The organism is Paenibacillus pseudetheri (genome assembly GCF_924513355.1).
In the GTDB taxonomy this organism is placed as follows: Bacteria; Bacillota; Bacilli; order Paenibacillales; family Paenibacillaceae; genus Paenibacillus_AQ; species Paenibacillus_AQ pseudetheri.
Genome location: NZ_CAKMAB010000018.1, coordinates 1 through 57,671 on the forward strand (window position 1 = coordinate 1; position 57,671 = coordinate 57,671).

Sequence of the window (57,671 nt, forward strand, 5' to 3'; positions counted from 1 at the left end):
TTGTCATGTTCGATACCGTTTGTGGCGTATAGTGGTGACCGTACATTCTCTCAATTAGGTCGGCAATCTCCGTCATTGTGACACCCTTTTGAAACATGTGGATGACAAAGGATTCTAGCGTATCATTGGAACGCTTATAAGGCGGAACAGTCTGCTGCTTAAACTCTCCATTGCGATCCCGCGGCATGTTTAGCTGCAGGTCCCCATACTCGGTATGAAGTGTGCGGCAATAGCCCCCGTTTCGAGAATTCCCTGAATTCACGCCCAAACGGTCATATTTTTCATAGTCTAGGAATGCAGTAAGCTCCGTCTCTAGCAGATGATTCATGGCAGACTCTAAGTGACTGCGAAATACTTCCGTTACATCTTGCTTTGTGACTAGAGCTTGGACTAAATCTGTTGTAAAATGATTCATAGGGAAGACCTCTCTTTGAATTGTTGTGTGGTAACTCAATTCTACAAGAAAAGGGCTTCCTTTTTCTATTTATCTATTTACACAAAATATTTTACGCTCTCGTAAGAATTCTAAATGTGCAATTAATAAATTTATTTTAAATAACACTCTTGATATTTTATAGATCCTTTTATAGATATCCTGTTACAAAATGATGAGCCTTCAAAAATCAAAATAAATATATTTTGATTAATATAGCTATTTACTTGATGATAACAAAAGTCTCTAGCTTGTAAATCATTTTACTGGATTACGTTCGTACTATAGCAAATATGACACTTTTCGAGTTGCCATGGGCATCACCTCTAGACATAGGGATTCTCGATAAAATGTTACTGGAGGTTTAATCTAAAAGAGTAAAGACAGAATTAAAGAAAGGAAAAGGTAACCAAAAAACAACACACAAGTATGTTTCATGAAATTTTTTCTCTCAACATGTAGCCAACAACAGAGCCTTGTTCGACTAAAAAATTTAATATCACTAAAACTTCCTGTTTTTGTTTTTTTCCTCTTCTTATGTCCTCCCGTTGTACATAAATATATTTTTTAATGATGGACTCTAAATAATACACAGTATTTGTATCTAATTTCGAGTTCCATAATACTTCACTTCTATTTAACATTTCTGAAATCCAGATTACTCCTGAGAGTAAGTAGCTGCCACCAATACCGTTTAATAGCTTGGACAGTGAGTATAAAGTAGAAGGACAATGGCCTATTTTTTTGGAAATTTCTTTAAAAAATCTTTTTTTCTCTTCACCAAAGGTTCGCCACTCCGTTGCTGTTTCTTTCCATTGGACCTTTGCGAATAGGTAGCTTTTTATTATGTCGCTTACATACCAGTGCTGCTCTCCCTCTTTAGCGAGTGTGGTTACTTTCTCAAAGAAGGCTTCCCATACTTTCCAAAACTTATCGTTAGTATTAAGGGTATCCTCAGCAATAATAAATTGATCAAATAATTCTGAGAAAACCTTTGAACTATTAAAATTTTCAATAAACGGCTTTAAATACAATGGTATGTGCGTTTCAGCAGAGCTTAAAACCAAGTTTGAGAATTTGACTAAAAAATCATGTTTAACAGAGTAATCAATTCTATCTTCTCTTCTATCTGATGCAAATTCAGTTGCAAATTCAGTTGCAAATTTAGATATTATATCTTGTGCAATTTGTATGTGCTCAGGATTTTCAGTTCCCAAAGGGATCAATTGAAAGGCTATTATCAAGTAACTTAAATCTAATTCGCAAACCGCTTCCAGATCATTTAGTGTAATTTCGTTCGATATTATTTTTTGTATATCATTTTCATAATCTCGAGCCAAAGTCTCGATTACTTCATTTTCACTCAAACCATAACTACTTTGTCGATGTCTTTCCTTCCAGAGTTTTTCACGAACCAATTTATATTTGGGAATTAAAAACAGATACCCAATGAAAATAGCATGAGCATCTTCAAAACTCAAATCCCACAAATCCTTTAGGATTGCATTAACGGAGAAGTCTGAAAAGTCAGCATACATACCAATGCTATTTGAGTCAAAAAGTATCATCAGCAAAATAAACTTGATAACGTCCTTTTCATTGGGGAATTTTTGCATTAAGATAGGCAATACTGAAATCGTAGATTCCACCCCATCTGATATCTGGTACTGGTAATTCGCTCTAAACGATGAAGTGGCTGCTTCCAGTATAATCTCTTTACAAAAATCTTTATCTTCATCAGTAAGCATATTGCGAAAATCCCTAATTAATACAGCAGAAACCTCTGAAGGAATTGAATGATTCATTAAAAAGAAACCTTCATATTCATTATGTTTGTTAAGTATTTCCGTTTCAGAGAGTCGTTCAAACTCCCCAATAATCTCCCGTACTTCCTTAAGTGCACGTTTAGGGTCTTCCTCATAACTGATGTACTGCTTGTACTGTTCTTCATTTTTCATTCTATAGTTTGCCCAAAGCTTTAACGAAGTGTATTTCATCTTTTCAGAACTTTGTCTTAATGAGGATTCACTATACTCACGCACCTCTGGCTCCAACTCAGGATTAAAACTTATTAGAATATTACCATCCTCTTCTTCCAACGTAGGGTTCATTTTTCTACTATCCATTCTTGCCAAATAAAGCTTCCACGTTTTTGTATACTCATCTTCATCTGATACTTCTGACAATTCCTTGTAGTATGTGTCCAGAACATCCCAAATAGTTTTTTGTCTTCGTTCTGCTTCCTCTTCACTAATTCCTTTAGTCCTAAAAAATTGATATTCAAGCGCAATATGTTCGAGGCTCTTTGATCTATGTTTATCATTACAGGTTTCGATACGTTCGTCCTGATAAAGCTTAGAACTATAGTTTAATCCATATCCAATGGAATAATTAAATTTTGAAGATTGATCAAGTACCATTCTACTAGTGTCATAAAAGAATAAATCTTTAGTTTTAAATAAATTGATTGCAACATTAAATGTTTTTTCTGGATATGCCAGAACAACACTCACAACAATTGCAGTTATCGAAGTTGACTTGGAGTTTTTTAATAAATACAAAAGCCAGCCTTCTAATGCTCTAGCATCAATATCTTTTGCAGCCTCAAGAAGCACCTTTTCCAAAGCCATATGCATTGATTCCAGGACATCAGGAGCAACTTGAGTCCCTCTATAGACATTCCACAACCTATTACAAATATATTGTTTGTAACTTTTATCTTCAACATAAAGCTGTGTTGTTTCAACTTCATTTTGTCCCAGCTCAGATGTTGCAAAGCATTCTGCTGTTTTATTAGTAAAATCTAAAATAAAGTTAATTGTCTGTGCGAATTTAGTTTTCAATAGCCAATAAATTGGAGTTTGATATGCGCTTGCAGGAAAGTATCTACCTAGCCGTTCTTCTATGCAAAAATCTTCTTCAACTCCTAATCTCGAATGAAATCTATCAATTCTTTCATTTGAACGAAACCAAAATAAGTCTCCCAGTTTTAACACATATTCTGGTAACGCTTTGACAATCTCCATATTCACAAATATTTTGGTCAGTAACATTTCAATCAAATCATAGTAAGGTGACCTATGATCTTTTGATTTGTTAGTTAATACCTCATCAAAAATAGTTGTTAGTTCCGCTTTAATTTCCCCCGCACTATACAAAATTGTCTCTAGTATTTTATCCTTAATGTCTTCGTCACGGGAAAAGTAAACATTTTCTTGTAATACCCACTGATAATATTTAAGGGCGATTAAACCCGATAGTCTTGTAGTTTCGCCTTTTTTGAAGTTTGAATTCCAATCATGAACAATGGGTAAAATAAAATTCACATTCTTTAACCCAATTTCATCTAAGTTATTATATACAAATTGTATGAGGCTGTTCCATCCACTCCCTTTGGGTCTCGTAAAGATATATTTGATCGACAAGAGATCGATATTCTTAGCTTCCGACTGCCGAAAAACATCGTCCACTTCTTTACAAGAAATTCTTAATAAAAAAGAGGCCCTTCGTAATAATTCTCTATTTTTATCCAAGAAAATTCTTTTGAAAGAACTGAAAAAATATTGGGAGTAATCGCAAAGCAACACGGCAATCATTACTTCGTCTTTCCAAAATCCGATTACTTGCTCATCATCAATTACTTCTTCAATGAATTCTTTGACTGACTCGACTTCAAGATAAAGTTTTTCTGAAATCCAATTTCTAAAACTTCTACGAATCGAAAATGATTCTCCAATTTTTTCAAAGAAGCCAATGTTGCTTTCTTTTTTAACAAACTCAGATTCTATTATTTTTTCTAAAGCCCATTCTTCATAAATATCATGTGCAATAAAATAGCCAGCAATTTCATACCCAAGTACACCCTCTTGTACAAGGGCTTCCATATTAATATCATTTGAATCAAATGATAAAAAGAATAGATTTTCATTTGCTCTTTTAAACGCTATCTGCAAGAAACTTTGCTCCCTAGATGGCCTTGCTTTTTTAATTATTTTATTCCACAACAATTCTTTAAATTTTAAATATCCCACATTACTACCTTCAGTATAAAATTTCAGATATTCACTTAAATAAAAGGGGGTTGTAATTAATTCAAATAACTTATAATCGTTAGGAAGATCGAATTTATAAGTACTTGCCAAGTATCCTAGTTCATCCTGACTTAATTTACTAACATAAATTCTTGAGGGACTAAGTTGAAAGTGATCAATAAAATGAATATCAAGATCAACTAAGTATCTGCTTCTTGCAGTAAAAACAACCTTCCATCCAGTTCGCAGTATTTCTGAGAGAAACTCTTTAAAAGGAATATGATTATTTAAATCCATTAACTTTTCAGCAGAATCTATTACGAACACCTTTTTACTATCATTGTTATGAACATCAATAAAATCTTTAAAATTGGCTTCACCAAATAAAAGATCAACATTGGCTACCTCAAATTCATTAGCCTTCATTATATAAAAAGGAATATTATTACCAAAATTATTGTATAAATTTTTAATAACCGCTGTTTTCCCAACCCCTCCTTCTCCACTTAAAACTATTATAGAATCCCGCTCCAAATTAGTATTCAAGTCCTGAAGAAGCTTGCTTCTATCCAACTCTATACTGTACTCATTGAAAACAATTGAGGTTTGAATTTCCAATAATAAAGATTCAGTGTGCCTTCTCATATCCTTTATGGAATCCATAATGTTCTTTTTTAAGCTGAAGAAGTAATGCGAGATTAATTTATTTTCTAATACCACAAAAGGTGATTCAAAATAACTAGCGGTTCTCCATTCTATTTGAATCTTGAGTTTTTCAGCTTCTTTCTCAACTGCAAGCTTAACCTCAGAATCACTTTGAAGTTTCCCTTGTCCCCATTCTTGATTAGTAAAAATGATGATTTTTGTTAAGTCAGGATATCTATCTTTACTTTTTTCCAACATCTCTAATAGATCAATTTTGTGCGCTGATAATGTAGTCTCATAGAATTTTGCCTGCCATCCAATCACATCGTTATCATGAGTTATAGGATTGGTTTCAATACCAGATTGATTCTTGTAGCGAAAAATACCTAATGGCAACTTAAACTCAACACAAAAAAGTAGATAGCACATCCATTCAAAGTTACTCTGTGGGTTTTCACTAAACTTCGCTTTGAATATATTCCAATCTGGTTTAATCATAATCACATTTTCCCCCAATTGAAATTTATAGAGTATATAAAGAAAACACAATTCAAAAAATTACCATGAATTTATTCTACCATTTAGGCTACCAATTTTGAAGAACGTTTGTTTGCCTTTAAATTAGGTTCTTAAGTTGTAGATTTTATTACAAATGACCAAGCCTCTGGACTGTTTCCAGAGGCTCGCTTTCCTATCTATTAAATAAACCCAATTAAAGGGATTTCATCTATAACAAACCGTCAACTCCACCCGATTCCCTTCCCGATTATACACAATCCGCTCCACCAACTTCTTCAACGCCCGATTCTTCTCTTCACTCGTCACCACACTACTCCACAATTCCCTAAACTCACCTATCCGCTCATATATCTGCTCCACAGTCGGGTAATTCCCTTCATCTACTATAATCTTCCGCAATTCCTTCAACTCTTCCTCCAGCTTCTGTATTCGCCTAGACCGGATAGCTTTACGCTCCAAAAATACTTGTTTCGTTATCATGTCCTCTTCATACGATTCATGCAGCTTGTCCAGCGCCCGCTTCTGCTTCTTCAAATCCTGCTCTTTGACCTCAATGATCGTCTGCGTATCACTATAACGACTTCCATGCAGTTCAATTTCCCGTAATATATCCGGGTCTACATGAATAATTCGATTATACAGAGCATTAAAAAAATCAGCATCCATGACTTTACCTCGCTGCTCACATTTGCTGCCATCTTTATACTGGTGATAGCACAATGCACTCCAATGCTGCCCTTGCTTCTTATTCTCACCTACTCTGAATCTCATTCGTGAACCGCACTTTTCACAATACAACAAGCCTGACAAAGGAAAAATGCTCCTCCTGGAATTCGGATTCAGCATTCTATTCTTAAGCAGCCGTTCCATAATCGCTTCATGTTCTTCCGGCGTTTTCAGCTTTTCATGTGTTCCCATGACTTTAATCCGCTCTTCTTCGGGAACAAGCTCCACCTGACCACGCTTGGAACGGGTTTTTCCATAAGTAATGTAACCCAAATGAATTTCGCTTGCCAGCAACCGTTGAACCGTAATATTTGACCAGCCCTTGTTCTATCCATCCGGCTTAATGTTGTATGGCGTGGGTATCTTGTTATCCGTCAACCAAATGGCGATCTGACCAAGGTTTGTTCCATTAAGATATTTCTCTACAATCGCTCGGTAAATCGGACGCTTCGTCTCATCGACCAGTACCGACCTTGTGTTCTTATCGTAGTAGTAAGGAAACGGTGGCTTTCCGTTTGTCCACATGCCTTTCTTGGCTCCTGCCTCTTTGCCCTGCTTCATTCTTCGCTTAATCGTTTTGTACTCTATTCGGGCAAAAATAGACATGAAATCAAATGATACATCGTCATTGTCTATTTCCAGATCGTATATCTTGTTTGGTGTGATAATGACCGTTTCTGAGTTTAAGAATGTATCTTTAATGAGTGCCCAATCCTTGTTTTCTCCACGCCCTAAACGGTCAATATCCATGACCACTACTCCATCATAGAGCTGGTCTTCAACATGCCGAAGTAACTTCTGCATTTCCTTACGGGACTCTATCTTTTCACCAGAGGCCACTTCTTCATATAGCCTATAGGTCCAATTTCGATTCTCGACCAAGGCCAGAAGGGTATCCCTATGCTTCGAGAGAACGTCTTCAAACTCACCATCGTCCCGTGATTTTCTTAAATAAACGGCTACGTGTTTAATTGTTTTGTTTTCCATAATAGCTTCTACTCCAAACGTGTTAATATTTTGCCGCCTTCCAAATAGAATGTTGAGCATTTTTGATGACACATCATCGAATATGACAACTGTTAAATTTTGGAGGCGTAATTCATGAAGAAATGTGAATATGTAATCAAAGAAGTTAATCAGCCATCTGGCAAAGCGTTGCGGCAATTTCATGAGCATGTGGCCGAGATAGACATACCTCACCCCAAAGTGCATCATTCTACGCAAGACAGTCAGAAAATTTAACAAAATAAAAACAAGCCGGAGCACATGACCAATCCATGCTCCGGCTTGTTCTATTTCAGGTTATTTTGAATGAATTTTCGCTCCGACTTTTTCAGATACCTTAGTGAGTTCTCGAAGGAATACAAATACATGGAGCGAAGCATCCTCAGCTTTTCTACTGAGCCAACCGTAATCACTTACTTAATGGCCGGGATCATTTGGCTGTTCGTTACTCCGAATTTTCCCGGCTTTAAAATATCTTCAATGGCAAGTGGCGGCTCTTCTTTGCCATCGTTTGATTCTGGCTGCAACTCTTGTGTATTTGCTTCATTTAATATTGCTTCTTGCTGTGACGTATCTTCTTCCTGATGTTTGCCATCCCCTTGTTCAGGGACGATCTTCTGTTCTTCTTGTCGGACTTGCTCTTGCCCTGTCTCTTCATGAACTTGAATTTCTTCTGCCTCAATACTTGTCTGCTCATTTTCACTTTGAAGCTGTTCTGACATCGTTTGTTCACCTTCCTGTTTAACCTGATTACTTCCACGGCTGTTTCTACCTGAAACCCTATTCTTATTTGCTATCGTCATAACTCCTATAAATCGGTATTTTTCTTGAGTCGATCTTATCAACATGCTTGACTCTCGTACACCGTTTCTTCCTCTTAAATAGTAACTATTTTGCTATATATCTTCATTTAAAAGACAAAACAAAGCCCATAGTGAATTTCTACACTACAGGCTCATAAAGCTTGATTAAAATGAAGTTATCCTGCACGCTTTACGACAAGCTTCCCCAATCCCTAATGATTGTCCAAGGGTTCTTCCTTGTCCAGGTTACAATCTGCTCCGGTATAAATGGCTCTGTAGTTATCTCCAGTTGGATAACTTGTTCTGGACTTAAACTCAGAAAATGTGGCCTTGGCTCGCTATCCAAGTCCCACATATGATATTTGTAAAATTTGATCTTTGCCCGCTCACTAGGTGCCAAATCTAACGGCACACACCGTCTACTCCGTTCCTCTCCACTTCTGGTTGTAAACTCAACTCGTAGTAACCTTCTTTGCTGAATGGCAGCTGCAAATATCAGCTGCATTTGTTTATCCATAATTGACACTTCCTGACACGTTTTTTCCACTTCTGCGGCTCAGTTTAATCATATATCTTGTTGGACAGGACATAACCTGATGAAGTAAGTTCACATTGAAAGTGTAAATATTCATCGGACAAAGAATTAACAGTTTGACCACATCGAGACTATTCTAAGAAAAAAAGCTATTCATCAAAATCAGTTGCCGCCCAAACTTGCTCCCGACTTATCATATGACCTCCTTTAAAATACTGTTGTCCTTGTTTTTGTAAGCGTTCCCCACATTGTTTGCAGGAAAAACGCTCGCTCTTTACCAACATAAATATTTAAACCAGATTCTTTCATTGCTCGTACAAGCTTATTCCCACAAGAGCAAGTTGCAATACATACATACTTTACTTGTCCCGGATAAATGTTCGTTCCTTTGGCATTGATGATTTGCTTCATAAATATGCGCCTCCTTCATGTGCTATTGAAAATGAAAAAGACGTTAACCAGATGTATAACATCCGTTAACGTCTTCATAGGTTAAGATTGAAGTAAACATTATCCAGCTCTTGTCGAGTGATTCCTATGTACGCTAAAGTGACACTCGGTGCTGAATGGTTGAACAGCTTTTGAATACGAGTAATATCTACACCACTTTGATAAGCATGAAAGGCAAACGACTTTCTCAAGGTATGTGTTCCAACTGCTTCTTTAATGCCAACACGGCTTGCCCCTTCACTCAGTATCCGGTAAGCAGGTACTCGACTAATTGGATTCCCACCTTTGTGGCTGGCAAACAGCGCTCCTGACTTATGACCTGTTGCTTTTACATATTCCTGAATTGCTTTTTTACAGGTATCCGACAAGGGGAAATCTTTTCTCTTACCTGTCTACTGCTCTCGAAGGCTGATCCGATCTTGATTGTACACCTCTTCCACCTGAAGCTTGAGCAAATCAGATATTCGCAATCCTGAATTAATGCCAAGCACAAACAATAGATAGTCTCGGATATTCTGCCCTCGCAGATACTTCTTCAAAGCATCAATCTGTTTCTTACTACGGATAGGTTCTACAAATTCCATACCACACACAGCATTTGCTGGGTTGTCCGGCTGCTTCCTCGCTTCACAACTTTGGCCGGACTATGGAGCGTCAACTCTGCGGCGTGAATCTGGTATTATACGAAGGAATCGACTTCTCGAATACGCATTCAAAAAGTTACTCGATTATTTCATAACTCTCTTCTAAATATCTAATAACGTCATCTTCACCTAGTTCTTTCAACTTATTTATAGTACTTTCAGAATCCAGAAGATAACTAGTCTCATAAATGGCATATCCGATATTGTTTGTAGCTTCTTCTTTCATTTTAATAAGTTCATGATTACTTATACTAATATCGAAAAGTAAAACTATTTCTTCAAAATACTCAATAACATTATTAATTAATATTACTAATTGTCCAAATAATTTATCAGAAATCCACGAATTATACATTCCACCAATACAAGAACCCCAAATAGAATTTCTATTCGAATGTACAACATCACTTAATTCAGCATATATTCTTCCAGAGGTAGAATTATTATCAGTTGCTATTCTTCTTTCGAGAGGAGTAATTTTTAATTTCTTTTTTATGACCCAATTTTCGGCTTTTAATGGATTCTTAATAAAATATTTTAATAGCCAAGATAGTTCCAAAGCTTGCCTAAGCATAATCAAACTTTCGTCTTCTAATCCTATCTTTAACATTTGGTAACTAGCCATTATATGGTTTATTAATCTTGAAGTTATAAAATACCTAGCATGATGGAAATATATATTCTCTTCGGTGAACTTTTCTTCATTAAAAACTGCAAGATAATTTAGAGCTTGCCAAAATGTATCATCTCTATCGTTCAAATGATTTAGAAAGGATATTTCTTTCGTATTATCATAAAATCGATCTTTAATGTTTATCATAAAATTCCCCTTAGGTAATAAGATGATTTCTTAATGGTATTTCCGATTTTTTCGTATAACGTTCTTGTATCCACGACGTTCAACTCGCTCAAGCTCGAAGGGCGGCCGCGATGCGGTTAGGGAGTTGGGTGTGTCCGGCAGAATATCTACTTCCCTGCTACTGAAAACCTTCATCGAATCTATTTTTAACTTCGGTCCGGACCGAGGGCGAATGCCCGACGCGTGAATATGATGTTATAAGAAGTCGGCTCATCTTTGAATGTTCTTTCAAATGATTATGTTTCTATTATTTTTTCTCGGACCTGGAAACCTTCTAATTTGTGTCAAATATTGACTTGCCTGCCTTTGTTCATTATTAAATGAATTAATTAGACTTCTTGAGCCTGTAAGAATAAATCCGATACCTAGCAGTTCTTTAATAAATTCGAGATTTTCAACATTAGGTCCGAGTGTTAGAAAAATACCTAACCCAACTTGCGAAACTGTTGAACATAAATTAAATATCTCTGAAGAAAGACCTATCTTGACTTCTTCGATCTCAGAGATGATATGCCGCATATTAACTTCACTCATATTTCCACCATGTAAATCATTAAGTTTGGAGACGGCTTCTCTAAAAGCTTTAAGTTTAGATTGGTATTTTGTTTTATTTCTAAAATCAATTATTTCATCAACGCTTATAGAATCGATATTTCTTGGTAAATTTAATTCTATTGTTTTCTTTATTGCTTTGAATTCATTATATCTTTTATTAAATTTCCAAGTGTTTTGACTTATTTGAGAAACCATATTATGTTCTTTGATATCAGTTATTACAGATACATTATTGTGCTCACCAATGTTATGGGCCAATATTGACATATAAATAACTCCAAATTGATACGGTAAACTAATACCATTTTCTGAGCGATGCGCAAAACCTTGATCCAAGCAAAATTGCTCAAAATCATAAGAGAATTTGGAGAAAAATAGTTCGAAATTTTGATTTTCTCTAGTTCGCCAGTGGTCAATAACGTTTACCCTTCCTAAAATGCCAAAGTTTCTTGAAGGATTATTAATATACTTTTCTATTACTTCTATAGTTTCTCTACTACTCTTTTCACTTTCCATGTAATCTGGGCGATATCTCTTTAGCAAACCCGTTTCTTGCTCAATAAATGTATATAAATCACTTACGTAGTGATCTCCACCCATTGGAACTATTGTGCTAATCTCCTCAAGATAAAGCAAAGCGAATTTTAACCAGCGTTGATCTTGAATTTCGAATCCTGGGTAGTAGAGCAAATTCTGCATGTGATTCCCCTCCATATAATGTTCTTAGCCGATTTCTTATAACGTAATATTGACGAAGTTCGTCAATCTACAGAATACAATTAAATAAACGAACAAACCGAAACTCGAAACCTATAGACTATCTTCTTATTATACTATGAAATGGAAGAATATGACGAATGTCGTTCTTATACTTCAAACAAAAAAACTCCCGCCAAAACTTCAGCGAAAGTTTCTTTGAAAAATTGATTCACGCGAAAATCCCATCAATGTGATGTATTTCGTGAGCGATGACGTGACGCATGATTTCTCCATGCTTATATGTTATCCATTCACCATTATCACGTATAAGTGTCAGTTATTTACATTCCATCTCCGGTGTCCATGACGTAACAAATGGCTCCACTTCTGCGTGAAACTGTATTGATAAATCTCGTATCTGCTTCAGACTTCTGTGAGCCTCGAAGGGCTCTTGCTCAAACTCTGCCTTTCCTTGCAATACGCAGTGAATCCAACTATATTCCCAATAAACGATGTGAAACAGTGTTTTTAAGATTCCTCCAACACCGCCAATACGAGCTTTAAGCAATTTCATCTTCAGATACATCTTCACACCAAGAGAATCAGTCATTACGAACCTGCCAGTTGTATTGGAACAGAGTCTTCATTATAGAGCACGCTCCTAATTTATATCATCTAAATATTAAAATTCTAACTATTCAGACAAACTAATTCGACATCAACCTGCTATTTCTTCTTGTGACATTAACTGTTCGTTAGTGTAATGCCCTCGTCAGTCTAGTGCTTTATTTTCCAGGTCTGACACTTTATTTTTCAGTCCCCGTAAGTTAAACGTTCTAGAGTGAATCAGATGAGTCAGACGAATTAGAGACTTTCATAACACCCTATTTTGCTAAGAGCAGACGTTTAAGTGTATTTGGACACTGCCAGTGCGAGATATGTTGTGAAGCATAGGTTAGTTTGTGCATCGCATTCTCTACTCTATTAAAAACACCAAAAGGCATCCCAAGCACAAGCAACCAATTCATTGCTTTGGGGGACACCTCTTTGTCTGAGTAGATATAAGCGCTGCAACCCAGTGACCTTTTGCAGATTTAGCGGGTAGCCTGAAATCTGCTTCATAGATTCTGTCTGCCATTCTGTCTGCCATTCCGACTGCCAATCTTAGTCTTTCATCGTGGAGTTAATTTTCAAGTACAACTGTTTCAGCGGATTAACAATACTGCCACTAAGCATTGAGATCAGCAACCAGAACACTATGAACACGACGATGTTTAATCCAATCATTAAATACTTAAATGTCCGCAGCTCTGCATTCATCCCGTCTGCAGAGATATAGGTGACGATCCGCTCGTCCGATTCGGGCAGCGGATAGAGCAAAATCAAGCCGTCGGCCGTTTCACGCTCCAACAAATCCATAGAACCGCTACTTGAACTATCTTGTTCTTCCGGCATAGCTGGATTATCCTTCTCTGGTGTGGCCAGCGCTGTTCTAACTTCTTGCAGTCGCTTCATGGGCACATCCGCCGCATTCAGCAGCTTTCCGTTACTTGTCAGCAGATAAACTTCATTCTCGCCGTAGATCGTATTCTTGCCTGACAGGTAGAAGCTGTACAGCTTGTCAATCTCAACTTCGAGCGAGAGCAGACCTAAAATTTGCCCCTCCGTATTCTGAATTTTTACCTCAAGCAGCAGACGGTCGCGCAGATCAGAAGGCGCGTTCATCAGATGTTCCCGGTTCAGCACCGTCCAGCGCAAAACCTGTTCTCGATTATCCAGAAATTGTTCCATCCCCGGAACTTTCTTGATCTCTGTAAAGGGGAGAAGCCCGGATACATTGCTCGAGGAGTACGTCCCCCCTGCTTCACCCCAAATATAAATGCCGAGAATGTCACTGCTAGAGGAGCGAATGCCCTCAAGTATAGGAGAAATCGCTCCGTCGTACGCTGGTTTTTTCAACGCATTCTGTACCACCTGATTGTTGGAGATAAGCTTGGAGGTCTCCTCTAGCCAGTTCATGAACAAAAGAGTGTTCTTATGCTGCTGGCCAGTGTATTGAACGGACAACTGCCGCAGCATGTCCAAGCTTCTATGCTCCATAGTACGGTACAAAATGAAACTCGAAGCGGCAATGTAAACGGTAATAAACAGCACCAGGACAAGGCTGATGTTGCGGCCGAATGATCTGAACATATAACTCCCCATCCCCCTCTGGTGTATGAATCAACGAAAACGAAGATCAATTGAAATCAGACTATCAGCTAAAGTGACTAAAGTCGATCTCCTTATAAAAAGAACCTGCATCTGTCAGCAGCACTTCATGATTAGGCAAGATAATTGTAATCGCCGAACCGGCTGGCCAGTTAGCTTCAAAATGGAAGCTTTTATGTCCCGCTTCTGAATGGATTTCCCATTTTACATGTATTGGACCCAGACTTGTGCTTACGATTCCACTGGCCTGTTGCAGTTCGCCGCAATGTGGCTTTATGGTTATTCCCCCTATCCCTTGCAGGACACCCAATATCCCTCTTGTGAACTCAGTGATCGGCAGCGCGCTCCAGGCGTGACAGTCACTTCTGGTTCCAACAGAGTCCATTTCTGGGAGTGTAGTGAGGTTCAAATCCAGCTGTTTCATCCAACGAGCCCATAGTCCGAAGGAGCGGTCATACAATCCGCAATGTTCCAACGCGCGAAAAAGATAATAGCTCATCGGCAGTGAAAGCTTAGCCAGCGATGTGTCTGTCATCGTAGCTTCTAGTAATGCCGCCCCCTCTACAGCATCTACCGTACCAGCTAAAACTGCCCAGACCTGCGTATGCTGGCTAAGCTGGGTTTCTGTAGTCGCCTTCGGGCTGTCGCGGAACATTAGGCTATTCGTTTGGCGACAGCAATCCAGTACTGCAGCGTTGACCGCCGCTTTGCGCTGACGCAATTCTATTGCAATCTGCGTCCACCCGCTGGCGGCAAGCAATTCAGCCGCTTGCTCCAACGCGGCTGCATACATCAAGCTAAGCACAGTTGCAGGTGCACCTTCCGTACAGTCTGGTGCACCGAGTGGCCATTCTTCCACCCAGTCAAAATAATTCCAATATTGGCGGGGCGTTCTGTCCACCAGACCTTGCGGTGTCAGTCGCTGATCGAACCAGTCCAATACGGATAACAGTGGCAGTCGGTACCGATTTACGATATCCAGATCTCCAAAGGATCTGTAGTGGTCATGAATCATCCCGATCCAATATAAAGAGAAGGAGGGGATGACCTGTGGCAGCACGGAGGGGTAGCGGCTTTGCAGCATGCCGTTTGGCAGCTGCGAAGCCCTATAATCTTCCATTGCCCTCCGTGCCAATCGGTCGTCTCCTGATAACAGGTACGTAAATTCCATCATCAGTTTGGTATCCATGGTATATTGCAGCTGTTCATAATACGGCGTATCCTCGTAGGTCTCATGCATGCAGCGTTGTAGTGTTCGGACACTCAGCTCCCAGAGCTGGTTATATCGTTCATCGTTGCAATGAAAGCTTCCTTCCGGCAGCAAAGGATATCCGGTCTCCCGATAACTGAAGCCGGATATCGTCAAAGGCTCAGCTCCAGTATTCACCTCCAGCCGGACATACCGGAAAGTACGAAACCAGAATGGCTCATAGCATTCCATCTGCACCGAGGTGCCATAACCGGCTGGATGGTAGCTGTCATAACCGCCTCTTAACACATGCTCCTGCATATCATCGCGGACAGCTTTGCGGCGGATCTCGTCATCCCCAGTCTCTTCTTCGTAGCACTCGGCGTACAGTAGGGTGATCCTGCTACCTTTCCCCCCAAGAAGCTTAAGCTGCGGATAAGCTGTGATTAGCTCACCTGCATCCAACTCCAGCCAGAGTTGCTGTCCCTCTTCCACGTGTATTCCTGCAAATGGCGTCGAGGCTCCACCAGCTTCATTCCGCAGCTCCAGACTATGCCCGTTTTCAAAAAGGGCTTCCCCTTCACCACTGCTGCTGCGCATCAGCTTCAGGAAGAGCTGCTCGCGCTCATACAGCAGCGGAATCGGTCGCTCCGCCAATTGCCAGGGGGTTAATTGACCATAATCATCCCGCACCGGCTGTACAATCCCTGCAGCTAGCCAGGCGCTGTCGTCATATTCCGGCAGAGTCCAATCCAACAGCGACATGTCCCCCTCCACCTCTTCCAATCCGCCCATCCAGCGCATAATCGGAAACGGCTGAAGCCGGTAGCTGTGGTCCCTAATGCTTTTCCATGAGGTATCCGTATTGAGTTCCTGCACAAGCTGCCCATTGTTCATAACATCCGCTTCTACAAGCAAGCCGCCTTTTTGCGAGCGCCAAATCGATAGAGGACCGTCTTCACCCAGTTCAAATGGCGAAGTCCCAGCATAATGAACTACCATAACAGCAATCACATTTATACCTGGTTGCAAAACGTCGTCCAAATTGAACTCCTCATAATAGTGTACATGACCATGACCCTTGCAAGGACCGGCCCATAAACGCTGCCCGTTAACAAAGAGTCTGTAGCGACTGTCAGCAGTAATGGCCAAATTCAGACTGTAGGCCCTCCCGGCTCCAGCTGGCAGCTCAAACATTTTGCGAAAATACACTCGCTCGTGTTGCTGCTCCCAACTTTCTGTCCCTTCCTCATCCAAAGGCCAGATCCATCGCGCGCTCCAGTCTCCCCATTCTTTTGCTGCCATATAATGCACCTCTCCTTTATCCCTTAGAGTAGATTTTGGCAATGTACGCAGAAACGGCATCGCCGCCCTTCAGAAGGACGACGCCGCCGTTTGACTGTGTTTATTTTACTTTGTCGAGATAATCACGTTGGAATTCTTCAGCAGCCTTAGTCAAAATCTCCAGTGGATCTGCGTTTTTGTCCGTTAGGACGGTTTGCAGTACAATATCCAGCTTCTGGTACAATTCCTGAGCGTTGACCGGCTCTTCTGCCCGCATGCCTTTACTGCCGTTGTCCATATAATCACGGAACAAATCCAAGTTTACATTGTTGTATTTGTCGAGAATCTTCTGTTCTTCACCGATCCGTTTCTCATCTGTCCAAATCCGTAGTCCGTAAGGGCCTACGATCAGACCCTGATCACTCAGTGTCTTTTTCTCGATATCCCAGCCGGTCAAAGCCTCCTCTGAGGATTCCGGAGTGAATCCGTAGGTTTTTAGCCATTTGAATCCAGCATCAATCTGCTCAGGTGTTACATTAGGCGAGAACATATATAGACCACCGCCGAGCAGGGTTACAGGTTTACCGATCGGTCCGACTGGAAGTGCGGACATTGCCACATTATCTTTAGACATTTTAGTCTGCTGCTGGATGACTGGAGACCAGTCATTCGTGCCGAAGCTCATAGCGACTTGATCAGTTCCGAACAAGCGGAACATATCATTCGTAACATCCACCAGATTATTGTCCGGCAGTACATCATATTTCCACTTCAAGTCTTTCACATATTGCAGTGCTGCCGCTGCTTCTGGAGAATTGAACACCGCTTGCCATTTGCCATCTACCTGTTTTTCGAATTCCGCGCCGTAAGCCCAGGCAATATTCATAAACATCCAACCGCCCTGGCCACTTTTTGTTGGTAGGAACATTCCCGCCTTACCAGTCTTTTGCTTGATGATCTGCGCGGTTTCTGCCAGCTCATCATATGTCTTAGGGAACTTTGGTATGCCTTTATCGTCCAACAAACCAGCTTCCTTGAAGAGATTCATATTGTAGAGCATGCCGATGACGTATCCGTCCTTCGGAATCCCGTAATATTTTCCGTCTTTAGTAACCATTTTAAGCAGATCTGGATTAATCGCCTGATCATAGCCGTATTTTTTCATAGTATCCGTTATATCAGCTGCGTAATTTGCCTTGATAATTTTGCTTGTTTCTGTAAAAAAGGTCTCGTAAACCGTTGGAAGCTGACCGCTGGCCGCTTTAGGCAGGAAAGAGCTGACGTCATAACCCCATTCATCCTTGTCCACAATGATATCCGGAAAATTAGTTTTCATCTTCGCCATAACCTGCTCATACTGGGCGATTTTGGCTTCCTCATTCGGCTTTGGCCAGTTACTGACCTTGATCGTCACCTGTTTGTTGCTCGCTTCCTCCGTATTCCCTCCAGCATTCTCCTCTTTGGAACCTCCGCAACCAGCCAGACCGGCCGTAAGAAGTAGCATTAGCGTCAGTGTAGCTGTAATTTTTTTGGTGTGTTCGATTCTCAATGTAATTCCCCCTAGTCTTATTGTTAAAGCATTCTTCACAACATGTAAAGCGCTTTCTTTTGAATCTGAAATCATCTTACCACGCACCTTCTGCAGCACCCTACGGGGCAAAACTGTGAAATGGTTTGTGATCGGGTGATGTTACCCTTTAATACTTCCGCCAAAGGATTGCCCGTTCATAATGTACTTTTGGAAAAAAATAAACAGGATAATCGGCGGCAGGATCGCAAATGTCAGCGCAATAAACTGAATGTCCTGCGGCAAAGTCGCTTTTAGATTATAGATGGCCACAATGACCGACCAGGTCGATTTATCCTTCAGCACCATAAAAGGCCAGAAGAAGTCCTGCCAGACACTGTTCATCGTTAGTATCGTAATCGTGGCCATAACTGGTCCACTAAGGGGGAGGATCACCCGGATAAAGATACCAATGGTGCTCGCTCCGTCAATTTTGGCCGCTTCCAGCAGCGCCTGTGGGATAGTATCAAAAAAGTTCTTGAAGATCAGAATTACCACTGGATTCACGGCAGCCATAAACCACATCGGCCAGTAGGTATTGGTCAGATTCAAGTGCAGCAGCGGAAAATCAATCAGGTTTTTGAACAGCGGCACCATACCGACTGTATTCGGAACCATCATGGTCCACACGATCAGGGCAAACAGCAGTGCACTCCCTCGAGGCTTCAGCTTGGAAAAAAAATATCCTGCCAGCCCGTTAAACGTAAGGCAGAACAGTACAGAACCGAGGGCTAAGTAAGCCGTGTTCAAATAATAACTGAGAAAGTTGAATTCCTGCCAGGTCTCCCATAGCTTGCCAACATTGAATGAGCGAGGAATCAGGGTGGGCGGGATCGCATAGAACTCTTTGATGTCTTTAAGACTCGAAACCATAATCCAGACCGGAGGCAGAATACAGACGGCGGCAAGCACAATCATCAGAATGAACATGCACCAGTACAGCACGCGCACCCAAGGTGATCTATATTCTATATTGCCGATAATGCCAAATGCTTCTTTTGTTTTCATAGCTTCTACTCCCTGTTCAATTTCTTATCCAGCCGGAAATATATAATAGTTAGCACCATCAGGACAAGGAAAGTAATAACCCCCAGCGCCATGGAATGGCCTGCTTCAAAACTCCGGAACGCATAGTAATAGCTTTGGAGCATTAACGTCATAGAAGCGTTGTTCGGCCCACCTTCGGTCATAACCAGAGGCTCGTTGAAAATCTGGAATACACCGCTGATCTGCAAAATCATCATCAATCCGATCATGCTGGAAATTTGCGGAATGGTGATGCTTTTAAATCTCCGCCATACATTCGCACCGTCGATAGAAGCCGCTTCGTACAGATCATGATTAATGCTTTGCAGACTGGCTAGATAGAGCAGCACCGTTCCCCCGAAATTCCGCCAGGTAATCGTGAAAATAATCAGCATAATCGTCATGTCCGGGTCCTGAAGCCACTGCTGCACCGGGAATCCCAGAGCGCTCAGCATAATATTCAGCACGCCGCCCTTCCCAGGCTCAAACAGAAACATCCATAACATCGAGGCAGCAATGCCGGGAACCATGCTCGGAAAAAAGACCGAAAAGCGGAAAAACGATTTCCCATGCCTGAGCTCATTGATCACAACTGCGACTATAATGGGTACAGCAAAACCGATCAGCAGCGACCAGAACACATACACAAAAGAGTTGGTCAGTGTCTGCTGAAATGCTGAGTTCTGTATCACATCCTTGTAATTCTGCAGTCCGGCAAAGCTTACGGCATTATAACCCTCTGTATTGAAAAAAGAGAGCACAATGCCCTTCACCAGCGGCTGCCAGGAAAAAAAGAAAAAGGCAAACAGCGTAGGGACAATTAATATCCAAGATGACCAATCTCTAAATAGACGCCGCACAGGATAACCTTTCTTTTTCTTAGTCGTTAAAGGATTTAGTTCAGTGGTTTTTCCAATCATGCTCCTGTCCTTCCTTCCTCCCGAAGCCAAGAATTCACTCCGGTCAGGCGTTGTATAGTTGTTATATATAAATGATAGCGCTTCCTACAAAACCTCGAAATCCGGTAACCCTGCGAAAGCGTTTGTAAAGCTACTTTTTTTGCTGGTAAGCAATCATGCGAGAAATATAAGAGATTGTGTATGGTATGAAACTTATACTTTCTTATATTTCAAAAAAAAGCGATGTACGCACCGGAATGGTCGTACACCGCTTATGTTCATGGTATGACGTTTTGTTTAGGCCTCACTTAGCCCTGAGCTAATGCATAGGACGGCTGCTTCCGCTCGAAATGCTTCGCTCGCCGGATTGGGCTGCTCCTCCAAAATGCGGAGTACCGCCTGCGGCTCCACGCCGGGCTGCGGCACACGGGATGGAGATACTACGTTCCAGTCCTGTTCACCCTTGAGCCTGTAAGATAACTCATAGAGATAATAACCCGCATGCTGCCCGTCAGCGAGTTGACTTACCCCATCCTGCCACGAGCAGAGTTCAAGAGGATGCTGTTTGTCAGGTAAAACACCGGACGCGAGGGTAATGCACTCATTACGGACTACCTGCTGCTTCTGTTCCCAAGCCTGCTGATCTAGGATTCCCAGCTCTAGGCGGTATTCCATTCCCGGCTCTCCATAAAGAGTCCAAGCCACTGGACTACCCACCGCTACGAACTTCGGTGCCTCCAGAAAAACTGGCTGATGAACCGGAACAAAACGTTCCGTCTGCTCCCACTCGCCCGCAGCTGGACTGCGTCTGCGATAATGCACCGTCCCCGTGAATTCAAGCTCCTGTTCCTGTAGTATAGCTTTTAGACACAGAGCAGCCTGCTCGTAAAGGTCCGTGCAGTTGTTATGCCCGAAACGGTAGCCGATCTCATGGCGAAGTGGAATGCCGTGACTCCGGACCAAGGCCGCGAAGGCAAAGCTGAATCGGCTGAGGGTAAAGGCATCATGCGTGCCGTGGTTTATCAGTAGCTTAGTGCCGCTCGCTTTAAGGCCGTCTAAGAAGAAATCGGATTCCAGTCCGGTCGTTTCCCGCAGACTTGCAGAGTCACCAGCTCCCGTTAGTGTCTGTAGCAGAGTCTCGATACCTGATCTTCCGGTCTGAGGATGCCGCCAGTCCTTCTTCCAGATATCCCGGTAACCGGTGTCCACCTCTGCCACATGCCAGATCAACGGGCATGCCCCTTCCGCAAACTCACGGGTAAGCCCATTCAGAATTAGCGGAGGTGCATAACACAATGTGTACCGCATCCGGTACGGCAGCCTTAGAGGATTGCCTCCCGCCAGCAACGCGGTCAGCCCACCGCGTGAGCCACCCACGGCCACAACCTGCTCCGCATCACCACCATAGCTATCTTGGCCTCTGGCAATTGCCGCCCCAATGCCGGCGTAAATGGAGCTTTGCAGGGAGCGGCTGCCGATGTAACCTCCACCGTTCCAGAGAACACCAACAACACCTTTGCCTGTGCTGGCCAGAGTCTTTCCGATGATTTCCAGAAATGAGGGACCTACAGTGCTGAAGGTATTTTCATTGGCATCATAATAACCGTTGAATAACAGCGGATAGCCCTTAACACTTTTCGCACTCCAATTGGGCGGCAAAATATAGGACGCAAGGCTATGCTGACCGTTCTTCGTAACTAACAGACTGCCGCTGATGAGCTGAAACACAGGCGCATTGCTTAAAAGAGCCTCTTCGTCAGCGGATTCATTACGGTAGACCACCGGATACCCGAAGGTCTTAAGGATACGGTCGCTTAAGGAGATGGCAACTAAATCATCTACTGCATAGAGACTGTAGCGGTCACCAATATAGCGTTCAAATTGCGGGGTTTTAAGTGCTTTATACCCTTCGTTACTGCCGAACAACTGATAATCTTCGGTATTGTATACATAAGGGCTATCTGGATCGTTATTATAGAGCCGTACATGCTCAGCTACAACCTTCTCTCCAGTTTCGTCCATCCGCAGGGTCCCGATGCCGTCGGTCCCACCATAACGGAAGCCGCCTTTCCCCTCATCAGCACTGTTATCCCAGTGTGACACTACTGGAAGCGTATTGGTCAGCAACGGGCTGACCAATACGAACACTCCTTCCTCTGAATTCTGGGTTCCATCAGCGTTCTCAGCCTCGACTGTATCCTCTCGCAGGGTTGACCAAGCGGCTCTGTGGAAAGTCACTTCACCGCTCCGCAAGCAGGCTAGCAGTAGTTCTGCGTTGTGCAATTTTAAGTAATCGGCCACAGCCCTAGTAACGGGTAGAGCAATGGGTTCAGATCCACCACTCAGAATAAAGCGACTTAGCGGAACGTATTTCCCCGGTACAAAACACAATGATTTACTCATAAATTCCTTCTCCTTCATCTGGTATCGTATCGCCATGTGCTGTCAGAAACGAGCAAAATTTAATTTCTGGCAGACCGTCAGTACTACAGTAATTCTCCCCAGCCAGAAATCCTCCCGACAGTTTTGGTGTGCAAGTAACCGTCACCGTCCTTTTTTCTCCTGGAAAAAGGGTGAGGAACTGTTCTTCTGCTTCCATCCAGTAGCGGTCCCCCTTCTCCTCTGCATGTACATGTAACAGTACTTCACTACCAGTATTATGGAGAGTGAAGTGAGCTTGGTGACTTATCTTTCCTACACCAGTAGGTTGCCATAAGCTTTCCTGCCACACCTGAAGGTTGCCACCTTTAAGATCAAGTGCTGGGGCATAAAGATGTTGGTTAGCGGTAGAGAACACATATAAATTTTGCTGCGATTCTTCTTCAATGTTCCGGAATGACAATCTGACAAAATATAATAGATCCTCAGGCTCAGGAACGCTGAAATTCAACTCCCCAACACAGACAGCACGATCTTTGTCTCCTTCTGCCTCGAAGGTTTGCCGATATAAGCTTCTGCCCGTTGCATCTAGCACTTCTGCATCAACCTTTACCTTGCCTCCATCCACACCATGCACGAATACATTTCCATGAAATCTAGTACCAGGCGTTAAAAGTAGGCTGCGATAATCTAGCGAAGCATGCTGCGGACGGAAGGCTTGTTTCACCCAGTGGTAGGCCATTTTAGTTTCACCATAATAATCTACAAGATTGGTGCAAGACACATTCGGCCATGGCTCGTTGAACTGCCAGACAATGCTGCCGCTGTTCCGGAATTTGCGGCGACGGTTAGCCTCCAGCACGAAGCGGATTCCTTCTGCCTGCATCCATTGGCTGCAAGCAGAGAACTGCTTCAAATCATTCATGCTACCGAACATTTCTTCTTCACGGCTTAGCGTATCCCACCACTCCCCGTGATGTCTCCATACGGCGCTGTTCTCCATCGAGACAGGCTGCTGGTTGGCTTCATTCAGAAATTTTTCTAGGCTTTTGAGAGAACTCAGACCGTCCACACCAAATTCGCTATGCAGCAGATTATCGTTACTGCCATATAATTCGTAGTGATAGGGGTTGCCCATATACTTCCAGTAGCCATGAACATCATGCCCCTGGCCCTTGGCTTCCGTAATATACTCCACCGGACCAGATGCCGAGGTCGGCAGAAAGAGCCGCTGCGGATCATACTGCTCTACCAGCCCCTTTAGCATCGCCAGATTGGAATCACTGAGGTCTGAAGGCTTGTTTGGTTCACTCATTAATTCATTTCCACCGCTCCATACCGTTAGTGATACATGATTGCGTTTGTCGTAGAGTGCGGTGCAAGCCGTCTTACGCAGCAGTTCCAGGAACTCTGGCTGCTTGGATGGAATATTATCAATGCCAGAACTCGATTGGATAAACTCCTGCCAGACCATAATGCCGTTTACATCACATAAGTCGTAAAACGCTTTCTTCTCAATGATTCCACCGCCCCATACCCGAACGAGGTTGATATGTGCCGCTTTCATAAGATGGATCATCTGCTGATACTGTTCGACCGTCACATTTCCGTAGAGATGATCCAAGGGTGTCATATTTACCCCTTTTATATAAATCTTGCACCCGTTGATCACAACCGTATAAGGTAGCGCGTTGTCGGGGCTTCCTTCATTAAGGATATAATTAAGTTTGCGGATGCCTGTCTGTAAGCTTCGTGTATCGAGCTCCATATCGTCTTCGTCCATTAGCTTTAACTCAAGGCTGTAGAGCGGTTGTTCTCCGTAACCGTTTGGATACCATAGCTGAGGTTCAGGTATTTCGAGCTCCGTGTTCACAACTTCTCCCGCAAGAACAGAGTACGTCTGAACCAGCAGCGGATTCCCCTTCGGATCAGAACAAGTGATGCTCGCTGTCAGCCTTCCTGTATGTTCAGGACCAGCCATCTGTTTGATGCTTGCCTGAATAGAAATTCGACCAGACACCTGCCCGTCATTTTCACCAAGGTCCGCATCTGTAGTGATCGACACGTCTTGCCAAGAACAATCCCGGTGAACCCTCAGTACCACATCATCCCAGATTCCGACGTTAACTAACCTGGTGGAGAAATCCCATTTATAATTAAAACGGCTCTTCTGCGTAAAGGTGGCCGAAGTTTTGCCGATTTGACCCATTTCATCCGGTGCCTGCTTCAGTAGCACTGAGATTTCCAGACTCTCCCGCTCCGAGAGGAGATCTGTAACATCGAATACAGCCGGCTCGAACATTCCCTTATGTTCACCCAACAGGATATTGTCGGCGTAAACAGCTGCTTCATAGTCTAGCCCCTGAAAGACCAGTTCAACTCGGGATGCCTTCAGCTCAGGATGTTTCAAAGTCGTGCGGTATACCCACCAACGGTTCTCTACCCATTCACAGCTTAAGCTGTTCAACTCTTCATAAGGATTGCTAATCCAGCCCTGTCTGTAGAGATCATAATGAACTCCACCCGGCACAGTAGCTGGCATCCAGTCTGTAACTCCCATCAATTCCTGCCCTAGCTCCATGCTGGTGCCCTTTAACGGTACCCAAGGCCAGTACCCTTTGACTTCCCACTTTAGATCGTTCAATAAAATTTGTTTCATGTCTTCTCCCGTTCCCCCAAATCCTGCTTAATTTGGCGCTGTTCATGACTAAGAACGGCTCTGGCGCCATCGGTTAATGCGCTTACAATTCTATTCATCCAGCTTCATTACCAATGATAGCATCGTGTTATCATTTTCGAAGGCCCCTAACCCTGTGAAATCGTTTGTTAATCTGCGCAGTTGCAGATAAATACAAACAACTATTCTAGAACCAAGCCGTTTGTAGAACGCGAAAAAGGAGTTCCCTCAAGCCGTGAAAGGCCACTGGGGATCTCCTTTGCTTTTTGTTTGGTTTGAGATTCAAGAACTCCTGCAACAACGTAGCACCTATCGGACTGAGATGACCCTAAGCGCAGTATTATTCCACTTTTGGAATGTTAAACGGACCCTATAGTCGCTATTCGCATAAAAAACTCTGAAATTGAGCCTCTTTCTGAGCAATAGGTTCACTGGAGTCCGAAACTCTCACAAGCTAGAGGATGATTACACTGTTGAAGTTGAAGTCTGCCTCCTAACTAGCAAAAAAAGAGCAGCGGTTTTCTCGTGACTTAGAGAATCGCTGCTCTGCTGTTAAACGGTCCATCGTACATAAAGAAGCACTGTCCCTGTGTTCTGTTCATCCATATGAAATACAATGAAGAGCCTTAGCAATCCCCTACTTGATTAACTCAAGAAGCTCGTTAACAGTTGCTTTGTATTGTGGTTTGAACGCTGCGGATTTCATGTAACCCGCAAGGCTTGATAAGAACTGTCTTCCTTCAGGCGTATCGCTTACCTTGTCTGTATCTAAAGCGCACACTAGTAAGTTGCCTGCTCCTACGCTGCATTCCATGAGGAAACTAAGCTTATGATTTCTTTCAAAATTGTCGATGGTCTGCACCACGGGATTCCAACTGCGGTCAGCTTCATCCATGATAATGGATTTTGAGTGCTGAACGATATTCCACCATGGATAGGTTGAATACTCCTCGGTAGGGAACTCGTGGAATACAGGATGGCTGTTATCAATTAACAGCCCCATGGTACCCACAGGAACTGGCCGGTTCATACTCTCTGAGATAGAGCGGAACATCGGGTAACACTAGAAATCTGTGCAGTAATAACCCTCGACAGCATTTTGGAGAGTTTCCGGTTTCGGCATCAGCAGCACCTTCTCACCTTGCTCCAGCAGTGCAAGCGCATCACTAGACAGCTTGTCGAATACATGGATGCCTTCCAGCATATTGCCGCTCTTTTCTGGGTAAATCCATAGATCGTAGCTCTTACGAATATCTGTCCCCTGTATCGAGAGAGACAATACGATTGTACTCATCCGGTCAACTACAGGCAGCGTTATTTCCAAATCGCAGATATCGATGTAATTCGTTCCTGCAGGAACGTTCACCTCGGTTGTCCCTTCTGTCAAAATGCCGTTATCCACAGTTAGTTCCCAACGTAATTCAAGTGTATCTGGCAAACCGCTGCGGAAGCAGCTTAGCTCTACATGAGCATCGAACGGTTCACCGGAGACATAGTTATACTTAGGAAATCTCGCCAGCAGAACGGCATCATTGCAAAAGGTTCGCCATTCCTCAGGGCTAATCATTCCTTTGGAATCCATAAAGGCGTCGAGGACACCTACTAATGCTGTTCCCTGACCGCTGAAATCCTGGAGATCCAGGAGCTGAAAGCCGGCAAGCCGCCGGGAGCGGAATGCCGCCTCGAGTTCCTCTTTGTAACAGGATACGGCCAGCTGCCCTGAACATTCGAAGTATTTAGCGGCTAAATGCCCCAGTCCCTTACTTTCCAAGCGTTCACGGAAAATTTTGAAATTCTCGGCCTTGAGTGGTCCGTTGTATTTTTCGATCTCTTCAAAATTTGGATAGGTTGCGTATTGTCCAATCTCATGCGAAACAACAGGAATGTGCGGTATCCATTCTCCGGAAGCCTCATCTGCTTTCACGGTCTTGGCTTCGGTACCATACTGAATCTGGATCTCACCGCCAGCTGTATCTTCCATCTTCTCTCCATTCAAGAGATCCAAAGGTACGATCTGATCATCATAATCCTTCAATGTACTCGGCAAGGCAGTCTGTACATGTCCTAGTGGTGTATCACAGATGGCATAAGAACCTCTGAACAGTCGGTCTCTGGAGAAGCGCACCCCACTGAAGAAATCGTCATGTTCCAGAATTTCCGGTACCCATTGGTGGTTATTGGAGCCCTGTGTATAGAGAATCCGATTATCGAACGCTTTATAGTCCTTCAGGAAAGAATCAATTTTAGCTTTACTGCCCCATAACTCATTACCAAGGGACATCATCACGAAGGAGGGATGATTGCCGAAGGCCTGGAGAATGGCATAACCCTCACTGATCAGATAATCCTGCTCTGCTTGATTATGGCCATCATCGGTTTTTTCCGTAATTGTACCCCAGAATGGAAGTTCTGGTTGCATATAGATCCCAAGCATATCCGCAGCGGTAAAAGCAGCCTCCGGTGGACAGCAGGTATGGAAGCGATAATGATTGATACCGTAGGACTTGGAAATGCCAAGGATTCTTACCCATTCCTCGACATCAGTTGGGGCATAGCCGGTGAGCGGGAAGATCAGGCCGTCATGTTTGCCGCGGAGAAAGGTTTTCTCTCCGTTGATTGTAAACTTGTCGCCCTCCGCTCGGAATTCCCTCAAACCAAAGATAAGCTCCTGTTGGTCAGTAATATGTCCATCCCTGTCTTTCAAAACAAGGGTTATATTATAAAGATTGGGAGCGCCTTCACTCCAGAGCAACGCGTTTTGGCCTAGCACATAATCGACGGAAAAAAGCCCCGGTGAAACAGGAAACTCACGCTCGTCCACCGCGTGTGTCTCTTCACTATTGAAGCTTTGGGCAGACACCGCAAGCGTAGTTTCACTGTTGCTGTCCAAAATTGCTGTAATACGAACCGTACGTGCAGCCAGATTCGACTCCAGTCGGATATTAGTAAGCTGCGATTCCCCATAGAACTGAAGCTCCATACGACCGGTAATTCCATTCCAGTTGGTCTGGGTATCCTGTGAAGTCAAATGTCCGCCTTTGGTTGGGTAATCGGTATTGTCCACACGGACGGTGATTGTATGAATTCCAGCTTGTAGCTTCGGCAATTCATATATATGCGGGGTGTTCAGACTGTTACGGCTACCGATCTCCGTATTGTCCAGCCTAATCACTGATCTCTAGCAGTATAATGCTCTACTATATAAAGCTTAGCATATTAAGCCAGATAATTCAGTAGAGTGGTTAACACTCATTTGAATGACGACAGGTCTAATCTTACAATATAGCCGGAGCATGAATGTGCCTGATGACAAGATTTAATAGTAATTTCAGAACAATAAAAAAAGCCGCAATGAGCGGCTTTTGAATATAATTTATTACACATTCTCTAGCATGAAATTCCCAATTTCAATCAAACTATCTTCCGCTTGCGGTGTGACGCCCACCTGATCGGCAAAGCCGTGAGAAAGTCCTTTGTACCGTACCGTTTTCACTTGGACGCCCGACGCCTTCAGCTTTAAGGCATAAGCATCATCTTCAATACGCAGAAAGTCATATTCGCCAAACAAAATAATGACAGACGGCATCCCTTTCAGATCTCCTCGCAGCGGGCTCACATAAGGGATTGTATCATCGGACACGCCCAAATATTCGCCTAAGCCCACAGTTCCTAAACCACCACTCAACAAATTCAGTATAGAACGAATCTCTTTATCCTGAGACGGGGATTTTTCATAAACATCTCTGCGCTGCATATGTTCCTGCATACCTGCTGCGTCCACGCTTGGATATAGTAGTGCCTGTGCCTTTACCATCTGCGTTCCTTCATCCCGATCTTTCATTGCGCATACCGTGGCTAAATTCCCACCTGCGGAATCACCGGAAATACAGATGCGATTCGGATCACCATTAAATTCTTCGGCGTGAGCATATATCCATTTCAACACGGTATAACAGTCGTCGAGCCCAGCGGGGTATGGGTTCTCCGGAGCTAAGCGGTAATCAACCTGAATCGATACACAGCCCGTATTTGCAACCACAAGCTTGCACATCTCCTCTACTACTTCGGGTCCTCCTGCTACGAAACCGCCTCCGTGGATGTAATAGAACACTGGCTGCAACTCTCCACTCTTCTTCTGCGAAGTGTAAATTCGCACCGGGACAGCAACATCACCGTTTTGAACGGTAGCATGCCTCACATCAACACCTTCAGTAATCGGAATGCTGTTCACGCCATTCATCATCTTGCGCATTTGAGCTGCACTTTTTTGGATATTTTTCTTTCGGCTGCCTTTCAACATCATCTTAACCAGCATTCCCTTGAAGCCTTTTAGGATTGACTCCATACTTTGATAAAAGCGAGGATCCAGCACACCAGGCTCATCGGTTTCAGGAATAGGCTTAATCAGGATATCCAGTCCATTTTCATTAATTACATGTTGCCTTTCTAGCATCGATGTAAGAAGCTGTTGCGAATATTTACGTTCCATGATGATTACTCCTTTTCAAATGTTGTATGGTAAAATGATTTGCGGCGATTTGTATTGGTTGCCATAACTCAATTATAGGTTTGGGTTTGCAGAAAAAATATCGCATTATTTCTTTTGTTATATCTTTCTTTTATCATTATTATTGAAAGCGATTTCAAAAATGATGTCGAGAGCAAAAATACAATATAAAAAACAAAAAAAGGACAACACTAAAGTCATCCTTGTTATACTATTCTCTATTTAACGTGTTAATCTAATCACTTGTACCTCATGAGGTTGTACAACAGCATTTACCACAAAATTTGCTGTCACTTGCAGCGAACGCATTTGAAATAATGGCAGGGACCGACCTTCAAGATAAGACCATTCTTCTGGACGCAAGTCCTTAGGTGCCCCCATATTCAACCATTCATCAAAGGCGCTTCCCCCAGCCGGACCTACCGAATACCTTCGCTCTGTATAAACACCCGGCGTTAAGCCGTCTAGACGAATGTGATACTGACGGGTATTGCGTATATTGAACACGTTGTAACGTTCGGTTTGAGTCAAGTGAGTGGTATGACGGTAGCGATATAGAGTATCATAATGACAATAATTATATAGGAATATCTGTATTTCACCTTTCGAGGAAGTTATAAAATACCCATCACCTTCAGCTATCAGACCGCTTCCTGCATAACGCAACAATTGCAGCGCCCGATAACAGCTTTTGGGCAAACCTCCGCGAGTGAATAAACCAAACCCGCGATGAAAAAGATCCGACGAAGGAACAATTTCCTCCATATGGTCACTGAGCGACCAGTATCCCATAGCCTCAAAGTGGTCGTAATTCTCCAGAATATTTTTGAAAAGAAAAGCAGATTTGTAGGAGGTATCATTACATAAATCACGCTGCCATATGTTATTACTCCACTCTTCAAGAATCACAGGCAGACTAGCGAAACCACGTTGACGCAACAGCTTTTTGACCTTATGTAACGCGTGTTTCATAAACTGTTCATCGCCGCTTACCGCAAGTGGAAAAGCTTCATCCTCTGCCATGAGCTGAAGACCAGTGTCTTCCTGACCCGGTAAGATGCTGTGATAAGCACGTAGAGCCAGAGAGTCGGGCAAACAATTCCCCTTACTGCAAGACACTAGGAATTCGCTGATAAAATTACTAGAATCAATGTTGCTTCCTGGACCAACAATATGTAGCTGCGGATCGATAGCACGGATGGCGTGGCTGGTTTCACGGTAAAGCACCCAGTATTCTTCCATGGTAAACACACCATATCCTGAAAACTCTGGACTCACAAAAGGAGCAAATCTCCATTCCCGCACGGACTCAATCCCATACCGATCAATGAAATGCCTAATAAGGGAAGTCACAAGGTCGAGCCATTTGTCTAGATGCTCAGGCATAGAAAGGATACTTGGCCTCTTAAATGGAAACACGGCTTCCCTCGCTAATGCAGAAGGCATATAACTAAATTCAACATAAGGCTTTAACTCCACTGAAAGCATGAAGTCCAGTACCTCATCTACATAAACAAAGTTATAATCTGCGCTACCAGACATTTTCCTGACATACAACATCATGTCATCGTCTAACAGACCTTTGCAGCGCATATAGCGAAAGCCAATCTCCTTTTGCAGCTTTCGTATTTGCGCCTGTACCGCGCCATTCAACAGATCCTTGGCGTAACCTGCATTAATCAACGTCCGCCAGTTATGACTCAGCGTCCGAATCTTACGGCCAGTGTCCACATGAAGATCATATCCCTCATTGACCTGAGGTTGGACAATGGAGTGCTCGTTGTGATGCAAATGCCGCATTAGTGAAGTGAAATCGGTCGAAAATCCCGCTGTGACCATTCTGTTCTCCTGTGGATCTGTCGCATCATGCTCATTTACTAGACGGTATTGCCCTGGTGTAACACCAAAGCGCCGTTTGAAGGCGTCGATCAAAGCGTTGGTACTTGGAAATCCAACTTCTGAGGCGATGTCCGTGATCGTTCTTTCACTACGAAGAAGTGCCACTGCCTGACTCAGTCTGACATTTGTAAGGTAGGCAGTAAAAGTAAGGCCTAGCTGTTTCTGAAATAAATGGGACAGGTAGGAGCTACTTAAATAGATAGTAGAGGCTAGTCCACTCAGAGTAATATTTTCCCGATAATGTCGGTGGAGATAGTCGGTTGCTTTGCGCAATCTTTCCTTACTTGAGGATTTGGAGGAATCCTTCTGCTTGTTCTGCTCAAGAAAAGTATGCACTAGACTGTTCAGCAGTACACCTACACGACTACGCATTAGTATAGGTAAACGAGATTCGTTTTTGTAATAGGCCTGGAATACACTGGCGAACTCACTTCGGATTACATTAAAGCGAGCTTGTTCGTCCTTAGGGTATAGAAAAGACTTACACTCTATAATTATACTTTCAATCTCAGGACAAAAAGCTGCCAAAAATGCCGGCGAGATAAACAGCGATAGCGCCTTGCCCGAACCTTTCATATTTAAAGCGTGCAGTTGGTAGCTATTCAATACAATAATGTCATCCTGCTGAACTTCATAGGTAAACTGATTGTCATCCAACTGTAGTACCCCAGTTCCCTGCAAGATGTACATTACTTCAAGTTCTTGATGCCAGGAAGCGATAGCGTCTTCAGGGAGGTTAATTGAAAACCTGAAATCCGAGGCTATCAATGTATTTTTTTGCATACCTAACCTCCTATTCTTAATCTTAATAGAGCCTTGCCTCATTCAAAATCCTATCATATAAACCCATGAAATCAAGTTTACTGTCTTATTGATAACGAAGGTTCAGGTTGTTTTTAGTGTCTTTTTTACAAACAATATAAAAAGCACCAGACTTATAAACCCAAATATAGCACAAGTAATAAATACCATCTGATATCCCATAAGCTGTGAAACAAACCCAAGTAGTATAGCTCCTAAACCAATTCCTAAATCAAAAGCTGTAAAGAATGTAGCGTTCGCTACACCTCTTTTGGCTGGTGGGGCTAATCGAATTATCGCTACTTGAAGCGCTGGTTGAGCTGATCCGAATCCAATTCCGTACAAAATAGCTGTAATAACCAATCCAACAATTCCTTTAGTCATTGTTAGGACGAATAGTGCGACTATCAATATGAAAAGAGCAGGTACAATAATGACCCCTTCCCCATACTTATCGGATATCTTCCCTGTAAGTGGTCTAATTACTGTAAGGGTGACAGCATACACTAAGAAAAAAGTACCCGTGTTAACTTCAATTTTTGCCGCAAACAGTGGTAAAAATGTTGTAATGCCACCAAAAGTAAATGATAAGAAAAATGTAACGATAGCGATAGGTAAAACTGTTTTTTCATAAAATGATATTGGTTTTTTTGATGTATTTTGTACTGTTGGAATTTTTGCACCAAATCCAAGTATGAATGCAATCAAAGCTAATGCTGTGCATAGAAGAAATAGGTAATGAAATGAATAAGATTTTGTTACCCAAAGACCAATGATTGGTCCTAATGCCATTCCTAAAGTCATTGCTAGTCCATACCATCCCATTCCTTCTCCACGACGAGACTGTGGAATAACATCAGTCACTGCCGTTCCTATCGAGGTTGTAGCAACTGCCCAGCTGACTCCATGGAGGATACGTAATACTACTAAAAAAATAATGCCTGTTACCCAATCATAAAAATACATTGTTATAGCAAAAAATAGTAATCCGCTTATTATGAATGCACGTCGACCATACCGATCCATTAATCCTCCTATAATAGGACGAAAAATTACTGCCGATATTGTAAACACTCCAATTATTAATCCAACTTGAGATTCACTTCCACCTAGTTGTTTGATAAACATAGGCAATGTTGGCATTAGTAAATAAAATCCGCTAAATAGTAATAAAGCTGTAAGGGTCAGCATGATATAGTTTTTTGTCCATAAACGTTCCATTGTAATGTAATCCTTCTTTCTATCGACTTTACGTACTCCCCAAAAATAGTGAAATAGGCGAATAAAAAAGCAGCACCACCGCTAAAAAAGTGAGGGTACTGCCCTATATTGACTGATACATGCTTGGTTAATTAGAACGCCCTTGATACTTTAACAGCTTTTTCAAGCCCTGCGACAATAATCTCTTCTGCCTTATCAGGGAATTGGCTGTGCCCTTCAATGACAATGGTCTCCATATTTTTCACACCAAAGAAGTTCATCATACTTGTTACATATTTAACAGCCATCTCTAGATCAACTTTTGTTCCCTCAGAATATACACCGCCACTTGCGTTTAATAACACTATTTTTTTATTTCCAATAAGACCTACTGGACCTTCTGGCGTATATTTAAATGTTTTGCCTGCGCGGTTTAAGTAATCAATATATGTGTGTAGTACAGCTGGGATGGTTAAATTCCATAAAGGGAACCCAAATACGACTTTATCAGCTGCAAGGAATGGATCTAAATACTTATCAGCAACAGCTACTGCTTTTGCTTCTTCTACTGTTAAATCTAATCCTCTATTAATCTTAAATGTACCGTTAATCATATCTGCACCTACGTAAGGCAATTCCTCATTGAATAAATCCAGCTCTACCACGATGTCATTTGGATGTGATTCTTTATAACTCGCTAAAAAAGCCTCATATAATCTAACACTAACCGACTGATCCGCTGGTCGATTGTTTGCTTTTACAAATAAAACAGTTATCATTTTTTGTTCCTCCTGATGTGCACTCTAATGTTGTTTATAATATTTTTTTGAAACTATACTCCATTTCTCCAGCCATAGCTTCAGGCGTATCACCAGTTACTCTGAAATCATGTGTATAAATTTGTTCGAACACTCCGAAGTTCACTTGTTTATAAAATTCAAAACAAGGAAATCCATCATGTGCTCCTTGCATATTGACAGTACCATCCTTTTGGATATGAACTATTAAAAAATAGTCAACTGGAGGTGCAAATGCATTTAATGGATTGCTAGCACTTGCACTCATTTGAAACCTGACGTCTTCAGGACCCCATACAATATCAGTGCACAAAATACCTTCTGTAGTAGCTTTTCCTGTTTTTTTATTAACAGAACCATCTGGAGTTGTGACTTTTTCTGTTGTAATACCAGTATTTGCATATGTGAAAATATCTTTTTTGTAAAAATCTACAACTACTTCTTGTTCCACTCTGGAGCGCATAGCGTTGACAGCATACGGTGTAAATTCACGTGAGTCACCTTCAAAATGGATTACGTTTCCTGTTTCTTCATCCTTCCTAGGATCAGTCCACGGTGTTGGAATAAATACACTTGCTCTAACTTTAACAATATTAGTCATGAGAACCCTCCATAATTAATTAATTCTGTTTCAGTGATTCCTGTTTCTTTCATAATAGAAATATAGTCAACTTGATTGACTACTTTTTGCATAGTACAATGTATTTCGAACAAAGTCAACTAAGTTGACTTTATTTAAGGAGGTTTTATGTATGACTCAGGAAGTATTTAGTGAATTGGATCTGACATCACTTTTATCATTATCCTTTAGTACATCCATTAATGAACTACATGATAGATTGCGTGAATTAGGATTTGGAGATATTAGACCTGTACATGGTTTTATGTTTAAGTGTATTACTCCAAACGGAGCAACAGGTATAGAATTAGCCGAATATTTAGGAATTACGAAGCAAGCTGTAAGTAAAATGGTAGATTATCTTGAGAAAAGTGGTTATGTAATTCGCGAAAATCATCCCACTGACAAGAGAGGAAAAATCATTGTTTTGACTGAGCGAGGTTGGTTAGCAGTGAAAGCAAAAGAGGAAATACTAACTGAGATTGAGCAACGTTGGATTGAAATCATAGGTACTGAACGACTGCAAATGCTCAAAGATGATTTAACAAAACTTGTTTATACAGCAAATGAAGATAAATCTACTATGAGATCAAGACCTGTCTGGTAAGTGTGTGGTGAATATATCGTGTATGCTGCGATTCAGCAAACCAAAAAGGGCAGAAGATTTATAGATCTGTCTTCTACCCTTCTTGAAGGCTGATTATCTTGAATAAGCCCAGCGGAAATGGCTTGGGCTGCTCGCAGCTGGTGACCAGCTGAGCATATTGCTTAGAGTCGGAACTTGTATGGAATGCATGCATGATCTCAAGTACGTGATTGGCGAGTTCTCCGTTTTCACGAGGAGTTTGACAGCAGTCATTGAACTAATGACTGTGAAAAAATTTGATGATATAACCCTTCAGGAACTCTCAGATAAAAGCAAACGTGAGCCGTGGTACTATTTACCTTCACTAAATGGATAAATATGATCTTCTTGATAAGCTTATTGAGAAGCATATCAATGAACTTCGTGAGAGATGTGAAGCAGCATCTGATTTGGATTTTGTAACGGGGTCCGTGATTTGGACGTAATATTTTGAAAGTAACTATGCCTTTTCTCCATGATGTTAGCTAGTAAAGGAGCCCCTTTCTTCCGGAGTCGTTTTCTGGAATTTCTTATAGAAGAGTTCAATGACGAAGTTGATGTCACAAAGGGTAAAAACGAAGGTTTAAATAGAGATCTAGTCGTACAATTTGTAGTTTCTTCGTATGTGGGTGTAGTTGAATGGTGGTTCACGAACGAAAGACCGGTAATCTATCAAGTATTAGCAGAACAGCTGGGAGCCTTGTTGGAACGAACTTGTACAAATAACCCCTCATCCTAATAGATGAAGGGTGACTTAAAAAATAGTAACTATTATGCGAAATGTTAGCCTATTTTGATCTTCCTTAGAAACAATATTTAGCTTCTTCAGCCTCTCGAATTTTGGCATAAGTCTCAGAGAGTACATAGGTATCTTCCACTAAGCGGTCTATTCGGAATAGCACAACGTCATTTACTTGTAGTTATGCACAACCGCCGCCTCCTGCGGATCGATTCGATTAGCCATCATTCCGTTAATCTCTCCAATATATCGTGCCGCCATCTGGATCGAATCTACAGCTCTGTGCGGAGCACTATGATGACCGGATGTCCCCTGAAATTCCACCTTAAAATGGTTGGACGCTGCCATGGCATCATGAGGGTGAATACCAAGCGTTCCGACCGGAAGCTCTGGCATGACATGTAGCGCGTAGGCATAGTCGACACCTTCCAGCACGTTATCCTCAATGAGATCGCGGCCGCCCGAGAGTAATCTTCCATCAAGCGGACTCTTGACCGCGCCCTCCTCAACTGGTTGAAAGACGAAAATGATCGTGCCAATCAATCGTTCCCGGAAGGCTGCCAAGGTTCGGGCAGCCCCCAACAGCATAGCGGTATGGGCATCATGGCCACAGGCGTGCATGATGCCGTCATTGACTGACTTGTAAGGCAACTCATTGCACTCTTGTATCGGCAGGGCATCCATATCTGCCCTAAGAAGAAGAGTGGGCCCACTATTGCCATTGTCTGCTAAGCCGTGCAGGAGGCCGACCACCCCCATTCCGAAATGTTTACCGACATTTCTACGTACTGTGATCCCCCACTCCTCTAACAAATCTGCTACTTTATTAGAAGTGCGAACGACATCATATAGTAGCTCCGGATGGGTATGCAAATCACGACGGTATTCAATCATTTCATCCTGCAGCTGGCCGGCGTAATGCATCATCTCCGCAATATTCGAGTTTTGGTGGATTGCGAATACTGGATCAACCGTCAAATTTGCCCTGCTGGCTGAGAAGCTTTGGAATAGCGGTTCTCCGGCAACGGAATGCCGAGGTTTCCACGCAGCGTGTCACTTTCGTATTCAGTGCGGAACAAACCCCGCTCCTGCAGAATCGGTACCACCCGATCGATGAATTCCTCCAGTCCGTTAGGGACGGCAGCCGCGATCATAAATCCATCTGCTCCACCACTCTCAAACCAAGTTTGAATCTGATCAGCTACTTGCTCCGGTGTGCCAATGAAGCTGCTGCGTGGGGTAGCCGATTGCAAGGCGACCTGGCGAAGCGTCAAGCCTCTCTCCTTCGCATCCTTTTTGATTTTATCCGTGCCGCTCTGAAAGCTATTGCGCCCCAACTCGCCAAGCTCAGGGAACGGCTCATCCAGCGGATATTGCGAGAAATCATGATGCTCGAAGAATCTGCCTAAGTAGTTCAGTGCATTCTCAATCGTTACAAGGCCAGCAACCTCCTGGTACTTACGCTCTGCCTCCTCCGGCGTGTCACCGATGATTGGAGCGATTCCAGGGAAGATCAGCACCTCATCCGGATTCCGGCCAAATGAAGCTACCCGTGTCTTAACATCGTTGTAAAATGCTTGGGCATCTTCTAGCGTTTCGTGTCCAGTAAAGATAGCATCTGCTTCCTTGGAGGCGTAATTCTTACCGACTTCCGAAGATCCTGCCTGAAATACGACTGGCTGCCCCTGTTTCGAACGAGCAATATTCAGCGGTCCCTTCACAGAGAAGAATTCTCCTTGATGGTCCAGGGTATGCATTTTTTGCGGATCAAAGAATACACCTGATTCCTTGTCTCGTACAAACGCATCATCCTCCCAAGAATCCCATAGTCCGCGTGTCACCTGCAAATATTCGGTGGCAATTCGGTAGCGCTTGCCATGGTCAGGATGCTCTTTTTTGCTGTAATTTGACGCAGAACCTTCCAGAGGTGAAGTCACCACATTCCAGCCGGCCCGGCCGCCGCTGATTACATCCAGTGAGCCGAATTGACGCGCTACGGTAAATGGTTCACTGTACGAGGTAGACAGAGTACCAACTAAACCGATATTAGTGCTGACGGCTGCGAGTGCGCTAAGAATGGTCAGTGGCTCAAACCGGTTAAGAAAATGAGGAATGGACTTTTCATTAATGTACAGACCGTCTGCGATGAAGATTAGGTCCAGCTTGCCTTCTTCCGCCTTTTGTACCCACCCTTTGTATAATTCGAAGTTTACACTGGCATCTGGTTTGGCATCTGGATGGCGCCACATCGACGTGCTGCCTCCTACCCCGTGCAGCAGTGCACCCAGCTTCAGTTGTCTCGGTTTGGTCATGTTCATTCCTCCTAAAGTTTTGTGAGCATACGCTTCCTAGATTTCACTTCATGCAAAACTGACTTCGGAAGCAATCATTGCACAAACGATGCATTAGCTGCGCCCTGTTTGATCCGCTCGATTTGGCCAAGATGTCTCTCCACATGTGCAGTGAAGCCGCGCACGATATCGGAAATTTTCACGGTCTCTCCCTTGAAATTAATTCCGCTTTTCTCCCAATCTTCTTCGCTAAGCCGTTCAAACAAAAGGCTGTTATAGTAAAGCAGGCTGCGGAACAGCTCCAGATTGTCGGAAGCATTGCTGCTGTTGGCGTACTGACCGCTGACCCAAGCATCCTGATTGAAGACTGGAAGCTGTGCAGTCGTAGCAGCGAGAATATCACGAATGCGGAACGAAACTACAATGCTGTGATCAGCCAGATGAGTCAGTACTTCTGTCACACTCCAACTGGCGGGCTCTGCCTTCCATTTCAGTTGTTCCTCCGTTAATCCGGCGGTCGACTTTACTAATTGATGGTACGTCCTTAGATAATCACTGATTTGAACTCTGCTCATTAAATCCCCTCCAATATAAGACTTGTTCGCGAATGATCCGGTGGTGCGAAACGAGATAACGAAAAAGGCTGGATGTTATGAGTTGTAACTCCGCCGATTGCTAAGTCAGCCAGTATTTCACCCACAACACTAGAAAATTTAAAACCATGCCCCGAAAACCCTCCAGCTATCAGCACATTGGAATGGAGCGGATGGCAGTCTATAATGAAATCTTCATCAGGCGTATGCTCATATTTACATGCAGAACCTTTTAGCAATCGACCAGCTGCACCGGGCATGTAAGACTCCAGTACCTTGCGGAGGTCACCCTCATCGCTGGCTTCACTGCCGAACGGGGCAAGTGGTGTACCCGGCTTCCATTCCAGCCCTGTATCATGCCGGCCGATCTTCAGGCCAGCTCCATCAATGCTGGGAAATCCGTAATAACCACCTTCCTCTGCTCCTAACGTAAAACCAGGAAAATTACCAGCAGCAAAAACAGGGGAGCTCTCAAACCAGCCCACAACTTTGCGGATTGCTTTAATCGGCAAATGTACAAAAGGTGTCAATTTGCCAAACCAAGCTCCGGCACTAAGGATAGCTGCCGCTCCGTGATAATCGCCATTTGTCGTATGAACTGTAACGCTGCCTTCGCGAGCGGTGACATTCACTACCGGAGTGTTCGTCAACAGTTCCGCACCATGCCCAAGGGCAAGCTGGCGGTAGGCGGAAATACAGCGTTCGCTGTACAAATACCCGGCATCTGGTTCATACATTGCCGCGAATGATCCCGGTATGTTCAGTGCCGGCCAGCGCCGCCGGACCTCTTCGGCATCCAGATGCTGGACCTGCACCTTCCGTTTCTTCGCTTCTTCGATAGGACCGTTGAAGGAATACACTGTGCTATCCGCGAGATTCAACACGCCTGAGCGGACAAGGAGTTCTGTTCCGCTCAACTGTTCCGCTTCTTTCCATAGTGTATCTGCCCGCAAAGCTAAATCAATGTAGGCGGGATCACCGCTGTAAGCATGCCGGATCAGCCGGGATTCCCCGTGATGGCTGCCCTGTGTATGTGGAGGATCGAAGGCATCAACTAGTAGCGTCTTCACTCCGCGCCTCGCAAGATTGTAACCAGCGCTCATGCCCATCGAGCCTGCGCCTACGATAATTACATCGTAACTTTTATGTTCAGCTATAATTCTGCACCTCCACCGGAATTGTAGTTCTCAAGGGAACGTACAGCCGCATCCGCAAGGAATCGTGCTGCCACAGTGAGTGCCTGTTCATCCAGATTGAAGGCTGGATGATGCCATTCTTGGCTTCCTTCAGTACCTATAAAGACGAACAATCCCGGTACCACGCGCTGATAGAAGGCAAAATCCTCTCCGGCCAGTGAAAGCTCTGGTTTGACCGCTCGGTAGCCAAGAGTTTCAGCCGACTCTACTCCTAACGCCGCTAAGGCTTCGTCGTTGATAACCGGAGGCGGCCCTTCGATCCAGCGGACAGTGGCTTTTGCTCCAAGAGCAGCTGCCACACCAGTCGCCACTTCCCGAAAGCGGTCAAGTACTTTGCTGCGCACCGTTTCATCAAAGGTACGGATTGTACCCTCAAGCACGGCTTTTTCGGGGATGATATTCCATGAATTTCCGCTGTGAATCTGCGTCACACTGACCACCGCACTTTGTAAGGGACTGACATTGCGACTTACAATGGATTGAAATGCGGTCACGATATGCGAAGCTGCTACAATCGGGTCTATCCCAGCTTCTGGAACGGCAGCATGAGAACTGCCACCCTGCACTTCAATGACAAACCCGTCAGCCGCTGCCATTAAAGGGCCTGCCGTAATACCGATCGTTCCGACTGGCAGTTCCGGCTTGTTATGCAGCCCGATTACTGCCCGGACTTTTTCTAGTGCCCCGCTAGCAATGATCCGCTGTGCCCCTTGCGCCTTCTCTTCGGCCGGTTGAAACAACAGGCGGACCGTTCCTAGTAACTGACCCTCTCGCTGCTTCAATTGATAGGCGGCACCGATCAAGGCAGCCGTATGGAAATCATGTCCGCAGGCATGCATTTTGCCGGGATACAACGAAGCATAAGCTGCTCCAGTTTCCTCCTGGATTGGCAAGGCATCGATATCTGCGCGAAGCGCGATGACCGGACCGGGCTGCTTGCCTCCAATTTCTGCGATCACTCCGGTAGACAGACCGTAATCTACGACCCTGACTCCTGCCCGCTCCAGCAGGGAAATAATATATTTTGTTGTCTCATATTCTTCGTTGGACAGTTCCGGGTGCCGATGCAGATGACGGCGTATCCCGATTAATTCTTCTCCAAGTGCTTCCGCACTCAGCTCTTTAGCTTTACTAGTCATATACAGTCACCCTCCTTTAAACGATTTTCTGTGTGATCCTGATCCGCCCGCTTATGCCTTTGCCGGCACTTCAGCGATTGCTTCGCTCAGTAGCTCAAAGGAGCGGAACCGTTTGTCAAAAGGCTGCACATTCGTAGTTATGATGAACTCCTCAATACCGGATGCCTCTGAAAGTGCAAACAGCTGTTCACGCACAGAAGTCTTTGTTCCTTTGGTAATCTCTGGTTCCAACTCTTCAATCGTGTAGGCTTCATTGCTCTGGCGGGCAAACTCCTCCGCCTGTTCCCGGGTTCCAACGGTTAGCTTCTTCCCGCTTGCCAGCTGAATCCGAATCAACTTATGGGCGCCCGCCAGTTCTTTCGCTTCCTCTTCGGTCTCAGCCACCACTAGTGCTAAAGCGATAATTGCTTGCGGTTGTCTGCCCTGTGAAGAAACAAAACCGCTGCGGTAAGCACGAATAGCATCTAGTGCTACTGTCTTATCGCTATTAATAAATAGGGAGAACACATAAGGTAATCCAAGTTCAGCAGCAATCTCTGCACTGCCTACACTCGCGCCAAGCACATACAGCTCGGGCGGAATACCTGGAAGGGGACCTGCCTTCAACCCAGCCATTGGGTGGTTTTCTTCGAGCCGGTTATGTACATATTTCTCCAGCTCGATGATTTTGTCCGTTAAGCTAGGGGATTCGGCTCTTTCCTGCTGAAGCGCTTGTGTGCTGCGCGGGAGACCGCCGGGAGCGCGTCCCACTCCGAGATCCACCCGGCCAGGTGCAAGCGTAGCCAGCACATTAAAGTTCTCCGCCACTTTATAGGGGCTGTAATGCTGGAGCATGATACCACCGGAGCCAATGCGGATGCGCTCTGTTTTGGCCAGCAGATGCGAGATGAGTACTTCTGGAGAAGAGCCAGCTACCTGTTCGGAGTCATGATGCTCCGAAACCCAAAATCGATGAAATCCAAGCTCCTCAGACAGTTGTGCCAGCGTAATCGTATGCTGGAATGCTTCCTCTGGCGTTTCTCCCGGATAGATCGGACTTTGATCGAGTACGCTGATTGTAATAGCCATTGTTTTTCCTCCTATATGGAATAGTTAAATTCAGGTGTGATTCGCTTCAAGAACTGCTTCGTTCTTTCTTCGCGCGGATGATTAAACAGCTCTGTCGGCGTTCCTTCTTCAACAATGACGCCTCCGTCCATAAAAACCACATGATTCGCTACATCACGAGCAAACCCCATTTCATGGGTGACTACAATCATTGTGATGCCTTCCTTGGCAATTTTTCGGATAACAGCCAGCACCTCACCCACTAGCTCAGGGTCCAGCGCCGATGTTGGTTCGTCGAACAATATAACCTCTGGCTCAAGCGCCAAGGCTCGGGCAATCCCTACACGCTGCTGCTGACCCCCGGACAGCTGACTCGGGTAAGCGTCCAGCTTGCTGGCAAGACCAACCTTTTCAAGCAGTGCTATACTCCGTTTTCTCGCTTCGTCCTTCGGAAGCTTTTTGACAACTAACAGCCCTTCCATCACGTTCTCCAGCGCGGTTTTATGACGGAACAAATTGTACTGCTGAAATACCATTGCCGTTTTTTGCCTAAGCTGATAAATCTCCTTCTTACGGGCATGTTTGCAGTTCACTTTGAAATCGCCAATGACGATCTCTCCGCTGCTTGGCCTCTCCAGATAATTCACGCAGCGTAAGAGAGTCGTTTTGCCTGAGCCACTGGGGCCGAGAATGACGACAACCTCTCCCTTTATCACCGTTAAATCTATATTGTTTAATACCTGATTCCGACCGAATGACTTCGAAATTTGTGTAAGTTTGATCATGCTACTCCACCTCGATTGTACAGATTAATCCTTTTCTCAATGACCGACGTCACGCGTTCGATCAGAAATGTTAGTGCCCAGAAGATCAGCGCTGCCGCCAGATAAGCCTCAAAAAACTTCCAGTTCGTTGAAGCCACAATCTGTGCCTTAGCATTGATATCCACCACCGAAACCGTAAAAGCAAGGGTAGATCCGTGCAGCATACCGATTACTGAATTCGAAAGATTAGGCAGACTTGCCGCCAGCGCTTGAGGAAAAACAATCCGCTTCAGTGCTTGAGGCGTAGTCATACCGATAGAGTGGGCTGCTTCTAGCTGACCACGATCCACAGCGAGTAAACCGGAACGGACGACCTCGGACATATAGGCTCCAGCAGTAATCGAGAACGAAATATAAGCAAAACCGATCATCGGAATCGAAACCGACCTAAAGCTCCAGCCGAAATGCGCCGCCAGACCCTCAATCAGCACAGGAAGCCCAAAATATATAAGCAGCAGATGCGTCAGCATTGGTGTCCCGCGAATGAACGTAACATAACCGACGGCCAGCGGATGCAGCAGTGGAACTCTGTATAGCCGGATCAAGGCTACAGCCACTCCAATCACAAAACCAATCAATACAGAGACAACCGTAATATATAAGGTCGTAGGAATTGCACTCAGAATTTGTACCAAAGCAGTCCATATAAACCATGGGTCCAGTTTCATAATCCGGTGCCTCCTTTGCCCGGTCCCAATTCTGCAATAATGCGTCGGTAGGACCAGCTTTTGTTGATTTTAAACAATTTTTTCTCAGTCGTATTTCGCCTTTCATGCCGTAGAAGATGGTGTTCTGCTACAAGCAGCAGCTTCTCAATCGTAAAGCTGATGACCAGATAGATAAGCGCAAGTGCGATATACGTTTCAATAAAATGCTGAGTTAAGCTGCCAAGCGTCTGAGCTTTACCTGACATTTCCATCACCCCGAGGGTAAAAGCTAATGACGTATCTTTCAGTAGTGCAATTACTAGATTGGAGAATACCGGAACTGCTATACCTAGCGCTTGGGGCAGCACGATTCGTGTAAAAGCTTGAAACCCCGTCATCCCCGCAGCATATGCAGCCTCCACCTGCCCCTTATCCACCGCCATCACAGAAGCCCTAATCATTTCGGACATGTAGGCTCCCGTATGCAGACCGTAGGTTAGAATAACAAAGACAAGTACTGGAGTTCGTGTCATATCCACATGGACCAGCTTCATGATTTCAGGCAGTCCATAATAAAACAAGAAGAGCTGGATAAGAATCGGAGTTCCCCGAAAAAAAGAAATATAGATTTCGGAGATCGTTTTTAACACAGGCACTTTATAAAGTCTTGGCAGAGCTACGAGAAAGCCGACAATAATTCCTGTCAGTAGAGAACAGGCGACAATCAGAAGCGTGGTGCTTAAAGTCCCTAGTAACTTAGGCAAAAACGAAAATACAAAACTGATATCAAACTGTGCGCCCATATATTCCCTCCCTTCCCGTGCTCACCGGATCAATCATTTAACCGAATCCGCTGTAACATCCGCACCCAGCCATTCCGTGCTCAGCTTACCCAGTGTTCCGTCCGTCTTCAGCTCTTTAATCGCACTGTCAATCGCATCTGACAGCTTTTGTGAATCGGCATCATCCTTACGGAAAACATAGAGAATGTCCGCGGAGGACAGCTCGTCGCCTGTAGCTTTTAGCTGACTCTGCGGATCAATGATCGGCAGGACAAAATCTGCAGCCAGCGTAGCGTCCACACGCCCAGTACTAATCTGTGGGACGGTATCATTCGCTGCACCGTTCTGATACACGATATTAATCGCATTGTCATGCTCTTTATTGTAGTTCTCCAGAATTTGCGCTTGTGCGCTTGTCGCACCGACTAACACTTTTTTTCCTTTAAGATCATCCAGTGATTGGATCGAATCATTATCCTTCGCCACTACGATGCGGTTTCTCCAGTGGGCATAGGCTTCTTTGTTAAAATAATATTTCAACTCCCGCTCCGGATTTTTCTCCATGACATGGGCAACCAGGTCAATTTTTTTAGTTTCCAGACTTAGCAGTAAATTGCTGAAATCCATGGTTTGAAACTCAAATTCATATTCAGGCAGCTGCTTATCGATTTCTTTGAGCAGTTCCACATCGAAGCCAGTAAGCTTGCCGTTCTCATCTATGAAGCAGACCTTCGGAAAAGCAGTACCCGTGCCTACGATGATCTTAGTTACCTTTGTCGAACCATTTGCCGTTGCCGAAGCTTCGGCTGCATTTCCATTCTGACTGCTGTTTGTGCTGTTATTTCCGCAACCTGCTATCGCCAGTGTCAATAACGATGCAATTACTAATGAAATGGATATTTTCATTGTTCTATCCCCTTTGAATGAATTGTGGTTTATCTATGAGTGTTTTTTTCATCAGATACATAATGCCGTCACCATTCTGCTGATCCAGTTCCATAAACCGTTCATACCCCCGGCGTTCATACATTTGAACTAACCATGGGTGCTTCTTCGCCGTTGCCAGCGTGACCGCAGTCGAACCCAATTGTCCAGCAATAATGTGCTCTTCCACCCAATCCAGAAGCTTTCCACCATAACCTCTGTTACTGTAATCCGGATGAGCAGCAAACCATTTAATAAAAGGCAGTGGGCTAATCTTCTTAATCTCTTCTTCTTTTGAAAGTGTTATCGTCGCAACTATCGTTCCATCAACTTCAAGTACATAACACTCATTCGTAGCAATATTGTCTTCAATAAGTGCCAAGTCAGCTGTAGCCGCCGGCCAATGCAGCCCGAGCTCACGAATCAGCTCATACGCACGATATGTAACCTCTAGCAAATTCTCCGCATCTTTCAGTTCTGCCAGTCTGTATGTCTCACTCATCGCAAGCCCTCCATCCTTCCAAAATTAATTTTATAATTCCTATCGAAATAGTCGTCATTATATGCAATTAACTTTATCACTGCATGTGTCCATGCGCTAATAGAGTTTTTTAATACTTCTATACAATTAGTCAATCTCCCGTTTTACCAAAACCGAGTTCAAGTAGAGTTTCTATGAATTCAGCGTTCTCCCCATTTAGTGAAATCAGGCTGGTTCGTAAGGAGATGCCTTCCGTCTCCGCAATATCCACCCGTACTAACGTCCCAGCCGCTACTTCCTCTTGTACACTAAGTGCCGGAAGGAAACAGATGCCTGCTTTTTTCAACACCAGCTTCTTGGCTGTCTCCAGGTTATCCACCTGATATTCAATCTTCGGCGGCTGTTCCATGCTCTCAAATACACGATGCAGTCGCATCCAATCTAAAGACCCGCATTCAAAAAAGACTATCGTCTCCTGGCGAATATCTTCCAGCGATGTACGTTGGGCCTTAGCTAAGCGATGTCCCTCCTGTACATATAAAGAGATGGGGTCTTCGCAGAAAGGAAAGACTTGAATGGCCGGATTTACAACCTTACGTATAAAAGCCAGATCCAGCTCTTTCGATTTCAGCTTATCAATCAATACTTCCGTAGAAGCTGTCGTCAGCTTGATCGTGATTTGCGGATACCTGCGTTTCAAATGAAGCATCAGATGCGGCATTAAATAATTGGAAACCGAGACAGTACTGCCGATCCTCAGTTCATTTGGAATATGCCCCTTGGCCTGAACCTGATATTTTCCGTTCTGATAGATCTGGAGAATCTGCTGGGCATAGGGAAGAAATTGCTTACCTTTATCCGTTAGGCTAATCTGCTTACCTAACCGATCAAACACTCTGCAATCCAATTCCCTTTCGAGCGATTGAATCCGTGCTGTAACTGTCGGCTGAGAGATATATAGGACTTCGGCCGCTTTATTGAAGCTTCCATAATGGTTGATGTAGACAAAAGCCTCAATATTTTCAATGTTCATCCCTAATCCCCCTAAACAAATGTTAACTTACTATTCCGATGTAAAAACAATGAAATATGACGATGCTTCCCTATAGATTTTGTTTATATCTTATGCCCCCCCCCATTTTTTGTCAACTTAAATTCCGTGTAAAATAATCGGATTTCTACAAACTTTCATTCATCATTGATTAATAATTTAAAATTTGAAACTGCAGAAGCTGTAGTGAATCCCTTTGTAATCGACTGTTATGTTTATTTCATATAGAGCTTTTCTATTCATTTATCAAAATTATGAAATACCACTTATATAACTCGGAATTATCGTTTATAATAACTTCATTCGTATGAACTATACATTTGACTGAGAGGGGATCGCGAGAATATGGTACAAAAGATTATTATCCGTGAAGCTGAGAATAATGACCGTGATGCCATCGCTGAAGTGATACTGGACGCTTACCACCAATATTCGGAGATCATGCCCGAGCCTTTGTGGCTAACGTACCGGAAATCATTTCTTGAATCTGTCCATGACGAGGCCCCGATCGCGCGGATCATCGCTAAAATCGACAAGAAAATTATTGGTAGCGCACTCTTGTTCAGCTCCTCGGAAACGGCATACGGTAAACCAGAGCTAGGCATTCATTCCCCTATCCTACGCTTACTTGCCGTATCCCCATCGGCTCGCGGTCTCGGTGTTGCAACCCATCTAATTCACGAAGCTGCAAGTAGATCTCGCGAGTTGGGTGCCACCACTTTAAATCTGCATACCTCAGAAATGATGGCTTCAGCAATCAAGCTCTACTATCGCTTAGGCTTCAAACGGGCGTATGAGACCGATCTTATGAACGGCGAAACCCTGGTACAGGGTTTCCGACTAGACCTACAGACTTCCGTCCGTACTACAGCGGGGTAATTGCAAAATTCGAGTACAGACTAACTCGATGAATATAACGTATTCTTAAGCATTGTCTTGAAATTATAAAAAAGAAGCCTCGGGAAGCTTTCCAATGATTTTATGTGATCATTGCGGCGAACTTCCGAGGCTCTTTTAATTTCCTTTTTTATAGGTAATCTCTTTAAAACTCACAGTGATATTCCCTTCATTATCGGCATCAACTATGCGAGGATCTGAAATTACGGCTGCGCTGGAGGGGATGGACGAAAAGCTAGCCTCCTTCTGCTTCTTTTTTACATCATAGAGATAATAAGAAACATTCTTAACCTTCAGCCCTATAGTATCCTTGTACAAAAGTTCTACAGAATAGGATTTCATCACGGCTACATTAGCGTCCATCCATCCTACAACTTCAACCGCTGCATCTGCATGTTCGCTTTCAGTCTTAATAGAGCTGATGGGAAGCCCATCCTGATTATAAAAATTAATTATTTGTGGAGCTATTTTCAAATAATCGATATCGATGTCATGGATTCGGTTTTGGTTGACCTCTGCTGTATCCATCCAAGCAATCGTGCCCGCCGGGTTCCACTTTATTTTCTCAGAAGGTAATATCGCTCTTGTGGTAACGGTACAGTACGTAGCGTAGCTCCTTTATTATCGTAAAAGGTTAATTGCCCGCTCTCATCATCATGTACAAATCTCTTAAAGGTTGGTGAAAGAAATAAAGATGGCGCCCCAGTCGTCGAATGAGGGATTACGCGATATTTCAGAAGATGGACATCGTCCTTTCCTTTCTTCAGATCAAAGATCCATACATTACCGAGGTAACTCTGCATAAACAATTTTTGCTCTTCAGCTTTCCATTGAAATTTATAAACGTACGGGATTAGCATATTATAGTTGTTCATAAAGGCATTGTTCCAACGATTATTGGAATCGTGTTTTTAACTCGGCAGTTGATTCCTTAGTAAGCGTGTAGCCTGTGCTCGTTTCGTTCACATTCATTACCATGCCTTGCTCGCTTGATTCGTTAATCCATAAATGAAAGGCATATTTATTATTATCTGAAATTAGAACTATATCGTAGTTAGGAGTTGCGGTATTTAAATTTCCTGGTATTTGTGCAGCGTTACGGATGGCTCGGACGAAAATTTCTATGGTTTCATAATCTATATATTCTTCCTTTATGTTAGCATTCACAGAACCATGTGCTAGAGAGTCCGCTATTGTAATTCGTTTAATGTCCTCATCGATCTTTAGATTATCGGTTTCTGCTTGTTGATCATTTGATTGAAATAAGTTAAGCAATACTGCTTTTTCTGTTTCCGGCAATTTGTAATGTCCATTTTGTCCTGATTTGGTGAAAAGACCATTATTCTCGCCCTTAATCCAGAAAGAGAACTTTTCGTTTTCTTTATTCTTCATTTCAACAATAGCTTCATAATCAGGTGCTACAATATCAAGCTTGGCGCTGTCATACTCAGCAGTATGTATAGCTTCATTGAATTGTTCTATTAAATAGTTGTCCGTTACGGTCATCGATTCACCGCTATCGTTCTGGATTGTTATCGAATTAACAGAGCTTAGATCGATCAGAGTTTGATTCGCTTTATCCTTATTCCCTGTATTGATACATCCAACAATAATTACTGAAATGACTGCTAAAAGGGCTAGTAGATTTATCCTTTTCATATAGGCTCCCCCTTCGTATACTCTCTTCTTTAACGCCAAATAGAGGATAAAGTTACAAAAAATGAGATTAGTAATTGGATCAGATTATTGTCCTGAACAAAGTTAAAGTGTTTGTAGCAATAAAAAAGCCACCGTACAGGCCTGTTCTCCTGTAAGGCAGCTTCTCTTTTATCCCAAAGGTTGGATGAACTATTTAATCTTTATCACTATCGCGTTCAGACCCGAAAGCCCTTTAAAAAATTCACAGCCTGGCGGATATCCTCCTCTGGATTAGTACCAACTTCCCGTTCTATGGTCAGGAATCCTGTATAACCAATGTCGTTCAGCGCTTGCAGATAGTTGTTCCAATCAACAGAACCCGCTCCGAGCGGAACTTCACGGAACGCCGAGCCGGTCTCGGCCATTTCAGCGATTTTCTCATGGTCTAATGCTTGTGCTTCATAACCATATTGACCGTAAACATCGCGCGGATCGATATCGGCAAGTTTGAGACCATCTTTAGCATGGGTGTGTACAATATAGTCTTTTAGTGTATGAACACCTTGCACGGGATCATCACCAGTCACCATCACCATGTTGGCCGGATCAAAATTAACAGAAACCCCTTTGGAACCCAAACCGTCGAGGAACGTCTTCAGACGCGCAGCGGGTTCTGGACCAGTCTCAATCGCAAAGTAAGAATTCATCTCATGCGCGTATCTGCTTAGTTCCTCACAGGCGATGTGCATGGTTTCATAAATTTTACTGTTGTGGTCAGAGGGAACAATACCGATATGTGTAGTGACTATATCTGTACCTAGCTCCTTGGCCAGCTCCATAATGCGTTTGGACTTTTCGATTTTGGCACGGTTCTGTGCAGGGTCCTGAAAGCCATGTCCGCCTAAATCTCCCACGAGGGCAGAGATTTCGAGACCCAGTGAAGCGATGTATTCCTTCCATTCACGGCGGGCTGATGTAGAAAGGTTAGCGGGATCAAATTCACCTTGCACCGCATAAATCTGAACTCCATCAGCCCCTGCTTCTTTTGCCTTGCGCAATCCCTCTTTTACTCCGACCTGAAAACTGTCTACGATAACGCCGATTTTGTTAGTGATAATTGGTTTAACCATGGCAATAATCCTCCTTTAAAATGAATTAGATTTGGTTCCAAACCCGCTTGATGTATTCCAACCCAAGTCTTGTCCCCTTACGGCACTCTTCCATTCCCTCAAATTCTACAGAGATATATCCGTCGTAACCGCTTTCCTTTACGGTTCGAATTACACTCGGCATGTCGATATCTCCTTGACCAACGATGGCACCCCTCAACCAGTTCCCACCTGAGGACTGGAACCAACCTTCGCCAGGCTGGCGATCCTGCGGACGAATATAGAAATCTTTGAAATGCACCATCGAAGCAAGCTTAATATTGTTAGTCACAGCAATAAGCGGATTCTCATCTGCACACAGGAAGTTACCAATGTCGAGTGTTGTACGGAAGTTATCTCTTCCTACTGCGTGAACCAACGCCTGTACACGATCGCTGTGCTGAATAAAGTATCCATGATTCTCGACACTGGTCGTTATGCCCAATCCTGCGGCATAATCGGCAATCTCTCGGCAAGCTTCAGCCAAATGTGGAAGCTCTTCCAAAAAGTGCGTAATTGATAGATCATTTGACGAGGCTACATCATGCCGCATCCGCTGAATGCCTAATGCCGCACAGACGTCTACTTCCCGCTTTACCCGCTCGACTTCCCGCTGTCTTTCCGCTGTCTCCAGCCCGGCAAAATTCGCCCCGATAGCATAATTAGACAACTCTAGTCCACGACCTGCTGCTGTTCGTACAATCTGATCAATTAGCTCAGGATTCTCAACCAAATTGATTCCCAAGGGTACAATCTCCGTATGCTCCGCGCCCAGATCGGCGATCGTCTCAATAACTCCTTCAAGCGTGAGCTCACCCGTTGAAAAAGCTGAATGCAAACTGTAGGTACTGATTCCTAGCTTCATAGTTTCACCTCTTCGCCTTTGGCAGCGGATTCATAGATCGCGCCGAGAATCTTCATGATTGTAACGCCGTCCTGCACAGGACTAATCGGTGTAGAGCCGTTGCTGATGTTGTTCGCAAAATGATTAATCTCATTCTGGAATGCACTGTTGAACTCAAACCCCTTATGATCGGTCTGCGGATAGGTATTGACGATCGTATCCGACTGTTCTTTGACGAGGACTATCTCAGGATCAATTTCAAACCCACCCTTGTCACCGTACAGGCGCACCGAGCGCTCGTCTTCTTTGGCATGCAGTGTAAAGCTAACATCAACCATCAGTGAAGCTCCATTCTCAAAACGAATTAGTGCATTTGCTAAGTCTTCCACCGTATTGTTCGCTGCGTCGTAATCAGCGGCTTTATAGAAAGAAAGATTCTTGATATTAGAACGATTGCCGAGCTTCCGGTAGGTATTGGCACTTACTGATACTGGATTCGGACGGCCCATCAAATACCAGCATAGATCGATTACATGGACGCCGATATCAATCAATGGTCCACCGCCGGAGCGTTCAATATCGCTGAACCAGCCGCCAGGATTACCAAGTCTCCGGAACGTCGTTGCCTTCGCATAGTAGATTTCGCCGAATTCTCCTTGTTCCACCAATGTCTGAAGTAGCTGGGCATTGGAGTCATAACGTCGTACAAAGCCTACTTGCAAAATTTTGCCGCTCATTTCCACTGCCTGCTGAACCTGAAGCGCTTCTTCAACCGTGCGGCAAAGCGGCTTTTCTACAAGTACATGCTTGCCTGCCTCAAGCGCCGCGATGCTGATCTCAGCATGAGAGTTGTTCCATGTGCAGATGCTGACTGCATCTATTTCGGAATTAGCCAGCAATTCACGATAATCCGTGTATACGTTTTCTACGTTATACTCAGTAGCAACAGCTCGTGCACGCTCTTCATTCAGGTCACAAACCGCATATATGGTTGTCTGCGGATTATTCCGATAAGCACTTAAGTGCATGCCGGAGATAGAGCCGGTTCCTATTACGCCAATTTTGATCATATCCATCAATACTCTCTCCTTTATTTTGCATAGGTTATGATTCGTATTATAATGATTTCAACCCTAAACACCATGCAGAGCCTTGCGGTTTCATTTGTACAATTGTGCTATAGGAGGTGCAGTCAATAAATGTTGGACTATGATAAACATCTGCAGGAACCCATGGACATGCCGGATCCCGAGTTTCCGATTAAAGTACATACCCAGCGCTTCAACCAAGAGGGAGTTTTGTTGTTCCCACATCACTGGCATGAGCATCTTGAGTTTCTGTTTATTGAAAGAGGTGAGGCTGTTTTTGAATGCGGACGAACACCGATCAACGTACGGGCTGGTGATTTAGTTGCTGTGAACAGCAACGAGCTGCATTATGGGGTGAGCGCTTCTTCTGATTTATTGTATTATGCGATTATTGCAGATACTTCTTTGCTGCATAGTGCGGTAAGCGACGCTGCCGAGACCAAGTTCATCGCCCCGATTCAGCAGAACCAGCTGCTGTTACGTAATCATATCCGTGGGGATCAGCACATTACAGACTGTGCACTGGCGATTATTCGGGAACTGGAACTTCGCGAATTTGGATATGAGCTGGCCGTCAAGTCCGAGCTATACCGCCTGCTAACGCTGTTATTGCGCAGACATATCGTCACCGTACTCTCACAGGCTGAGCAAGAAAGACGTATTCAGACCGTTGAACGCTTCGCACCTGTTTTGCGTTATATCGATACCCATTACCAGGAGCCCATTCAAGTTGACGAACTTGCGGCACTAACAGGGCTAAGCCGCTTCCATTTCAGTCGTCTCTTCAAGGAATTAACTGGTCATACGATATCGGAATATATAAATGCTGTCCGTTTAGACCGTGCAGATTATTTGCTAAGGCATACCCGGTTAACGATTTCTGAAATCGCTGCCACTACTGGCTTCAGTGATATCTACTATTTCAGCCGGACTTTCAAAAAACATAGGAAAGTACCCCCTAGCAGTGTGAGAGGGTTCTAGTTAGGGTGAACAAAGGAAAGGTCAGCAAAGGGTAATCCCCCTCTACTGACCTTCTTTTATTTTATTAATTGCATAAAAGAAACTATCTTCCATCTAATGGGTATAATTAGCATAACAAAAATATAGGAGGAGATTTCATTGAGAAAAATTATTAAACTGACTATATTAGCACTTTGCATAATGATTTTACCGGGAACAATGATTTATGCCGCATCGAACCAATCAGAAGTTTCATTATATTTCAATAATGTGATACAAAAACAGGCAGCAATAATATCCGAGGGGGACATTCTCGTACCTGTTGAACAGCTCTCTAAAAATTTGTTTGCTTTAATCGCTTTAGATGAAACAAGTAAAACAGTTCGAATCTACAAGCCAAATGTGAACATGGTATTGCTTGATAACAATGGAGAGATTTTCGGTAAGGTAAAAAGCCCTGCACGTTTTGCCTTTTCAACCTTATTACAAGTGGATCATTTAAAAACAGAAATTTCAGATATAAAACTTACAATCACTGATCCTGCAGATAAAACAGAAACTATCGATAATCAACAAATTAAGAAAAGTGAAGAAAACTTTTGGTTCAAAACCAACGAATTTACTTATTCGTTTAATACAAAAGGTACCTATACTATTCAAGTATTTTTTAAAGACGTAAATTCAAAAACATGGTATCCTGTCTCTGAAATCGATGTATTCGGCATATGAATTTCCGATAGTTGAATTCCCGTTTCCTTACTTCCTCACTTCTTATTATTCTTAATCACTTCTTTAAAACGGTCAGGAAAGTTGGTATGTACCCCGTCTACACCCCAAACCACGGCTTTGTCCATATTCACTTGATAATTCACTGTGTACGGAAATACCTTTAGACCCGAATTTTTCACCTGTGCGACATAGGATGAATTTATTCTTTGAAAGTTAGGGCTAATACCAACCGCATAAGTTTTCACCCGATTGATAAAAGAATCTGGTACTTTATAAACCGGAATATTATACCAAACAATTTGATAAAGCGGGATCTCTGGGTTAATCGAATGAAGCCTACGTAAACTCGACTCACTAAATGAATGTATGGAAACATGATCAGACAGATTATATTTTTCAATTTGTTCGTTTAATATGGTTTCAATATTCGGATTCAAAGCGGGATCTTTAATCTCAATCATATAGTCCACTTCTTTTCCAAACTTTTCAAATACCTCTGCTAAAGTCGGAATACGTAAACCGGCATATTGATCCCTAGCAAACATGGGATACTGTTCGTTAAACCATGAGCCAGCATCTAATTTCGAAAGCTGCTCTAAGGTATAATTCTTAACATAACCCGTTCCATTTGTCGTGCGATTAATAGTTTCATCGTGAATAACAACAGGAACACGATCCTTAGTTAACTGAATGTCTAACTCGATATAATCGGTCTCCATATCAATAGCTAGTTCGAATGCAGGTATAGTATTCTCAGGAGCATACCCCGAAGCGCCACGGTGAGCAATGGTATAGACTTTGTCCGCAGGCTCGAGAATTCCCTTCACTTTAGTACGAATCCATGGAGAATAGGCATACATTGAGGTACACAATAAGATCAACAAAAATATGTGAACAAATATAAAGTACATTTTTGAATTTTGAATCCTTTGCATAAAGCTTCCCTCTTCTTTTCAAAGAAATTATTGTATATTACCTGATGTCCAATTTGCCAAAAAAATAACCCATATCACCTTTCTTCCATATTCTAAATGAAAACGAAAAAAAGGTGGATACTGATGACCGAAATACAAATAGCTGCAGTGGGAGACCTTATGGTCAAACGTTACATTATTTCAGATGCTAAACAAACGAACGGAACTTATTCGTTTACCCCCCTGTTCGCTAAAGTAGCCGGAATCATCCTTAAGCTCACAATCAAAAAGGACAATAGTGGCAGCACGAGTATAACGAACATAGATTACATCCCTACTTGCGTCGATCGAAGGATAACAAACGGTGGCAGGCAAATTTCAGAGGTCATTCCCATCCGTGATGCATTAAAAAGCACAGATTTAAAAACGGAGCGGCGTACTCTCTTAAATCGTATGCTGAAGCATACGACAAATATCTTAAAGCGGCAATAAAGGCATCAATTCAAAATCATTTAGTCATTCCAACAAATGTGGTAAGTACCAAAGAACGAGCTTAGTTGTTCAAGCAACGGATACGAGGTTAGCGAAGTCACTGAAACCTTTCCATTATTGATGATGGGTTCCGATTTGAAGCATCGTTTCCTTCTCTGCGAGTTACCTTTATTTCTTGTGAACGGTAAAAATCCTCACTCACTCACTCACAAAACAATATTAAAATTCTACCTCATTCTTTGACAAGTTTCTTTACTTATTTTCATAACAAATGCCATAGAAATGTTAAAGAAGTACCCTCTCCCTTAAAAAATCTGATGATATAGTTATTGTAGAATACATTTTGATAATATTGAAAGGATCCTTATTAATATGGCAGCGCAAATAAATAGGCAGTTGAATGATGGCACGAAAATTCGAAAAGAAAAAGAAATTGTTGAAAAAATGATTCGTGTATATTGTAAGAAAAAACATCATCAAAAAGTCTTATGCGAGGAATGTCAGGGCTTAAATGAATATGCTGCAAAAAGACTATCTCTCTGCCCATTCGGGGAAGAGAAAACAGCATGTGCAAAGTGTCCTATCCATTGTTACAATAAGGAGTATCGGCTAAGAATTAAAGATGTTATGCGTTTCTCAGGTCCATGGATGCTATTATATCACCCAGTTGAGTCCATTAGGCATATCCCTCTACCTGGTAAGTTAAGAAAGTAGCATATAATTAAAAACAGCAACAGTCTATGACTGCTGCTGTTTTTAATTACGTGTCGAGGTACTGGGAGCACACTCGTATCTATCTCATCGCTTTAGCTAGCTCTGTGAAAATAACCCCAAGCGCGTAAGCTCCCGCATCCGGATAACCAATGCTGCGTTCACCTACCGTACCTGCTCTTCCCATTCGGGCAACGATGTCTGAAGTCTTCTGTGCACCGAGAACCGCCGCCTCAGCAGCTTTGACGGCTGCCGGCTTTATATCTTCGCCTTGTTCTGCGCTTTGTGTCCAGGCATCCGCAAAAGGTACAAGCGCATCAATTAAAGTCTTGTCTCCAACGACAGCACCTCTCCCGAAAGATCTTTCACCCGTATCCTGAATTCCTTTGACAACGGCCTGCATCATATTGGCGAAATCCTGTATGGACAACTCCTGCTTCTGCTGTGCAGTCTTGCTCGCAGCGCGGAAGCCCGATCCCCAGATCGGTCCAGAAGCTCCTCCACAATGCTCCATAATGATCAATGAACAAGCATCAAGGAAGTCACCGATATTGCTGAGATGATTAGTTAGAATATCTTCCCATTCTACTTTCAACTGCTTAAATCCCTTGGCTATGCTCATCCCAAAATCACCATCTCCGGCGTGGGCGTCTAGCTCGCAGAACGGTACCTCATTCTCGATAATGACCTCACTCATTTGATCGATCAAAAATACGATATTGTGCAAGGAAAACTGGTTGTTCTTAATTACTGCTGCTTCAGCATCCGTATTATTCTTAAAGGATACCGTGCTGTCTGCTTTCTCTTCCTTGATGACTTCCGTATAGTTCACAGGCTCAAATGAACCTTTAACCGACAATGCCGGTGTATCGCACGGAGCAGACAACCATTTCTTCAGCGTCTCATTCAGCTTCATAATCGACACTGATGCGCCAGCCATATCGATGCTGGT

53 protein-coding genes and 4 pseudogenes (1 of these 57 running past the window's edge) are annotated in these 57,671 nt (G+C 43.3%); 8 read left to right on the top strand and 49 right to left on the bottom strand.

The window, feature by feature from the left end; all coding sequences use genetic code 11:
- The 5 genes and pseudogenes from L1028_RS17005 to L1028_RS17020 form a co-directional block, all read right to left on the bottom strand.
- Nucleotides 1-415, bottom strand: a 415-nt coding sequence (locus tag L1028_RS17005; RefSeq protein ID WP_234535768.1) for a transposase, incomplete at its 3' end; no start/stop codon positions are given.
- A gap of 452 nt (nt 416-867) precedes the next feature.
- On the bottom strand, nt 868-5,607 hold the full coding sequence (gene avs4, locus L1028_RS17010; RefSeq protein WP_234535770.1) for an AVAST type 4 anti-phage nuclease Avs4: 4,740 nt from the start codon (nt 5,605-5,607) through the stop codon (nt 868-870).
- 225 nt (nt 5,608-5,832) lie between these two features.
- Entirely contained in the window at nt 5,833-6,498 is a 666-nt protein-coding gene (locus L1028_RS17015; RefSeq protein WP_341482558.1) for a recombinase zinc ribbon domain-containing protein, read from the bottom strand.
- Nucleotides 6,490-6,666 (bottom strand): annotated as a pseudogene (locus L1028_RS31500) (recombinase family protein); the annotation flags it as partial. The pseudogene L1028_RS31500 and the gene L1028_RS17015, both read right to left, overlap by 9 nt.
- Before the next feature lie 15 nt (nt 6,667-6,681).
- On the bottom strand, nt 6,682-7,341 hold the full coding sequence (locus L1028_RS17020; RefSeq protein WP_341482554.1) for a recombinase family protein: 660 nt from the start codon (nt 7,339-7,341) through the stop codon (nt 6,682-6,684).
- A 114-nt stretch (nt 7,342-7,455) separates the two neighbouring features.
- Between L1028_RS17020 and L1028_RS17025 the strand changes: the two genes are divergently transcribed.
- Nucleotides 7,456-7,596 (top strand): hypothetical protein, encoded by a 141-nt coding sequence (locus L1028_RS17025; protein ID WP_234535771.1) that lies wholly within the window; start codon nt 7,456-7,458, stop codon nt 7,594-7,596.
- 176 nt (nt 7,597-7,772) lie between these two features.
- Here L1028_RS17025 and L1028_RS17030 read toward each other — a convergent pair whose 3' ends face one another.
- The 23 genes and pseudogenes from L1028_RS17030 to L1028_RS17135 form a co-directional block, all read right to left on the bottom strand.
- Nucleotides 7,773-8,162 (bottom strand): hypothetical protein, encoded by a 390-nt coding sequence (locus tag L1028_RS17030; protein WP_234535774.1) that lies wholly within the window; start codon nt 8,160-8,162, stop codon nt 7,773-7,775.
- 190 nt (nt 8,163-8,352) lie between these two features.
- Nucleotides 8,353-8,679, bottom strand: a complete 327-nt coding sequence (locus L1028_RS17035) for a hypothetical protein (RefSeq protein ID WP_234535776.1) — start codon at nt 8,677-8,679, stop codon at nt 8,353-8,355.
- A 225-nt stretch (nt 8,680-8,904) separates the two neighbouring features.
- Nucleotides 8,905-9,108, bottom strand: a complete 204-nt coding sequence (locus L1028_RS17040; RefSeq protein WP_234535778.1) for a hypothetical protein — start codon at nt 9,106-9,108, stop codon at nt 8,905-8,907.
- Between the two features lie 74 nt (nt 9,109-9,182).
- Nucleotides 9,183-9,524: pseudogene (locus L1028_RS31505) on the bottom strand (tyrosine-type recombinase/integrase); the annotation flags it as partial.
- Nucleotides 9,525-9,539: 15 nt separating this feature from the next.
- Complete coding sequence (locus L1028_RS31510) at nt 9,540-9,731, bottom strand: site-specific integrase (protein WP_341482555.1); 192 nt, start codon at nt 9,729-9,731, stop codon at nt 9,540-9,542.
- A 136-nt stretch (nt 9,732-9,867) separates the two neighbouring features.
- Nucleotides 9,868-10,611, bottom strand: coding sequence for a hypothetical protein (locus L1028_RS17050; RefSeq protein WP_234535780.1), 744 nt, complete (start codon nt 10,609-10,611; stop codon nt 9,868-9,870).
- Nucleotides 10,612-10,878: 267 nt separating this feature from the next.
- Complete coding sequence (locus L1028_RS17055) at nt 10,879-11,904, bottom strand: hypothetical protein (protein WP_234535782.1); 1,026 nt, start codon at nt 11,902-11,904, stop codon at nt 10,879-10,881.
- Between the two features lie 337 nt (nt 11,905-12,241).
- Complete coding sequence (locus tag L1028_RS17060) at nt 12,242-12,514, bottom strand: DinB family protein (RefSeq protein ID WP_234535784.1); 273 nt, start codon at nt 12,512-12,514, stop codon at nt 12,242-12,244.
- Between the two features lie 274 nt (nt 12,515-12,788).
- On the bottom strand, nt 12,789-12,932 hold the full coding sequence (locus tag L1028_RS17065; RefSeq protein WP_234535786.1) for a hypothetical protein: 144 nt from the start codon (nt 12,930-12,932) through the stop codon (nt 12,789-12,791).
- 136 nt (nt 12,933-13,068) lie between these two features.
- A complete protein-coding gene (locus L1028_RS17070; protein ID WP_234535787.1) occupies nt 13,069-14,097 on the bottom strand; it encodes a cache domain-containing protein in 1,029 nt (342 codons plus the stop codon).
- A 64-nt stretch (nt 14,098-14,161) separates the two neighbouring features.
- Complete coding sequence (locus L1028_RS17075) at nt 14,162-16,609, bottom strand: alpha-L-rhamnosidase-related protein (protein ID WP_234535789.1); 2,448 nt, start codon at nt 16,607-16,609, stop codon at nt 14,162-14,164.
- Between the two features lie 100 nt (nt 16,610-16,709).
- Nucleotides 16,710-18,137 carry an ABC transporter substrate-binding protein gene (locus L1028_RS17080; RefSeq protein WP_234535791.1) on the bottom strand — a complete coding sequence of 476 codons (1,428 nt, stop codon included), beginning with the start codon at nt 18,135-18,137 and terminating at the stop codon, nt 16,710-16,712.
- A gap of 141 nt (nt 18,138-18,278) precedes the next feature.
- Entirely contained in the window at nt 18,279-19,163 is an 885-nt protein-coding gene (locus L1028_RS17085) for a carbohydrate ABC transporter permease (RefSeq protein WP_234535795.1), read from the bottom strand.
- Nucleotides 19,164-19,168: 5 nt separating this feature from the next.
- Nucleotides 19,169-20,101, bottom strand: coding sequence for a carbohydrate ABC transporter permease (locus tag L1028_RS17090; protein WP_234535797.1), 933 nt, complete (start codon nt 20,099-20,101; stop codon nt 19,169-19,171).
- A 276-nt stretch (nt 20,102-20,377) separates the two neighbouring features.
- Nucleotides 20,378-22,483, bottom strand: coding sequence for a dienelactone hydrolase family protein (locus tag L1028_RS17095; RefSeq protein WP_234535799.1), 2,106 nt, complete (start codon nt 22,481-22,483; stop codon nt 20,378-20,380).
- A complete protein-coding gene (locus L1028_RS17100; protein WP_234535801.1) occupies nt 22,476-25,118 on the bottom strand; it encodes a glycoside hydrolase family 2 protein in 2,643 nt (880 codons plus the stop codon). Before L1028_RS17100 ends, L1028_RS17095 begins: the two co-directional genes overlap by 8 nt.
- Nucleotides 25,119-25,773: 655 nt before the next feature.
- Entirely contained in the window at nt 25,774-26,139 is a 366-nt protein-coding gene (locus L1028_RS17105; protein ID WP_234535803.1) for a hypothetical protein, read from the bottom strand.
- Between the two features lie 60 nt (nt 26,140-26,199).
- Complete coding sequence (locus L1028_RS17110; RefSeq protein ID WP_234535805.1) at nt 26,200-28,308, bottom strand: glycoside hydrolase family 2 TIM barrel-domain containing protein; 2,109 nt, start codon at nt 28,306-28,308, stop codon at nt 26,200-26,202.
- A gap of 204 nt (nt 28,309-28,512) precedes the next feature.
- On the bottom strand, nt 28,513-29,625 hold the full coding sequence (locus L1028_RS17115) for an alpha/beta hydrolase (protein ID WP_234535807.1): 1,113 nt from the start codon (nt 29,623-29,625) through the stop codon (nt 28,513-28,515).
- 240 nt (nt 29,626-29,865) lie between these two features.
- Nucleotides 29,866-32,325 carry a GH39 family glycosyl hydrolase gene (locus L1028_RS17120; RefSeq protein ID WP_234535809.1) on the bottom strand — a complete coding sequence of 820 codons (2,460 nt, stop codon included), beginning with the start codon at nt 32,323-32,325 and terminating at the stop codon, nt 29,866-29,868.
- A 102-nt stretch (nt 32,326-32,427) separates the two neighbouring features.
- The gene (locus tag L1028_RS17125; protein ID WP_234535811.1) at nt 32,428-33,564 is read right to left on the bottom strand and encodes an MFS transporter; all 1,137 of its coding nucleotides are present in this window, start codon (nt 33,562-33,564) and stop codon (nt 32,428-32,430) included.
- 131 nt (nt 33,565-33,695) lie between these two features.
- Nucleotides 33,696-34,322 (bottom strand): FMN-dependent NADH-azoreductase, encoded by a 627-nt coding sequence (locus tag L1028_RS17130; RefSeq protein WP_234535813.1) that lies wholly within the window; start codon nt 34,320-34,322, stop codon nt 33,696-33,698.
- A 34-nt stretch (nt 34,323-34,356) separates the two neighbouring features.
- On the bottom strand, nt 34,357-34,941 hold the full coding sequence (locus L1028_RS17135; RefSeq protein WP_234535816.1) for a DUF3238 domain-containing protein: 585 nt from the start codon (nt 34,939-34,941) through the stop codon (nt 34,357-34,359).
- 151 nt (nt 34,942-35,092) lie between these two features.
- Between L1028_RS17135 and L1028_RS17140 the strand changes: the two genes are divergently transcribed.
- Both L1028_RS17140 and L1028_RS17145 read left to right on the top strand, forming a co-directional pair.
- A complete protein-coding gene (locus L1028_RS17140; RefSeq protein ID WP_234535819.1) occupies nt 35,093-35,566 on the top strand; it encodes a MarR family winged helix-turn-helix transcriptional regulator in 474 nt (157 codons plus the stop codon).
- 187 nt (nt 35,567-35,753) lie between these two features.
- Nucleotides 35,754-36,323 (top strand): annotated as a pseudogene (locus L1028_RS17145) (TetR/AcrR family transcriptional regulator).
- A 64-nt stretch (nt 36,324-36,387) separates the two neighbouring features.
- Here the strand turns inward: L1028_RS17145 and L1028_RS17150 are convergent.
- From L1028_RS17150 to L1028_RS17210, 13 genes and pseudogenes are all read right to left on the bottom strand, one after another.
- Nucleotides 36,388-36,498: pseudogene (locus L1028_RS17150) on the bottom strand (FMN reductase); the annotation flags it as partial.
- On the bottom strand, nt 36,495-37,250 hold the full coding sequence (locus tag L1028_RS17155) for a M20 metallopeptidase family protein (RefSeq protein ID WP_341482556.1): 756 nt from the start codon (nt 37,248-37,250) through the stop codon (nt 36,495-36,497). The pseudogene L1028_RS17150 and the gene L1028_RS17155, both read right to left, overlap by 4 nt.
- A gap of 47 nt (nt 37,251-37,297) precedes the next feature.
- Nucleotides 37,298-38,635 carry an LLM class flavin-dependent oxidoreductase gene (locus tag L1028_RS17160; protein WP_234535821.1) on the bottom strand — a complete coding sequence of 446 codons (1,338 nt, stop codon included), beginning with the start codon at nt 38,633-38,635 and terminating at the stop codon, nt 37,298-37,300.
- A gap of 74 nt (nt 38,636-38,709) precedes the next feature.
- Nucleotides 38,710-39,189, bottom strand: a complete 480-nt coding sequence (locus L1028_RS17165; protein WP_234535823.1) for a DinB family protein — start codon at nt 39,187-39,189, stop codon at nt 38,710-38,712.
- A complete protein-coding gene (gene solA / locus L1028_RS17170; protein ID WP_279306875.1) occupies nt 39,189-40,364 on the bottom strand; it encodes an N-methyl-L-tryptophan oxidase in 1,176 nt (391 codons plus the stop codon). The genes L1028_RS17165 and solA overlap by 1 nt, the downstream gene beginning before the upstream one ends.
- Entirely contained in the window at nt 40,361-41,542 is a 1,182-nt protein-coding gene (locus L1028_RS17175; protein ID WP_234535827.1) for an amidohydrolase, read from the bottom strand. Before L1028_RS17175 ends, solA begins: the two co-directional genes overlap by 4 nt.
- A 51-nt stretch (nt 41,543-41,593) precedes the next feature.
- Nucleotides 41,594-42,610 (bottom strand): LLM class flavin-dependent oxidoreductase, encoded by a 1,017-nt coding sequence (locus L1028_RS17180; RefSeq protein WP_234535829.1) that lies wholly within the window; start codon nt 42,608-42,610, stop codon nt 41,594-41,596.
- 11 nt (nt 42,611-42,621) lie between these two features.
- The gene (locus L1028_RS17185) at nt 42,622-43,374 is read right to left on the bottom strand and encodes an amino acid ABC transporter ATP-binding protein (RefSeq protein WP_234535832.1); all 753 of its coding nucleotides are present in this window, start codon (nt 43,372-43,374) and stop codon (nt 42,622-42,624) included.
- On the bottom strand, nt 43,371-44,081 hold the full coding sequence (locus L1028_RS17190; protein ID WP_234535833.1) for an amino acid ABC transporter permease: 711 nt from the start codon (nt 44,079-44,081) through the stop codon (nt 43,371-43,373). The genes L1028_RS17185 and L1028_RS17190 overlap by 4 nt, the downstream gene beginning before the upstream one ends.
- A complete protein-coding gene (locus L1028_RS17195; protein ID WP_234535835.1) occupies nt 44,078-44,863 on the bottom strand; it encodes an amino acid ABC transporter permease in 786 nt (261 codons plus the stop codon). The genes L1028_RS17190 and L1028_RS17195 overlap by 4 nt, the downstream gene beginning before the upstream one ends.
- A gap of 33 nt (nt 44,864-44,896) precedes the next feature.
- Nucleotides 44,897-45,748 carry a transporter substrate-binding domain-containing protein gene (locus L1028_RS17200; protein ID WP_234535837.1) on the bottom strand — a complete coding sequence of 284 codons (852 nt, stop codon included), beginning with the start codon at nt 45,746-45,748 and terminating at the stop codon, nt 44,897-44,899.
- 4 nt (nt 45,749-45,752) lie between these two features.
- Complete coding sequence (locus L1028_RS17205) at nt 45,753-46,268, bottom strand: GNAT family N-acetyltransferase (RefSeq protein WP_234535839.1); 516 nt, start codon at nt 46,266-46,268, stop codon at nt 45,753-45,755.
- 130 nt (nt 46,269-46,398) lie between these two features.
- Entirely contained in the window at nt 46,399-47,280 is an 882-nt protein-coding gene (locus L1028_RS17210) for a LysR family transcriptional regulator (RefSeq protein ID WP_234535841.1), read from the bottom strand.
- A gap of 363 nt (nt 47,281-47,643) precedes the next feature.
- On the opposite strand from L1028_RS17210, the gene L1028_RS17215 reads away from it, so the two are divergent.
- The gene (locus tag L1028_RS17215; RefSeq protein WP_234535842.1) at nt 47,644-48,177 is read left to right on the top strand and encodes a GNAT family N-acetyltransferase; all 534 of its coding nucleotides are present in this window, start codon (nt 47,644-47,646) and stop codon (nt 48,175-48,177) included.
- 135 nt (nt 48,178-48,312) lie between these two features.
- Here the strand turns inward: L1028_RS17215 and L1028_RS17220 are convergent, their stop codons facing one another.
- The 6 genes from L1028_RS17220 to L1028_RS17245 form a co-directional block, all read right to left on the bottom strand.
- Nucleotides 48,313-48,723 (bottom strand): hypothetical protein, encoded by a 411-nt coding sequence (locus L1028_RS17220; protein ID WP_234535844.1) that lies wholly within the window; start codon nt 48,721-48,723, stop codon nt 48,313-48,315.
- Between the two features lie 29 nt (nt 48,724-48,752).
- Nucleotides 48,753-49,070, bottom strand: a complete 318-nt coding sequence (locus L1028_RS17225) for a hypothetical protein (RefSeq protein WP_234535846.1) — start codon at nt 49,068-49,070, stop codon at nt 48,753-48,755.
- A gap of 19 nt (nt 49,071-49,089) precedes the next feature.
- Nucleotides 49,090-49,854, bottom strand: a complete 765-nt coding sequence (locus L1028_RS17230) for a YhfM domain-containing protein (protein WP_234535848.1) — start codon at nt 49,852-49,854, stop codon at nt 49,090-49,092.
- Between the two features lie 215 nt (nt 49,855-50,069).
- A complete protein-coding gene (locus L1028_RS17235) occupies nt 50,070-50,963 on the bottom strand; it encodes a sugar phosphate isomerase/epimerase family protein (protein WP_234535850.1) in 894 nt (297 codons plus the stop codon).
- 25 nt (nt 50,964-50,988) lie between these two features.
- Entirely contained in the window at nt 50,989-51,846 is an 858-nt protein-coding gene (locus L1028_RS17240) for a sugar phosphate isomerase/epimerase family protein (RefSeq protein ID WP_234535851.1), read from the bottom strand.
- Complete coding sequence (locus tag L1028_RS17245) at nt 51,843-52,901, bottom strand: Gfo/Idh/MocA family protein (protein ID WP_234535853.1); 1,059 nt, start codon at nt 52,899-52,901, stop codon at nt 51,843-51,845. The genes L1028_RS17240 and L1028_RS17245 overlap by 4 nt, the downstream gene beginning before the upstream one ends.
- Before the next feature lie 123 nt (nt 52,902-53,024).
- Between L1028_RS17245 and L1028_RS17250 the strand changes: the two genes are divergently transcribed.
- On the top strand, nt 53,025-53,894 hold the full coding sequence (locus L1028_RS17250; RefSeq protein WP_234535855.1) for a helix-turn-helix domain-containing protein: 870 nt from the start codon (nt 53,025-53,027) through the stop codon (nt 53,892-53,894).
- 138 nt (nt 53,895-54,032) lie between these two features.
- On the top strand, nt 54,033-54,602 hold the full coding sequence (locus tag L1028_RS17255) for a hypothetical protein (protein WP_234535857.1): 570 nt from the start codon (nt 54,033-54,035) through the stop codon (nt 54,600-54,602).
- Nucleotides 54,603-54,637: 35 nt separating this feature from the next.
- Here the strand turns inward: L1028_RS17255 and L1028_RS17260 are convergent, their stop codons facing one another.
- Nucleotides 54,638-55,537 carry a glycerophosphodiester phosphodiesterase gene (locus L1028_RS17260; RefSeq protein ID WP_234535859.1) on the bottom strand — a complete coding sequence of 300 codons (900 nt, stop codon included), beginning with the start codon at nt 55,535-55,537 and terminating at the stop codon, nt 54,638-54,640.
- 123 nt (nt 55,538-55,660) lie between these two features.
- Here L1028_RS17260 and L1028_RS17265 point away from each other — a divergent pair, with 123 nt between their 5' ends.
- Entirely contained in the window at nt 55,661-56,008 is a 348-nt protein-coding gene (locus L1028_RS17265; protein WP_234535861.1) for a hypothetical protein, read from the top strand.
- Between the two features lie 372 nt (nt 56,009-56,380).
- Nucleotides 56,381-56,722, top strand: coding sequence for a nitrous oxide-stimulated promoter family protein (locus L1028_RS17270; protein ID WP_234535863.1), 342 nt, complete (start codon nt 56,381-56,383; stop codon nt 56,720-56,722).
- Between the two features lie 79 nt (nt 56,723-56,801).
- Here the strand turns inward: L1028_RS17270 and dhaK are convergent, their stop codons facing one another.
- Nucleotides 56,802-57,671, bottom strand: partial view of a dihydroxyacetone kinase subunit DhaK gene (gene dhaK / locus L1028_RS17275; RefSeq protein WP_234535865.1) — the final stretch only. It continues 891 nt past the right edge of the window; only the last 870 of its 1,761 coding nucleotides appear in the window; the start codon falls outside the window, past its right edge; its stop codon occupies nt 56,802-56,804.

Excerpts from the sequence above, each read along its gene's own strand:
- avs4 (WP_234535770.1), bottom strand. The coding sequence starts at position 5,607 with ATGATTAAACCAGATTGGAATATATTCAAAGCGAAGTTTAGTGAAAAC.
- L1028_RS17015 (WP_341482558.1), bottom strand. The coding sequence starts at position 6,498 with ATGGAACGGCTGCTTAAGAATAGAATGCTGAATCCGAATTCCAGGAGG.
- L1028_RS17020 (WP_341482554.1), bottom strand. The coding sequence starts at position 7,341 with ATGGAAAACAAAACAATTAAACACGTAGCCGTTTATTTAAGAAAATCA.
- L1028_RS17025 (WP_234535771.1), top strand. The coding sequence starts at position 7,456 with ATGAAGAAATGTGAATATGTAATCAAAGAAGTTAATCAGCCATCTGGC.
- L1028_RS17030 (WP_234535774.1), bottom strand. The coding sequence starts at position 8,162 with ATGACGATAGCAAATAAGAATAGGGTTTCAGGTAGAAACAGCCGTGGA.
- L1028_RS17035 (WP_234535776.1), bottom strand. The coding sequence starts at position 8,679 with ATGGATAAACAAATGCAGCTGATATTTGCAGCTGCCATTCAGCAAAGA.
- L1028_RS17040 (WP_234535778.1), bottom strand. The coding sequence starts at position 9,108 with ATGAAGCAAATCATCAATGCCAAAGGAACGAACATTTATCCGGGACAA.
- L1028_RS31510 (WP_341482555.1), bottom strand. The coding sequence starts at position 9,731 with ATGGAATTTGTAGAACCTATCCGTAGTAAGAAACAGATTGATGCTTTG.
- L1028_RS17050 (WP_234535780.1), bottom strand. The coding sequence starts at position 10,611 with ATGATAAACATTAAAGATCGATTTTATGATAATACGAAAGAAATATCC.
- L1028_RS17055 (WP_234535782.1), bottom strand. The coding sequence starts at position 11,904 with ATGCAGAATTTGCTCTACTACCCAGGATTCGAAATTCAAGATCAACGC.
- L1028_RS17060 (WP_234535784.1), bottom strand. The coding sequence starts at position 12,514 with ATGACTGATTCTCTTGGTGTGAAGATGTATCTGAAGATGAAATTGCTT.
- L1028_RS17065 (WP_234535786.1), bottom strand. The coding sequence starts at position 12,932 with ATGAATTGGTTGCTTGTGCTTGGGATGCCTTTTGGTGTTTTTAATAGA.
- L1028_RS17070 (WP_234535787.1), bottom strand. The coding sequence starts at position 14,097 with ATGTTCAGATCATTCGGCCGCAACATCAGCCTTGTCCTGGTGCTGTTT.
- L1028_RS17075 (WP_234535789.1), bottom strand. The coding sequence starts at position 16,609 with ATGGCAGCAAAAGAATGGGGAGACTGGAGCGCGCGATGGATCTGGCCT.
- L1028_RS17085 (WP_234535795.1), bottom strand. The coding sequence starts at position 19,163 with ATGAAAACAAAAGAAGCATTTGGCATTATCGGCAATATAGAATATAGA.
- L1028_RS17090 (WP_234535797.1), bottom strand. The coding sequence starts at position 20,101 with ATGATTGGAAAAACCACTGAACTAAATCCTTTAACGACTAAGAAAAAG.
- L1028_RS17095 (WP_234535799.1), bottom strand. The coding sequence starts at position 22,483 with ATGAGTAAATCATTGTGTTTTGTACCGGGGAAATACGTTCCGCTAAGT.
- L1028_RS17100 (WP_234535801.1), bottom strand. The coding sequence starts at position 25,118 with ATGAAACAAATTTTATTGAACGATCTAAAGTGGGAAGTCAAAGGGTAC.
- L1028_RS17105 (WP_234535803.1), bottom strand. The coding sequence starts at position 26,139 with ATGGGGCTGTTAATTGATAACAGCCATCCTGTATTCCACGAGTTCCCT.
- L1028_RS17115 (WP_234535807.1), bottom strand. The coding sequence starts at position 29,625 with ATGGAACGTAAATATTCGCAACAGCTTCTTACATCGATGCTAGAAAGG.
- L1028_RS17120 (WP_234535809.1), bottom strand. The coding sequence starts at position 32,325 with ATGCAAAAAAATACATTGATAGCCTCGGATTTCAGGTTTTCAATTAAC.
- L1028_RS17125 (WP_234535811.1), bottom strand. The coding sequence starts at position 33,564 with ATGGAACGTTTATGGACAAAAAACTATATCATGCTGACCCTTACAGCT.
- L1028_RS17130 (WP_234535813.1), bottom strand. The coding sequence starts at position 34,322 with ATGATAACTGTTTTATTTGTAAAAGCAAACAATCGACCAGCGGATCAG.
- L1028_RS17135 (WP_234535816.1), bottom strand. The coding sequence starts at position 34,941 with ATGACTAATATTGTTAAAGTTAGAGCAAGTGTATTTATTCCAACACCG.
- L1028_RS17140 (WP_234535819.1), top strand. The coding sequence starts at position 35,093 with ATGACTCAGGAAGTATTTAGTGAATTGGATCTGACATCACTTTTATCA.
- L1028_RS17155 (WP_341482556.1), bottom strand. The coding sequence starts at position 37,250 with ATGATGCATTACGCCGGCCAGCTGCAGGATGAAATGATTGAATACCGT.
- L1028_RS17160 (WP_234535821.1), bottom strand. The coding sequence starts at position 38,635 with ATGACCAAACCGAGACAACTGAAGCTGGGTGCACTGCTGCACGGGGTA.
- L1028_RS17165 (WP_234535823.1), bottom strand. The coding sequence starts at position 39,189 with ATGAGCAGAGTTCAAATCAGTGATTATCTAAGGACGTACCATCAATTA.
- L1028_RS17175 (WP_234535827.1), bottom strand. The coding sequence starts at position 41,542 with ATGACTAGTAAAGCTAAAGAGCTGAGTGCGGAAGCACTTGGAGAAGAA.
- L1028_RS17180 (WP_234535829.1), bottom strand. The coding sequence starts at position 42,610 with ATGGCTATTACAATCAGCGTACTCGATCAAAGTCCGATCTATCCGGGA.
- L1028_RS17185 (WP_234535832.1), bottom strand. The coding sequence starts at position 43,374 with ATGATCAAACTTACACAAATTTCGAAGTCATTCGGTCGGAATCAGGTA.
- L1028_RS17190 (WP_234535833.1), bottom strand. The coding sequence starts at position 44,081 with ATGAAACTGGACCCATGGTTTATATGGACTGCTTTGGTACAAATTCTG.
- L1028_RS17195 (WP_234535835.1), bottom strand. The coding sequence starts at position 44,863 with ATGGGCGCACAGTTTGATATCAGTTTTGTATTTTCGTTTTTGCCTAAG.
- L1028_RS17200 (WP_234535837.1), bottom strand. The coding sequence starts at position 45,748 with ATGAAAATATCCATTTCATTAGTAATTGCATCGTTATTGACACTGGCG.
- L1028_RS17205 (WP_234535839.1), bottom strand. The coding sequence starts at position 46,268 with ATGAGTGAGACATACAGACTGGCAGAACTGAAAGATGCGGAGAATTTG.
- L1028_RS17210 (WP_234535841.1), bottom strand. The coding sequence starts at position 47,280 with ATGAACATTGAAAATATTGAGGCTTTTGTCTACATCAACCATTATGGA.
- L1028_RS17215 (WP_234535842.1), top strand. The coding sequence starts at position 47,644 with ATGGTACAAAAGATTATTATCCGTGAAGCTGAGAATAATGACCGTGAT.
- L1028_RS17220 (WP_234535844.1), bottom strand. The coding sequence starts at position 48,723 with ATGGATACAGCAGAGGTCAACCAAAACCGAATCCATGACATCGATATC.
- L1028_RS17225 (WP_234535846.1), bottom strand. The coding sequence starts at position 49,070 with ATGAACAACTATAATATGCTAATCCCGTACGTTTATAAATTTCAATGG.
- L1028_RS17230 (WP_234535848.1), bottom strand. The coding sequence starts at position 49,854 with ATGAAAAGGATAAATCTACTAGCCCTTTTAGCAGTCATTTCAGTAATT.
- L1028_RS17235 (WP_234535850.1), bottom strand. The coding sequence starts at position 50,963 with ATGGTTAAACCAATTATCACTAACAAAATCGGCGTTATCGTAGACAGT.
- L1028_RS17240 (WP_234535851.1), bottom strand. The coding sequence starts at position 51,846 with ATGAAGCTAGGAATCAGTACCTACAGTTTGCATTCAGCTTTTTCAACG.
- L1028_RS17245 (WP_234535853.1), bottom strand. The coding sequence starts at position 52,901 with ATGGATATGATCAAAATTGGCGTAATAGGAACCGGCTCTATCTCCGGC.
- L1028_RS17250 (WP_234535855.1), top strand. The coding sequence starts at position 53,025 with ATGTTGGACTATGATAAACATCTGCAGGAACCCATGGACATGCCGGAT.
- L1028_RS17260 (WP_234535859.1), bottom strand. The coding sequence starts at position 55,537 with ATGCAAAGGATTCAAAATTCAAAAATGTACTTTATATTTGTTCACATA.
- L1028_RS17265 (WP_234535861.1), top strand. The coding sequence starts at position 55,661 with ATGACCGAAATACAAATAGCTGCAGTGGGAGACCTTATGGTCAAACGT.
- L1028_RS17270 (WP_234535863.1), top strand. The coding sequence starts at position 56,381 with ATGGCAGCGCAAATAAATAGGCAGTTGAATGATGGCACGAAAATTCGA.